Source organism: Paenibacillus sp. sgz302191 (assembly GCF_057749925.1).
This window is the reverse complement of sequence record NZ_JBYLHY010000016.1, coordinates 115,344-163,736: the sequence shown is the minus strand read 5'-3', so window position 1 is coordinate 163,736 and position 48,393 is coordinate 115,344. Positions and strand designations below refer to the sequence as shown.

The following is a 48,393-nucleotide window of genomic DNA, read 5'->3' as shown; positions in this document are numbered from 1 at the left end:
GACGAGGTAGATAGGTTCGAGGTGGAAGCGCGGCAACGTGTGGAGCTGACGAATACTAATCGGTCGAGGGCTTAACCTATACAATTTAACTCACACTTTACGCAAGTTTCGTATCTAGTTTTCAGGGTGCAAATGAGCACTTTGTCTGTTTGGTGATGATGGCGGAGGGGATCCACACGTTCCCATCTCGAACACGACCGTTAAGCCCTCCAGCGTCGATGGTACTTGAACCGAAGGGTTCTGGGAGAGTAGAACGTTGCCAAGCGAATACCCACTAAGTGGGTTTTTTTTCTCTCGAGTTGATTCAATCAGGGGCCATAGCTCAGCTGGGAGAGCGCCTGCCTTGCAAGCAGGAGGTCAGCGGTTCGATCCCGCTTGGCTCCACCATATTCCCTGATAGCTCAGTTGGTAGAGCACTCGACTGTTAATCGAGTTGTCACAGGTTCGAGTCCTGTTCGGGGAGCCACATTATGGAGAAGTGTCCGAGCTGGCCGAAGGAGCACGATTGGAAATCGTGTAGGCGTCACAAGCGTCTCGAGGGTTCGAATCCCTCCTTCTCCGTACTGCTTTCAGCATTTCGCTTGGCGGCGTAGCTCAGCTGGCTAGAGCGTACGGTTCATACCCGTAAGGTCGGGGGTTCGAGCCCCTCCGCCGCTACTAAGGTTTTATTTTGGAGAGATACCCAAGTGGCTCAAGGGGACCCTCTGCTAAGGGGTTAGACTGCGCAAGCGGTGCGAGGGTTCGAATCCCTCTCTCTCCGTCAGGAATACATACAAGGCCCGTTGGTCAAGGGGTTAAGACACCTCCCTTTCACGGAGGTAACAGGGGTTCGAATCCCCTACGGGTCATAAGGATTCATCAAGCAAAGGAATTTGCGAAGTTGATTCCAATATCCCATGGAGGCTTAGCTCAGCTGGGAGAGCATCTGCCTTACAAGCAGAGGGTCGGCGGTTCGATCCCGTCAGCCTCCACCATCTGTCGACGCGGGGTGGAGCAGCCCGGTAGCTCGTCGGGCTCATAACCCGAAGGCCGCAGGTTCAAATCCTGCCCCCGCAACCAACCTCCTGAAGGTTGAGGCGTTTTATCTAGTGTGGAGCCGTGGTGTAGAGGCCTAACATGCCTGCCTGTCACGCAGGAGACCGCGGGTTCGAATCCCGTCGGCTCCGCCATTTTTTAACCATGAAAGTGCAAGGCTCGGTAGCTCAGTCGGTAGAGCAGAGGACTGAAAATCCTCGTGTCGGCGGTTCGATTCCGTCCCGAGCCACCATGAACAACCTAGTATGCCGTTGTAGCTCAATCGGTAGAGCAACTGAATCGTAATCAGTAGGTTGGGGGTTCAAGTCCTCTCGACGGCACCATTACTTTTCGGAATCCCGATTAAGGTTTAGTTTTGCGGAGGCTTAGTGAAGTGGCTAAACACGACAGACTGTAAATCTGTTCTCTTCGAGTTCGGTGGTTCGAATCCATCAGCCTCCATTGTTTTTAAACAACTTTTTGACGCGGCGGTCGTGGCGAAGGGGTTAACGCACTGGTCTGTGGCTCCAGCATTCGTGGGTTCAAGTCCCATCGATCGCCCCATTTATTTCATCGAATTACATATTGGGGATTAGCCAAGCGGTAAGGCAACGGACTTTGACTCCGTCATGCCTAGGTTCGAATCCTAGATCCCCAGTACTACACCCCACAAAGTGAAGATAAGCTCTGAAGCGAATTCCGATTACTTTGCGGGGACCCCATAATTATAGCTTGAGCCATTAGCTCAGTTGGTAGAGCACCTGACTTTTAATCAGGGTGTCGTAGGTTCGAGTCCTACATGGCTCACCATTTTAGTAACACCATGCGCGTATGGCGGAATTGGCAGACGCACTAGACTTAGGATCTAGCGGGCGACCGTGGGGGTTCAAGTCCCTCTACGCGCATTATGCGGAAGTGGCTCAGGGGTAGAGCATCGCCTTGCCAAGGCGAGGGTCGCGGGTTCGAATCCCGTCTTCCGCTTAGTTTGTTGGCGCTATAGCCAAGTGGTAAGGCAGAGCTCTGCAAAAGCTTTATCCCCAGTTCGAATCTGGGTAGTGCCTTTTTTAAAAAATGAATTATATACGTGTGCCCTTAGCTCAGCCGGATAGAGCGTTTGACTACGAATCAAAAGGTCGGGAGTTCGAATCTCTCAGGGCACGCCACTTAAGCCGGCGTGGCGGAATGGCAGACGCGCTCGACTCAAAATCGAGTGGGAAACCGTGGAGGTTCGAGTCCTCTCGCCGGTATCATATTTATAATCGAGTAGTCCATTAGGGATATAATCTAATGGGCTTTTTTATTTGATATTGAGTACGCCGTTCATCACCTGGGCTATTGATCGAAGTACAGGATTAACTCTGTTGGCAATGAGAGAAGAAAAAGCGACCCATTCATCAAAAAATTTTTGGTTGCAAAAAAGTGCTAAATAGCGCTTTGTTTCCTGTCGCCCAGGAATGGCATACAATAAGGATATGGCTTGTACAAAGAACTAAGCGGGATTGCTATAGTCGGAGTGTAGGGGCTATTTTTTCAATGTATAATGGGGGAGTTGAATGTCACACGTTACCATATTTCAGGCTTTGAACGAAATGCTGCTTCAACTGGAGAGTATATCCTTGAGGCGATGCAGCCCGGATCAGATTCATTCGTCCCAAAGCGCCGCAGTTCACACCATGCTGCTGATTCATCAAGGGAAGGGGCTGCTGCGTATTCGCGACGATACACACCAGGCTTTGCCGGGAAGTGTATTTTTTATTGCGAGAGGGCAGAAGCTGGAAGTAGCAGTGAATGAAGACCAGATGTTGGAGTATTACATGTTGACCTTTGTTGTCATGATCCCTCACAAGATCAATGACAACTGGTCGGTGTACCGTAAAGATTCCGGATCTTTCCCAATAGAGGGCGCTGTGCTGATATCAAATCCAGCTCAGATTACCCAACTGGTTCAGCAGATGCATCAGATTACCGAGGGTACAGGCGGTGAACGAGAATACTTTCAGCAGAAACATTTGTTCTATGAGCTGCTGTACATTCTGGCTAACGAGTTTGACACCCAGGGCGATCATCCGCAGCAGGGGATTGAGCGGACGCTGGATTATCTGAAGGAAAACTACATGAAGCCGATTTCTTTGGAGTCATTGGCGCACATGTCCGGCTTTAGCTCCAGCTATTATTCGCGTTTGTTCAAGAAGAGCAGGGGAATTGGAGTGAAGGAATATATAACCAGCCTGCGGATCAATCGGGCCAAGGAATTGCTTATCCTGTCCCATCTCTCCCTGCAGAACATCGCTCAGAGTGTAGGCTATAACGAAGAATCCTATTTCAGCCGTATGTTCAAAAAAGAAACGGGCTATTCTCCAGCCGCCTATAGCAAAAAATATCGTCAAAAGATTGTAGTTACGCGTTATACCTACAACGGAGATTTACTGGCTTTAGGTGTGATTCCCTATGCTTCTGTCCTGACGGAAGGCAGGATTGGTGGGCCGCATCTGAACAAGCACATGATGGATTCTGTTCCTTTGCATATGTATACGAAGGGGAAGTGGAACGAACTGATAGACCTTCAGCCTCACCTGATTGTCAGTGACAGCCCGGAACTGTCGGCATTGCACCAACGGTTGTTTTACCCTATTGGAAGCTGGAATGGCGGGAACGATTCAATAAAATCGCCTTGGCGCTGGGCAAAGAAAAGGAAGCAAGCCGTTGGTTAGAGCAATATGACTATAAGGCTGCTCAGGCTGGTCAGCGAATCCGCGGACAGATTGGGGAAGGGACTGTGACTGTACTGCGGATTGTGGGCGGGAAGCTGTGCGTTTATGGGATTGGACGCAATATCGGCAGTGTCCTCTATCATGATTTGAAGCTTGAGCCGCCTCATGCAGTCAGCCAAATTCATTGGCGCAAAACCATCTCAACGCAGGAACTGCCCAACTTCGACGGAGACTACATACTGCTTATGACCTCGCCCAGGAAAAAAGATACCCGATTGTACCGCAAGCTGATGGACAGCCCGGAGTGGAGAGAGCTTACAGCCGTGCGGAAACAGCGATGGTTTCAACTGGACTCGTACTATCCTTGGCTGGATTACTCTGCTTTAAGTCATGAAATGATGTTGGAGGAGACAGTGCGATTGTTTGTCCCCTGAATATGTGATAGAACAGGCCGAAGCAATATTGTACAAATAATCGGGCAATATTCTTCATAGATTTATTGGTTTCATCTGTCTATAATCGTGTTGTTATGTGTTGGTGATAATCATTCTCATTCTCGTATTTGGAGGAAATGAAATCGCCAGAATATGTTTACCAATACGGGAGGTTATAGACAGATGCAAATGTTCAACAAGACTTTTACTTGCTCCATTGCTGCCCTCATGCTGAGTGCTGCACTTCTGGCGGGCTGCGCCGAAAAATCCGATTCCACGACCAATGAAGGAAAGGGTGTCACTGGGGCCGCAAACAGCACCGCTCCCTCATCTGCGACTTCGGCAGCAAACGGTTCAGAATTCACAGTGAAACATGTTTGGGGAGAAACGTCAATCAAAGCTGCACCAACAAAAATTGCTGCTCTTGACTACTCCTTCATAGACTTGCTTTCTGTCCTGGATGTTGTGCCGGCGGCAACTGTCGGGATCGGTGAGTCCGGGTTTCCCGATTATCTGAAAGCTACTGTCAAGGCAGATGGAATTACTAATACGGGACAAGCCAAACAGCCCAATCTGGAGGTTCTGAAATCCGTCAAGCCCGATTTAATCATTGCTAATCCTGACCGGCACGAAATGATTAAAGGGCAGTTGGGAGCAATTGCGCCGACGATTGCGCTGGACGATAACAGCTATGAGGAAGTGTTGGAGAACCTGCTTAGCGTTGGCACCCTGTTGGATAAAAAGGAGCAAGCTAAAGCGGTGAAGCAGGAGATTGAAAAGCAGATTCAAGCAGGCAAGGAAAAGTTGAAGGGTGCTCCTACAGTCCTTGTCATTGGTGCTTTTGAGGATGATTCAACAGTTTGGATGAAAGACTCTTTCGTCGGTTCCTTGCTTTCTGCAATTGGAGTCAACTACGCCTTTGACGGGAAAAAGGATTTGTCTGCTGCGGAGAGCAAAACGGACATTGCCAAACTGAGTCTGGAGCGGTTAAGCGAAATCAATCCGGATTACTTGTTTTATTATGGTGATCTTGGTAAATGGCAGTCCAATCCCCTGTACAAAAACCTCAAGGCTGTCAAAGCAAACCAGGCTACTGCGGTAAGCCGCGACCTGTGGTCCAAAGGACGGGGGCCACGTGCGGCACAGCTTATTCTTGAACAAGCTTTGAAAATCACGAGCCCGAGCAACTGATTCCGGGGGGATTACGTATGGATCAGAAAACGGGCATAACAAACCCTCCTCCTTTCCCATTCTTTCTGATTTCCAGCTTGTGGGTTCTGATGCTGCTGGCTGTTGCGATCTCCGTTTTTCTCGGATTGAAAGGACTGAGATGGAGCAGTTTACAGGAGATCGCGAGTATGGATGAGACAGATATACTTGCCTATAAGGTCTGGTTTGTCCGTCTTCCCCGAGCTGTTCTTGCCCTTATTATTGGCGGGGGATTGGCTGTAGCTGGCTGTCTGTTGCAGGGCATTACTCGCAATCCGCTATCAGACCCGGAAGTCATGGGAATTAACCAAAGCGCCTCCTTCTTCGTTGTGCTGGCGCTCGTTCTTTTGGGACAGAAGGATGTTTCGGTTACGATTCTCCTATCTGCTTTTGTCGGTGCAGCCATTGGAGGAAGTATCGTGTACATACTGTCCTTGAGAGGACAATATACCTCAACTCGACTGGTTTTGGCTGGAATTGCCGTTGCATTTTTAATGGGTTCCCTAACGACAGGCTTTCTGATTCTGGACGATGAGAACTTATCCGAAATTTTGTACTGGATGGCAGGGAAATTGTCTGGTGCAACCTGGGCCGATGTGCGAATCGCTTTGCTCTTTATCATCCCAGCAGCTGTCATAGGGCTATTAATTGCCGGGCAGTTTAATATTTTGACACTTGGTGAAGCGACAGCCAGCAGTCTTGGTCAGCAGGTTAGGAAAATCAGGGGACTGGCGTTTGTTCTGAGCGTTGTCATGGTGGGAAGTGCGGTTGCTTTGGCAGGGCCTATCGGCTTCGTAGGTTTGATGGTACCTCACATCGTCAGAAAGCTTGTTGGCGCTGATTATCGAAGAATTATTCCTGTATCTGCTTTGGCAGGAGCTGATCTGTTGTTGCTTGCTGACCTGGGTGGACAGTGGGTGCTGTATCCGGCAGATATTCCCGTGGGAATTATTACTGCGCTGTTGGGAACGCCGTTCTTCCTGTATGTGATGCGCCGGAAGACAGGGTGGCGGTCATGATGCGGAAGGGCAAGCATCGCTGGATATGGATAATGAGCTTTAGCGCCGTTCTCCTTCTTATTATGATTTTTTTTAGCTTGCATCTTGGTGCTGTAAATCTTCCATTTGCCCAAGTTATAGAGGAGATTCGCTTCAAGGAAGGGATTACCTTTGATTACAGGTTGCCGCGGCTGTTGATCGGTATTTGTGTCGGAGTGAACATGGCAGTAGCTGGAGCTATTCTTCAAGGTGTTACCCGCAATCCTCTGGCAGCTCCCGATCTGATCGGCGTAACGGCTGGTGGCGGATTGGCTACTGTGGTGCTGATTCTGGCTGTACCCGCATTCTCGGCTGCTATGCTGCCGCTGTTTGCCTTTGGCGGCTCTATTGCCGCAGGACTTTTGGTGTACGGTTTGGCTTACAAAAACGGACTTATGCCGGAGCGTCTGGCTCTATGTGGAGTAGCAGTCAGCACAGGTATCCAGGCCTTGATTACGTTGTTTATTGTCAAATTTTCTCCGTCTGCTGCGCAGGCGCTGATTTGGCTCAAAGGCAGCTTGTATGCGCGCAGTTGGGAGCATGTGGAGATGATCTGGCCATGGACGGTTATGGGGCTTGTCGCCGCTCTATTCTGTTCGCGTCCTCTTAATGCGCTATTGCTGAGCGAGGAAATTGTACGTGGGCTGGGTATGAGAGTGGAGAGAACGCGGCTCATGCTAATCGCTGTTGCTGTTGTTATGGCAGGCAGCGCTATTGCCGTAGCCGGAACCATTGGCTTTATCGGACTGGTCATTCCTCATTTGGCCCGCCTGTTGGTGGGCTCAAATTTCAGGCTTGTTCTGCCCGTTTCAGCCTTGCTGGGTGCTATTCTCGTAGTAACCGCCGACCTGGTGGGGCGAATCATTATGCCTCCGATAGAGGTTCCGGCAGGCATTGTTACGGCCATACTGGGAACGCCATATTTTCTCTTTTTACTGCTGCGTAAGAAGTAGCGGACAACCTGTCCGATTGATCAGTCTTCCCAACGGCTAAAAATGGTTTCTTTTTCGGTTGTCTCCGAATTATTCAAAAAAACCCGCGAAAATCCCAGATTCTGCAAGTCTTTCGTGGGTTTTATTTTCCTTGTTCTTGACTTAAATTCCGCTCGTGGTATAATATCCAAAGTGACTCAAAATCGAGTGGGAAACCGTGGAGGTTCGAGTCCTCTCACCGGTACTTTCGGGACGTAGCTCAGCTTGGTAGAGCACCTGCTTTGGGAGCAGGGGGTCGCATGTTCAAATCGTGTCGTCCCGATCTTTCAACAAATAAGCATGATCGGCGCAGTCAGTCGGCTGTCCGGGAATGCTTATTTTTTTGTTTTTAGATATAATGACAGTATGAAGAGGAAAAGGAGAGGGCTTCGTGGTTTTCGGCGCACGCGTGTGGAAGACAGGAATTGCGGTAACAATGGCATTATATATCAGCGCTTGGCTGAACTTTACCCCTCCCGTTATCGCGGCGGTAGCGGCTATTTTTGCGATGCAGCCTTCGATCTACCGATCATGGCGCTATTTTTTGGATCAACTGCAAACGAATATTATGGGGGCTGCTCTGGCTCTGCTGGCCGGGATGTTTTTCTCCAACAATATAATTGCAATCGGGATCGTATGTATTCTGGTTATTATCATCTGCCTGAGGATGGGCATGGAGGAAACGATTGGGCTCACTTTGGTTACGGTTGTGGCGGTGATGGACGCTTCGTCCGAGTGGCAGTTTGCCGTCAACCGGTTTATGCTCAGCTTGATCGGAATCGGCTGCGCTTGCCTGATCAACATCCTCTTTTTCCCGCCGAAGCCGAAGGAGCAGTTTGCCGCGCAGATCCATAGCGTTTTCAACAAACTTTCGCTGCTGCTGCGGACGGTTATCTCCGATGAAATGAAGGAGAACGTATTTCGCAACGAAAAAGACAGTTTGCAGGGGGCTGTGCAGTCGCTGGCGAATAAATACAAGCTTATGGAAGAGGAAGTTAAAAAGCTTAAGCGCGCCGGTTTCAGCCGCATTCGCCAATTAGTCATCTACAAGCAAATGCTGCGCGCCATTTACAAAGGATTTGAGGTTTTGGACGCCGTGGAGGAGCATTATTTTCAGGCGGCGCGCACACCGCAAACCGATGCGTTTTTTGACGGCCATCTGGAGAAGTTGATCAAATTCCACGAGCACGTGCTGCTGAAGTTCGATGATAAACTGAAGGCGGACAGCTCCGAAGGGCTGGAGATGGAGGCGGAGAGCGAACGTTTTATGTCGACGATCATCGAGCAGTTTTCCGAAGGGCCGGGAGGTATGCTGCGGCATTCGGTCGTGGCGGCCGCCATGTACGATTACGGCCATCAGGTAGCGCGGCTGGACAAGCTTGTGGAACATTACCATCGCGGAGATACGGACGAGAAGGAACCGATCGATGCGCTGCTGAAAAGCATAAAATTGAAGTAGCAAAATGAGGAGCCGTTGTCCCCGAAAAGGGGCAGCGGTTTTTTGCGCCCGTATGGAAAAACTTGGTTAATCATATGGTATAAAGCACATTTTGTTAATAAATCGCCATTTTTTAACCGATATAACAAAAAAGGATTCTGAAGGTGGTTTTTCCATATATTTTATAAAAAACTCTACACATTATTTTACGGGAGATGGTGGAAGCATCATGGATGAGAAAACAGTAACTACGGCAGCTTCATTGCAATTACGCAAGCTGGGCAACTCGGATTTAAAGCTGTCACCGCTGGGGCTTGGATGCTGGCAGTTCAGCAACGGAAAAGGGCTCGTCGGGAAATTCTGGCCGGCGCTGCGGAGAGAGGATATAAGGCAAATTGTTCAGACCAGCTTGGAAGGTGGAATTAATTGGTTCGATACTGCTGAAGCGTACGGTGGCGGACAGTCTGAGCAGCTACTTGCCGGCACGCTGAATGAGATTGGCGGAACGCTCGCGGCACAGGCGAATATCGCTACGAAATGGTGGCCGGCTTTTCGCACCGCAGGCAGCATCACGGCAACGATTGATGAACGTATCCGCCAGTTGGATCACCGGACGATTCACCTTTATCAGGTGCATTCTCCTTACTCCTTTGCTTCGGTTGCCGCCATGATGAATTCTATGGCTAGTTTAGTCGAGCAAGGGAAGATTAAATATGTGGGTGTAAGCAACTTTTCCGCGCAACAAATGCGCGAGGCCGATCGCGTGCTGCGCGAGCATGGCCTTCGTTTAGTTTCGAATCAAGTGAAATATAGCCTGCTCGACCGGAGAATTGAACAGAACGGAATTTTGGATACGGCTAAAGAACTCGGCGTGGCGATCATCGCCTACTCCCCATTAATGCAAGGGATCTTAAGCGGCAAATTTCACAAAAATCCATCCTTGGTCAAGTCGATCACGGGTCCGCGCAAGTGGACAGCGGCATTCCGGGAGTCGGGCTTGCAGAAATCAAAGCCGCTGATTGAAACGTTGGAACAGTTGGCTCAACAATATAACGCAACGCCAACGCAGATTGCCTTGAATTGGTTGATTAATGCCCACGGAGAGAACGTATTTGCGATACCTGGGGCTTCAAAAGTAACTCATGCCGAGGAAAATGTGAAGGCGATGCAGTTTACCTTGACAGCCGGAGAGATTGAGATGGTCAGCAGCATTTCCAACCAAGTGCTGAGATCGAAGTAATTGTGACCAATATACTTATCATGAATTTTATTAAAAACTTAGAATTTATTGACAAAATTCGATATTTTTTAGATAATACAATTAATTCCATAGGTATATCGATCTAAGAACAGCGAACTAAGCGGATCGCGGATTCATCATGCTAACGGAATTAAGCCGCTAAAGTTGTGCAGAAGTCTCGGCGAATACCGGAAGGCTGTATAAAACTATGGGAGGGGGCCGTTTATGTAAATGGATGAAGCCAAGTTTCTGGTAAGGATGTAAAACAACATACTTATGTTATTTCCCGTTAATCGTAAACACCTCGAAAGTGGTGGACACAAAGCCATGGGTCTAAAGCTGGATAAACAGCCATGATTGCCAGGTTGCCGAAGGAAACTGGGCGAAATTTGTCGTCTGTTCTTCTTAACTATGGGAACAGGCTTTTTTTATTGCAGCGAAAAATCATTCGGAGAACAGGGGGAAACGTTATGGAAACAAGCGTGATAGGTATCGAGGAGTATCCGTTAAGTTCCTATCAGAAAGATATATGGCTCGAGCAAAGTATGCACCCTGGAAAACCTATTTACAACCTTGGCGGGTACATTGAGGTTAAAGGAAAACTGGATACGGCTATCTTTAAGAAGTCCATTCAGTTGTTAATCAGGCAGAATGATTCTCTCAGAACTCGTCTTATTGATAAAAAGGGCGAGCCCTATTTAACAATCCTGCCGGAAATCGACTATGAAGCTCCGTTTCATGATTTTTCGGGGAAGAAAGATCCGAATTCCTTTTGCCTGGATTGGATGAAAAAAGAGTTTTTGAAAATTTTTCAACCGAAGGACAATTATTTTCGATTTGAATTATTACAAGGCGAACCGGGTGTATATTTCATTTTACTTAAAGTTCATCATATGATCATTGATGGATGGGGGTTTGCCCTCCTCATCAGTCAAATGTTTGAAAATTACAATGAATTGGCTCAAGGAATTGGGGAAATGAACAGACCTTCCTATTCCTATACCGATTTTATCTCTGACAACCAGAATTATTTGAATTCTTCAGCCTTTTTGAAGGATAGGAAGTTCTGGCAGAGCAAATATCGAACCGTTCCCGAGCCTTTGCTAAGCAGAGGTTTGAACACGGATGATGATTACGGCGATTCTGTTTGGAGCAATAGGGAAACTTTAACAATAAACAAGGCATTGTACGATCAAATGGTTGAATTTTGTAAGGAGGAAGGTTGTTCGTCGTTCCACTACTTTTTAGGCATACTGTTCCTTTACTTCAGCAGGGTTTGCAATCGAAACGAAATGGTGATCGGCGTCCCGGTTTTTAACCGGGGCAAAGCGCAGTATAAGCAGACCGTGGGACACTTCGCCAATGTGCTGCCGCTTCGGATAAGTCCCGAGCAGGATATAAGCTTCAAAGAACTGATAAAGTTCATCAAGCGTGAGCTTATGCAGTGCTATCGGCATCAGAAAATATCTTTCGGCGAAATTTATCGGGCGGTTTACGAGGATGTCCACGAAAAAGGAAATTTGTTTGATATATCGCTTTCTTTTGAAGAACAGGAAACGAGAGAATCGTTTAACGGCGCAGCGTGCCGGATCGTAAGCATGCCGCATCATCACGAAAGGAATGCGCTTACACTTCTGATATGGGGACAAGAAGGAGAAGCGGATGTAGCCGTAAATTTTGACTATCAGATACAGGTGTTTGAAAAGCTCATCCCTATAGAAAACGTCATCCGCCACTTTGATTATTTATTCACTCAAGTCATGGAACAAAGTGAAACTCCCATTTCGCAGATCGAGGTCGTGCCGGAGGAAGAGAGAGGCGTGCTGCTTGACGGTTTCAATCGGACGAAGACGGAATATCCGAAGGAGCAAACGATCCATGGACTGTTTGAGGAGCGGGCGGAGCAAAGAGCGGAGCATCCGGCATTGGTCTTCGGGCAGCAAACCTTAACCTACCGGGAACTGAACGAACAGGCGAACCGGCTGGCCAAGGTGTTGAGGGGGCGGGGAGTGAAGCCGGACGATATCGTCGCCATCATAGTGGAACGATCTATCGAAATGGTCGTTGGCATCCTGGGAACGCTCAAAGCGGGCGGCGCGTACGTGCCGATAGATCCAAACTATCCGGAGGAACGGATTCGCTATATGCTGGAAGACAGCGGTGCCTCTATACTGCTGACGCAAAAGCATTACCGGGACAAGCTCGACTACCGGGGCCCGATCATGGATTTGGATGGCGAAAGTCTTCAGTGTACAGACCCGGCCGACGGCGCCAATCCGGAGCCTGTTAACAAGCCGCAGGACCTGGCCTATATCATCTATACCTCGGGATCTACCGGGAAACCCAAAGGGGTGATGGTGGAGCACCGGGGAGTGCTCAACCTCCAGCATTTCTTCCTTGAAAAATGGGGAGTGAACGAATCGGACCGGATGCTGCAGTTTGCCAGCAGTTCGTTTGACGCCTCGGTCTGGGAAATGTTCGTGATTTTGCTGGGAGGCGGCACACTTTATCTGATTTCGCGCGATACGATTAACAATCTGAATGAATTTGTACGCTTCATTGACGAAAACCAAATGACAATTGCGCTGCTTCCGCCTACTTATCTGGCGGGGATTGAACCAGGCAGGCTGCCGGCGCTGAAAAAGCTGGTGACGGGCGGATCGGCAATCACGAAAGAGCTGGTCATGCGGTGGAAGGACAGCGTGGCGTATATGAACGCCTATGGACCGAGCGAATCCAGCGTAATTGCAACTGCGTGGATGTACCGGGAAGAGGATATGGGCAATGCGTCGGTACCGATCGGCAAGCCGATTGACAATACCCGGATTTACATTCTGGATCAGAACCAAAAGCTGCTGCCGCTCGGGGCGGCGGGGGAAATGTGCATTGCGGGAGACGGATTGGCCAGGGGTTATCTGCATCGGCCGGAGTTGACGGCGGAGAAGTTTGTGGCGAATCCTTACGAAGCCGGAGAAAAGCTGTACCGCACGGGCGATCTGGCGCGTTGGCTGCCGGACGGGAATATCGAATATTTGGGAAGAATCGACGATCAGGTGAAAATCCGGGGCTTCCGCATTGAGCTGGGGGAGATCGAAACGCAGCTGCTGAAGCATCCGCTTGTCCGGGAGGCGGCAGTAATCGCCAGGGAAGACAAGCAGAGGGAAAAGTATTTGACAGCGTATTTTACAGCAGAAGGAGAACCGGGAGCGGATGAGCTGCGGGAACAACTGATGCAAGCACTGCCCGATTACATGGTGCCGTCCAGCTTCATGCAGCTGGATCGGATGCCGCTGACTCCGAGCGGGAAGATTGACCGAAAGGCATTGCCCGAGCCTGATCCGATTGCGGATGCGGGTGTGGAATATGCGGCGCCGAGAGACAAGATAGAGGAGATATTGGCTAAGATATGGCAAATAGTTCTGAACGTCGAAAGAGTTGGCATTAAGGATAACTTTCTGAATCTGGGCGGCGATTCCATTAAAGCCATTCAGGTTGTGTCCAAGCTTCACGATTATAAGCTAAAGCTGCAATTGAAGGATCTTTTTGATCATCCCGCGATTGAAGAATTGAGTGCTTATGTGAAATCCGTCGAACATGCCGCTTTTCAAGGAACGGTAACAGGTGAAATTATGCCCACTCCTATTCAAAGATGGTTTTTTGAGCAGTCTTTCGCAGCCAAACATCACTTCAATCAGTCGGTTCTGCTGCATCGGAAACAGGGCTTTGACGAAAAGAGGTTAAGAAAAGTGTTCGACCGCTTGGTGGAACACCATGATGCACTGCGTATTGTCGTGAGGGAGAAGGCGGGACGGGTAATTCTGTTCAACCGGGGCACGGAAGGCGAGCTGTACTCGCTGGAGGTCAAGGATTTTACAAGTGATATGCTATATGATAGCTCCGTTAAGGAAGCAGCCGCAAAGCTTCAGTCCGGCATGGATTTAGAACACGGACCTCTGGTGAAAGCGGGCTTGTTTAAAACGAGAGATGGCGACTATCTTTGCGTAAGTATTCACCACCTGGCTGTTGACGGAGTTTCTTGGCGGATTCTTTTCGAGGACATTTCTACGGGATACCGGCAGGCAGAGAGGGAAGATGAAATCACGTTCAGCGAGAAAACGGACTCATTCCTGGCATGGTCCGAGCAGCTTTATGCATATGCCGCAAGCGGCGAGCTTCAGCAAGAAATCACATACTGGCGCGAGCTGGAACAAAATGAGATCAAGCCTATTCCCCAAGATCGTACCGTTCATGACAGAAAATATAAGGATAGCGATCATATAGAAATCGAGCTGGACGAAATCCAGACTGTCAAGCTGCTTAAAGAAGTGAATAAGGCTTACAATACCGAAATCAACGATGTTCTTTTGACGGCGCTGGGAGAGGCTGTTCGGGAATGGACGGGAGAAAACAAGGTACTGGTTAACCTGGAAGGGCACGGACGCGAAGAGATCGTTCAGGATATGGATATCAGCAGAACAGTTGGCTGGTTTACTGCCCAATATCCGGTCATTTTGGATATGGAAGGCGTTAAGGACGTGGCTTCCCGACTTAAAGCCGTCAAAGAAAGCCTGCGACGCATTCCGCAAAAAGGCATCGGCTACGGCATTTTGAAATACCAGACGTTTCTTCGGGATGAGGGAATATTAAGGTTTGATTTGCATCCTGAGATCAGCTTCAACTACCTGGGGCAGTTTGACCGGGATATTGATACCGAGATATTTACCCTTTCGGATGTTCTTACCGATGAAACGGTTTCACCCGGCATGCAAAGACCTTACCGTTTGGACATTAACGGAAGAGTGACCGATGGAAAGCTGCGGCTGAGTTACGCCTATCACAAGCATGAATATGAACAGGCTACGATAATCAGACTGGCGGAAGGCTTTAAACGCAATCTGGAGCAAATTATCGAACATTGCGCATCACGGGAATACACGGAACTGACGGCCAGTGACGTAAGTTCCAAGAGCATTACGATAGCTGAGATCGAAGAGGTATACCGCGCGATGGGGGACTCGGGGCCCAATGTCGCGGATATTTATACACTGACCCCCATGCAGTCGGGAATGTTGTATCACTTCCTCAGGGAGCCAAGCTCGCGCGCATATCATGAACAAGCCGTGCTCAGCCTGAAGGGTGAGATCGATAAAAGTTTATTTGAGCGCGTTTGTCAGCAGATAGTTCAAAGACACGATATTTTGCGGACCGCCTTTGTTTACGACAAGGTCGAAAAACCGGTTCAGGTCGTTTTAAAGAAAAGGCCGGTTGATGTATGTTTCGGAAATATTTCTTTCTTGACGGAGAACGAGAAAGAAAGCTTTTTGGAATCATATTTGGATAAGGATAAGAAGAAGGGCTTTGATCTCACCCGGGACCCGCTCATCAGAGTTTCCTTGATTAAAACGAGTGACGACAGTTACCGGCTGATTTGGAGTTTTCATCATATCATCATGGATGGTTGGTGTCTTGGCATTGTATTTAAAGAGTTTTGGAAAATTTACAGTGCGCTTCATAATGAAAGTACCCCGCAATTAGGAACGGTGTATCCTTACCGTCAATATATCCGGTGGCTGGAACAAAGGGATGACCGGGAGACGGCGGTTTATTGGGAGAACTATCTCACGGAGTACGAACAGTCAGCCACGCTGCCCAAAATCAAAAGCGGTGCGGATAATCCGGGATACTTTCAGGAAGAATACGATTTTACGATAAATGAGGAATTGAAGGCGAGTTTGGAGAGCATCGCAAGAGAAAACGGAGCTACGTTAAGTACGGTGATGCAGGCTGTATGGGGGCTCCTGCTGCAGCGGTACAACAATACCCAAGACGTGGTGTTCGGAACGGTTGTCTCAGGAAGACCGGCGGAAATCCAAGGTGTTGAAGGAATGGTAGGGCTGTTTATCAATACGATTCCTGTCAGAGTCCGGACAGAAAAGGAAGATAGCTTCCCGGTTCTGATTGCCAACATGCAGCGGGAGGCATGGCTATCTGAGCGGCATCACTATTATCCGCTGGCGGAAATTCAGTCGCGGACTGCCCATGGAGGCGGATTGGTGCAAAGCCTGCTGGCCTTTGAAAACTACCCGATGGAGGAGGCCGTCAGAGGACAGAGCGCCCACGGAACGGATTTGAGGATTCTGTCCGCTCAGGTCTCCGAACAGACGAATTTTGATTTTAATTTCATTATTGTGCCCGGGAAAGATTTGCAAATCAAATTCCGCTACAATAGCTTGGCCTATGACAGAAACTTAATAGAGCGGGTAGCCGGGCAGATCAAAATGATTATCCGTGAAATCGTACGTTGTCCGCAGATACGGGTCGAAAAAATCGAGGTCGTGCCGGAGGAAGAGAGAGGCGTGCTGCTTGATGGTTTCAATCGGACGGAGACGGAATATCCGAAGGAGCAAACGATCCATGGGCTGTTTGAGGAACGAGCGGAGCAAAGAGCGGAGCATCCGGCATTGGTCTTCGGGCAGCAAACCCTGACCTACCGGGAACTGAACGAACAGGCGAACCGGCTGGCCAAGGTGTTGAGGGGGCGGGGAGTGAAGCCGGACGATATCGTCGCCATCATAGTGGAACGATCTATCGAAATGGTCGTTGGCATCCTGGGAACGCTCAAAGCGGGCGGCGCGTACGTGCCGATAGATCCAAACTATCCGGAGGAACGGATTCGCTATATGCTGGAAGACAGCGGTGCCTCTATACTGCTGACGCAAAAGCATTACCGGGACAAGCTCGACTACCGGGGCCCGATCATGGATTTGGATGGCGAAAGTCTTCAGTGTACAGACCCGGCCGACGGCGCCAATCCGGAGCCTGTTAACAAGCCGCAGGACCTGGCCTATATCATCTATACCTCGGGATCTACCGGGAAACCCAAAGGGGTGATGGTGGAGCACCGGGGAGTGCTCAACCTCCAGCATTTCTTCCTTGAAAAATGGGGAGTGAACGAATCGGACCGGATGCTGCAGTTTGCCAGCAGTTCGTTTGACGCCTCGGTCTGGGAAATGTTCGTGATTTTGCTGGGAGGCGGCACACTTTATCTGATTTCGCGCGATACGATTAACAATCTGAATGAATTTGTACGCTTCATTGACGAAAACCAAATGACAATTGCGCTGCTTCCGCCTACTTATCTGGCGGGGATTGAACCAGGCAGGCTGCCGGCGCTGAAAAAGCTGGTGACGGGCGGATCGGCAATCACGAAAGAGCTGGTCATGCGGTGGAAGGACAGCGTGGCGTATATGAACGCCTATGGACCGAGCGAATCCAGCGTAATTGCAACTGCGTGGATGTACCGGGAAGAGGATATGGGCAATGCGTCGGTACCGATCGGCAAGCCGATTGACAATACCCGGATTTACATTCTGGATCAGAACCAAAAGCTGCTGCCGCTCGGGGCGGCGGGGGAAATGTGCATTGCGGGAGACGGATTGGCCAGGGGTTATCTGCATCGGCCGGAGTTGACGGCGGAGAAGTTTGTGGTGAATCCTTACGAAGCCGGAGAAAAGCTGTACCGCACGGGCGATCTGGCGCGCTGGCTGCCGGACGGGAATATCGAATATTTGGGCAGAATCGACGATCAGGTGAAAATCCGGGGCTTCCGCATTGAGCTGGGGGAGATCGAAACGCAGCTGCTGAAGCATCCGCTTGTCCGGGAGGCGGCGGTGATCGCCAGGGAAGACAAGCAAAGGGAGAAGTATTTGGCGGCGTATTTTATAGCAGAAGGAGAAACGGGAGCGGATGAGCTGCGGGAACAGCTGGTGCAAGCACTGCCCGATTACATGGTGCCGTCCAGTTTCATGCAGCTGGATCAAATGCCGCTGACTCCGAGCGGAAAGATTGACCGAAAGGCATTGCCGGAGCCCGAATGGCAGGAAAGCGACGACACGGGCAGCAACCCGAGGAATGAAGTTGAGCTGAAAATCCAGAAGGCTTGGCAGGAAATCCTGGGCATGGAGAAGATCGGAATAGATGACCATTTCTTCAGGCTGGGTGGAAATTCGATCAAGGCGATTCAGGTGGTATCGAGGCTGGCGTTCGATTTTGAAGTAGGGATTAACGACATTTTTCAATATCCGACGATTCGGACCTTGGCGGATCACATCAAATACTCCAAAGACAGATTAAAACAATTCGTGTATGCCATGCGGGAAGCGGCAGCTGCCAGAGGAACGGGCGGGTCTGAGGTTGACTGGAAAATGCGCGAGAGCCTTAAAGAATACCGGAAGAAAAATCAGGTATATAAGAACATCAATCTTTCTGAACGGGCCGGCTACCGCAATGTTCTGTTGGCAGGGGGAACCGGGTATTTAGGAATCCATATTTTGTTTCAACTGCTGCAAAATACGGAATATAAAGTTTATGTGCCTGTTCGGGGAACAAGCGACGACGAGGCACTGGAGAGACTGCGGATGAAGCTGAAGTTCCATTTTGGCACCGAGTTTGACGGGCGGAATGGCTGGGAAGACAGAGTGTGCGTGTTTGGCGGAGATTTGACCAAGGATTGTTTCGGACTGAGCCGGGAGCGCTATGAGCAATTGGCCGAAACCATCGATGCGATCATTAATTCGGCGGCGAACGTCAAGCATTTCGGACATTACTCGGAATTTCATGCGGTCAATGTGGAAGGGAACGCAAGACTGATCGAATTTGCCGGCACAGGGAAGAAAAAGACTTACAATTTCGTTTCCACCACCAGCGTGGGCAGCGGCTGGGTAGAAGACCGGAGCAGCATTGTGTTCACGGAATACGATTGCAATGTCGGACAAAGCTCTGATAACTATTACGTGATGACGAAGCTCGAAGCTGAGAAAGAAATTGTAAGAGCAAGGGAAAAAGGGCTTAATTCCAATGTGTTCAGAGTCGGGAACCTCGTTTTTGATTCCATTTCGGGGATATTCCAAGAAAATATCTCGGATAATGCATTTTATTCCTTGATAAAAGCGCTGATCAAACTTGGCCGGGTTCCCGCAATTCAAGATAAAACGATGAACTTCTCCTTTGCGGATGAGGTGGCCAAAGCCGTTGTACTGCTGTTCGACCGGGAAAATCTAAACAATGAAACCTATCATCTGTTTAACAGCCATCAGGTGAGCATGATGTCTTTTGCCAAGCTTTTGAATCAAACGGATGTAAAAGTCCAGCCGATGCCGATGGATGATTTTACAGAATATATGTTCGAAAAATACGATGGAGCGGAGACACAGCAGGAGGTTGCCCGGATTCTTGTCCATTCCAACGTTTTCTTTGAGGGGGCGAGCCAAACGTTGTTCATGACGATGAACAAGAAGACTGACGGTATTTTGCGAGCGCTAGGGTTTGAGTGGTCAAGGCTGGACGGCCAAAAGGTGAAGCTGATGATGGATCATGCCGCAGATGTAGGATTTATGTAAAAATGGCAGGGAAGGAGAAGGAAAAGAGTGGATGCCATTAAACTGGCAAGTACTTACTTTTTTGGAACAGAACATTATATTTCATCCAACAGCATGATCGCAACGGTTACTTTTAAAAGAAGAATCGATGCCGAAACATTGCTTTCCAGCTACCGCTTGCTCATCATGAACAATCCTTTGCTGCAAGCCAAAAGGGTGGAACAGCTCGAAGAGGACACGTTTATATGGGGACGTTTTTCACAGGAAGAGCTGGAGAATTTGCTGGAGGCTGAAAAGAAGCAGCTTGCCAAATATTTTACAGAGGCGGAGGTTCTGAGCCAGTATGCCGCAACTAATTCCAGACTTCCGTTTCGAATTTTCCCTATAAATGAATATTCAATGATATTCGCGATGAACCATGCGCTGGCTAATGGGCTCAGCTTGGTTTTCTGGATCAAGAGATGGCTTGAATATTATTCGGGCGAACCCGAGGCAAAGCCGAAACAAACAACGGCAGAGGGCAACGTCTCCGTCGGCAGGCTGCTGCGTATGAAAAGAAGAGTCGCCGCCTTTTTATGGATGCCGGTTTTTGTTATAGGTTTTATGTTCAGGCTGGGGAAAGCGGGAAGCGCCGGCGAGACCGTCGATTTGAGTTACGGTAAAAAGCCGGAGCAAGGCGGCGGTTATGTCAAAAAATCGTACTGCTTCAGCAAAGAGGAGACCGGTGAGCTTTTACGGCAATGCCGGAGCAAAAAAATGACATTGACCGAATACATTTGCTTCCGAATGACTGATGGACTGCTGCAGCACGATCCCGGGAAGAAGCGCGTGTTTGTCTCCATGCCCATGGATTTGCAGTTTCTGCATAACTATTCGCCGGAGACCATGTGCGGCAATTACGTCGCGAGCCTTCCGATGCAATTTTTCCGGGATAGGAATTTGGACAGACAGGTGAAATCCGCGTTCAAATGGTTTAAAAGAGGGATTCCCTATGCGCTGTCGATCTTTTTTGCTTCGTTTTCCAATTCATATCGGACATATAAACAACAGTGCCTTGAATTGAGCATGAAAACGATGCCTGAAAGATTCCCCCTGTGGAATTTTTCCATTACCTTGTCCAATCTGGGAATTATATCGCATCAAATTATGGAGGAATGGGTGGATACGATCTATTTTTCTATCAAAAACCAGTCGTTGCTGCTCACAACTTCTACGCTTTCGGGACGTTTGATGATGGAAGTCAGTCTGATGGAAAATCTTTACGATTCGGAAGAAGTTTTTGGTCTTTTTGACCGGATCTTATCCGTGGAACATTTGTTGAATGCAGAGCGGATAGAATGAATTCAAAAGTTAAATGACGAATTAGGAGCCGTTTCCCATTGAAGGGGCAAGCGGCTCTTTGTTGTGCCGACACCGCCCAAAGACGCAAAAACGGCTGCTCACGAACGGATATGGCAAAAAGCCGGATTCCAGCATAGCTTGCTCATTTCAGGCTGTTCAGAAACCTGCACGCCGGAGCCGATCGCCTATCTGCCTGGCTGCGTGAAGAAAACCTGCAAAAGTGCAGTTTTTTGCTCGTTCATAGCTGGCAATGGTAGTATTCCTGCAATTGTGCAGGCTTTTCCCCGAACACAGGGGCTTAACCCCATTTTCATAGAAAATTCCTGTACAATCGCAGGCTTTTTGCCAAAATGGACTATTGTTACAGAAAATGCCTGCACTTTCGCAGGTTTTCGGGCTGGCAGACTGTTCAGTGCATAGAGCTAGCATTTTGATTGATGAAGCAAACTGGCTCTGAACGCGGTCGCCTTCGATGATTGGATAGAATTATCCAATAAAATGGATTGAATACATCTATTACCGGTTCAATTGACAATGTAAGAGACCGATGGTAAATCAAGGGATTATATACAAGTTAACATATGGGAATACACGTCTTCTGATAATGTGATCACTTTGAGGCCTGCGATCGTGCTGCGGCTGGCTTCTCCGGAGACTTACAAGCAGTTGGTCATCGACGATCCGGCGTCGTGAACGAGGCAATGTGCGCACCAAATCCACTACCGGCATCAAGCATGTTTGTGCACGATTTGTTCTTTTGGCGCCAAGATATTGGTGCTGACCGTGGTGAAACGGCTTGCGCCTTGAGCAAACGCATAACTCTCCCGAAGGGCGTCGGCAGCGCTGCATGGCAGGCGGTCATAAGATGGCTTGGCAGGCCGATCCGGGTAAAAAACCTGCGAAAGTGCAGGAATTTGCGGGCAAACGGTTCATTTTGGCGAAAAGCCTGCGAAAGTACAGGAATATTCGATGAAAATGGAGCTGAGCCCCTGCGCCCGGCCAAAAGCCTGCACAATTGCAGGAATTTTGCGCTGACAATGTATCTATGGGCAAAAAGATGTACTTTTGCAGGTTTTCTGCGTGCAGCTAGACAGCGGGGATCGGGTCAGGCGTTTGTTTGGGCCTGGTCATCCGCAGGCTTCCGTGCCATGCTGACGATGCTCGCTGAAGCAGACGTATTTTTTTGTCACTCGCAGGGTGATTTTGTTGCCTTTTTTTCATACATTTGCGGTTGAATGTACAGATTATAAAACAAGCAGGGTTTATTCTGAACATGCCGAGGTGCCGCGAATGCAGAAGCAAGATTGTGACGTATCGCCGATGAAAGAAGAGATCAAACTGCATTTGAACCGCATTGCAGACCAAATTCAGCAAAGCCTTCAGTCCATAGATTCCGAGAACTCCTGCATGTTGGGCGAGCTTAATGAAATTATGGAGTCGTTCAAAAGAGTGGAGTCCGCTGCCGCTTCGTTTTATTTGCAATGTTACTTGTCTCCTTTTACAGATAGCTATGGGGATTTGTCGAGAAGCATTCAGCATTTGTCTGAACGCCGGCATGGCGCCTTGATCGTGATCCAAAGAAACGACAATCTGAATGCGTATATTCATTCGGGCATTCCGATGGAAGCGACATTGACCCACGCGCTCCTGGAATCCATCTTTTATCCCGGCAATCCGCTTCACGACGGAGCGGTGCTTATCCAGGCGGACCGCATTATTTCCGCCGCGAACGTTTTGCCGGTTTCCGCGGCTTCCTATCGCGATGTCAAAATGGGCACCCGGCACCGCGCGGCGATCGGCCTGTCCGAGCGCACCGACGCACTTGTGCTCGTCGTTTCGGAAGAAACGGGCCATGCTTCCTTCGCCTATAAGGGGACGCTGCATCCCCTGAATGCGATCCACCATGCCGTCCGCTAAAAGGCAGCGTGCAATAATTCACGTGTCGATTCGCTTTTAACAGCCTTGTATTAATAAATGGCGAGGTACTTGCTTATGTATATAGAGTACCCCCATTTATCCAAAAGGAGGCTGTTCTTGCTATGATTTACGCACAACCGGGACAAACCGGATCGAAGGTCGCTTTCAAGAAGCGTTACGACAACTTTATCGGTGGCAAGTGGGTTGCTCCTGTCAAGGAGCAGTATTTTGAAAATGTATCGCCGGTGAATCACCGCGTCTTTTGCGAAATTCCCCGCTCGACGGCGGAAGATATCGAGCTGGCTCTGGACGCGGCGCATGCTGCGAGGGACGCCTGGGGGCGCACTTCCGCCGCCGAGCGCGCGCAAATTCTAAACAAAATCGCCGACCGTTTAGAGGCGAATCTGGAAATGCTGGCGGTTGCCGAAACGTGGGATAACGGCAAACCGATTCGGGAAGTGCTAGCCGCGGACCTTCCGCTGGCGATCGATCATTTTCGTTATTTTGCCGGCTGCATTCGGGCGCAGGAAGGGGCCTTGAGCCAGTTGGACAACGATACGGTGGCGTATCATTTTCATGAGCCGCTCGGCGTGGTCGGGCAAATCATTCCGTGGAACTTCCCGATTTTGATGGCGACGTGGAAGCTGGCTCCGGCTCTGGCCGCGGGGAACTGTGTCGTGCTGAAGCCTGCGGAACAGACGCCTGCTTCCATCCTGGTATTGACTGAGCTTATTCAGGACTTGCTGCCCCACGGCGTTCTCAACATTGTGAACGGTTTCGGCTTGGAAGCAGGCAAACCGCTTGCCTCAAGCAACCGGATCGCGAAGATTGCGTTTACCGGAGAAACGACGACGGGACGCTTGATAATGCAGTACGCCTCGCCGAACATTATTCCGGTCACGCTGGAGCTGGGCGGCAAATCGCCGAACATTTTCTGCGAAGATATTATGGCCAAAGACGACGCTTTCTTCAACAAGGCGATTGAAGGGTTTGTCTTGTTCGCGCTCAATCAGGGCGAAGTTTGCACGTGTCCGTCCCGCGCGATCATTCAGGAATCGATCTATGACGCTTTCATGGAAAGAGCACTAACGCGCGTAGCCGCGATCAAGCAGGGCAATCCGCTGGACACGGATACGATGATCGGGGCGCAAGTGTCCACGGAGCAAATGGAAAAAATTATGAGCTACATCAGCATCGGCCGCCAGGAAGGGGCGGAATGCCTCATCGGCGGAAACCGGGCGAAGATGGAAAGCGATATCGCGGAGGGCTACTACATACAGCCGACAGTTCTGAAGGGACATAACAAAATGAGAATTTTCCAGGAGGAAATTTTCGGCCCGGTCGTTTCCGTAACGACGTTCCAGGATCAGGAGGAAGCGCTTGCGATTGCCAACGACACGCTTTACGGCTTGGGAGCCGGTGTCTGGACGCGGGATATTCATAACGCCTACCGCCTGGGCCGCGGCATCGAAGCAGGGCGCGTATGGACGAACTGCTACCATGCTTATCCGGCTCACGCCGCCTTCGGAGGCTACAAAACTTCGGGCATCGGCCGCGAAAATCACAAAATGATGCTCGCGCATTACCAGCAAACGAAAAATCTTCTCGTCAGCTACAGCCCTGACGCATTGGGCTTCTTCTAAGAGTGGCGTCAACGCTTCACTGGAAGGGCTGGAAGGCCTCCCTTTTCTGACCCGCTCGCGCGTCTTTACGGAAGAAGAACTACGAATATTGGACTTATAAAATGTAATGGAGCCCAAGGCCGTTTTTTTCATGGCGATAGCTGTGAAAAAGGCGGTCTTTTCATATGTCAACAATCGAGCGAATCAGCAAAAAAAAGGTCGACAAAATTCCAAAAAAAAGAAGGGAAATTTGTTTGCAAGAAGAAATAGTACTAAGCTTATGCTTCCGATGCCAGTTTTTCTGGCGAAAAACTTTAAATACTTTTACGAGACTTTACTTGTTGAGAATAAGAGGTAGCATCTATGCAGAAATCGGTTTTTTTCAAGAGTGTCATCAATTCCGATTCTATTTTTGAATCCATTGGACAATTGGGCGATTTTGCTAAAACATTCATTGGGTGCGAGCATGTTTGCGTATTTCTCGAGGATGAAAAACATCGAAATCCCCCTGCCTCTTATTCGGTCAATATCAATCAGGCAGAGCTGACACAGCTGCAGCACATTGCCATGGCAACACAATTCTTCTCATTGGTGCCGGAGGGAACCAGTCTTAGTGTAGAGAACACCGCTAATGAGATGAAAACCTTCCTCTCCATGACACAATTCCGAACTATTTACGGCTTCCATATCCAATACGGCTCCTCTTACGGCGCACTTGTTTTTGGCTTTCGTTCCGGTATTCGGCTCAGCGACGATCAATTGAAAATGTGCGGTGTCATTAAAGTGCACATGGAGCAGCTGGTAGAGAAAATCCAGTTCCGCAAACAAATTCTGCAACAGAAAACGTATGAGAATTTGTTCAACACCTTACGGATGAAGGACAGCTTCACTGTAAACCACTGCTACAATGTCGCCTTCTATTCCGCTTTGCTTGGAGCCAAAGCCGGTGTGAACAAGGCCGATCTGGAACAGCTGAAAGTAGCCGCTCTGCTGCATGATATCGGAAAAATCGCGATACCCGATCCCATTCTGATGAAGCCGGGGCAGCTGACGAATGAAGAGTTTAATGTCATCCGCCAACATCCCGTGGTCGGTTACGAGATGCTGAAAGAGCTGCCCGAGGTCAAGCCTTTATTGCCTGTCGTCAGGTGGCATCATGAACGGATGGATGGCAGAGGCTATCCCGACCGGCTTTGCGGAGATTCGATTCCGTTGTGGGTTCGCATTGTAAGCTTGGCTGATGCTTTTGACGCGATGACATCGACAAGAGTGTACCGTCATTCTCTGCATGTCCCTGAAGTCAGGGCACAGCTGCTCATTCATTCAGGCAGTCAGTTCGATGAAAATTTGGTCCGGCTCTTTTTGGACATTATTGACGAACATACGAAAATGCACAGCGGCTAGCCCGCAACCCGATTGTTACTAAAGTAAGGAAAGCTGGGATAATTAATGAGCGGTCGAATTCTTATTATTGACGACGAACCCTACAACGTAAATATTTTGAGCATATTTTTAAGTTCTTTGCGCTATGAAATTTTCATCGCCGAGAACGGTACGGAAGCTCTGTCCATGATGGAGGAAACCGCTCCGGACCTGATTTTGCTCGACGTCATGATGCCGGACATTACCGGGTTTGAAATTTACAGGCGGTGGATGGAGCAGAGCGATTTCGACACTCCGGTCATCTTCCTGTCGGCCAACGCCCAGAAAGCGGACATTTTGCAGGGGTTGCAGCTGGGGGCGTTCGACTATTTGACGAAGCCTTTCGATCTCGATCTGCTGGAAAGGAAAATCGCCATCGCTCTTGAGCAAAAGAAGAAGCTGAGAAGCTTGAAGAACGATAATAAGCAGCTTTCCGAACTGGCTTACATCGATTCGCTTACGGGTTTGTATAACCGCGCTTATCTGGATCTGACCATGCAGACGATCCGGGACGGCATCCGCAGCTTCCATGCCGCATTGATGGTCGATATGGATCATTTTAAGCCGATTAACGATACTTACGGCCATCTGGTCGGAGATCAGGTGCTGAAGGAAGTGGCAGACCTTCTGTTTTCCAGGCTGGATCCGAACCGCGACATCGCCTTCCGTTACGGCGGGGACGAGTATCTCATTCTGCTGCAGGATGAAGCGGGTTGTCTGGAGTTGGCAGATTCCATTATAAAAGCCGTTGACGATCTCAAAATCGCCGTCTCGCCGCATAAGCATCTGAAAGTGTCGGTCAGCATCGGCGTAACCCACAATTTCGACCACCGATCTTTCGATCAGATGATAGCGCAGGCGGACTCCGCCTTATTGGGCGCGAAAAACAGAGGGAGACACCGGGTAACGGTTTATTAAATCAAGGAGTGGGTGAGGCAAAATGATGGAATTAAAAAGCTTTCAAAAATTATTTCACATGACGAAAGTAATTAACTCACAGTTTGAAATGCCGGAAATTTTACAGGTGCTTGTCGATGCGATCGCCAGCGAAATAACGCAGGCCGATTTGGTCGGTTTCTTTTTGAAAGAACCGGACGGCATATTTTACGGCAACAAAGGAAACAGCAAGCGGGTCGATATTACCGAGCTGCTGATCGATCCGAAGGACGATGCGTTTGTCCGCGACATTCTGCGCACGCGCGCCAGCGATTACATCCCGGATACAACCTTTGACAAACGGCCGGATCAGGTGAAAAGGCACTTGATGCAAATCAATTCGATCCTGGGCATCCCCGTTCTCGTCGACGATGACGTGTTCGGTCTTGTCTTTGTGCACGATTTCGGCAAACCGATGAATTTGACGGAAGAGCAGATGGAAGTGACGGAAGCGTTCGTCAACATGGCCAGCGTAGCTATCCGCAACATCCAGATGTTCGAGCAGCGGCAGCTGTTGATGGAAAAGCAGCAGCTTCTCCTTGACGCCACCAAGGGCTTGTCGAAATCGCTGTCCGTTCAGGACGTCCTGAAAACTTGTTTTCACTACATGCAAAGGGCAAGCGGGTCGGACGATATCGGCATCCATTTATATAACGACAAAGATCGCACGATGGAACCTTTTCAGCTTTCTTCTTTGAACGTTACGGAAGACGAATGGAGAACCAAGCACCGCGAAGAGATCAAATTAAGCATCGACAGCGACCGTTTGTTTTATGAAGTCATTACGGAGAAAAAGGCGCTGGCCATTCCCGACGTGTATGCAGACCCGCGTCCTAACCATAATGCGTGCAGAACCTTTGATATCAGGAGCCTGATGGTGACGCCGCTCGTGGCGAAGGGAGTTGTATTCGGCGTCATCGCGATGCCGTCCATCCACAAGCAGCGGGAGTATACGACGAGCGAGATAGAATTTTGCCAATCCATTGCCGACGTTACGTCTACGGCGCTGGCGAATGCGATGCATACCGAGAATCTGGGGCATTCGGTCAACGAGCGCACCATGGAGCTGCAGCAGGCGAACTTCAAGCTGGAAGGACTGGTCAAAGAGCTGGAATATTTGAATGAGCTGAAAAACGATTTTATCGCTACGCTGTCGCATGAGCTGCGGACTCCGATTACGGCTGTCAAAGGAGCGGTAGACATTTTAAGAAAAAGAATTCTCGGGGAATTGAACGATTCCCAGGAGGATTTGCTGGAAACCGCGGGCAAGTCGATCGAACGCTTGCTCAACCAGGTGAACGAGCTGCTCGATTTTGCCAAAATGGAAAACGGCAAGTTCGAATTGTATTACACCGAGGCATCCTTCGATGAAATTATAGCGGAAGCCGTAGATATTGTGCAGTCTCTTGTCAATAAAAAGAAACTTACGCTGAATGTGGAAGCGGCGGCCGGAACGAATACCGTACTGAAGGTGGATCAACAGCGTATATTACAAATTTTGTTGAATCTTTTATCCAATTCCATCAAATTTACGCCGCCCAGAGGCGAGATTACGATCAAAACCCATGCGGAAGAGAATTACCTTACCGTGGAAGTGCACGATAACGGAATCGGTATCCCGTATGAGAAGCAAAAGCATATTTTCACCAAGTTTTATCAAGCCAACAATCAGATTAACGGAACGGGCCTGGGGCTGGCCATCTCCAAACAGCTAATCGAACTGCACGGCGGGCGGATCTGGTTCGAAAGCAGCGAGGGTCAAGGCTCGGTCTTTAAATTCACATTGCCGAAAGGGGCACAATAGAAAAATGAGAGCGATTGAAGTTGGATTGAAATTTTTGCTGCAGCAGGGGGTTCGGTACGTTTTTGGCGTTCCTGCCGGCTCGATTAATGCGATTTACGACGCTCTCATGGACATACCGGAGATTCAGCCGATCGTAGCCAAGCATGAGTCCAGCTCGGGTTATATGGCGGCTGCCTATACGCGTATTACCGGCATCCCGTCGGTCTGCGTCGGTTCCAGCGGGCCTGGGGCTACCAATTTGGTGACGCCTGCGGCAAACGCGTGGAAGGAAAAGCTCCCCGTCATTTTTATTACCGGTTCGGTTCCTTTATCGGTCGTGGGCAAAGGCGGGGGCCAGGAGCTGCAGGCGGAGCCGATCTTCACTTCCATTACGAAGCTAAGCAAAACCGTCCGTCACGCGCACGAGCTTCCGGGCATGCTCGCAGAAGCGTTTCATACGGCCATTAGCGGCATCCCGGGGCCTGTGCATTTGGCCATTCCGATCGACATTCAAATGACCGATATCGGCAGCGTGGAGCTTCCCGCCTTGCCGAAGGTTCAGCGGCTTGCGCCGGACCCGGCGGCCATCGAGGCTGCGCTGGAAGGCATCGCGGCCGCAGGCAGCCGCGGCGCGCTGCTGCTCGGATACGGGGCGAAATTGGCGACGAAGAGCATCGTGCAATTCGCGGAAAAAACAGGCTGGATGGTGGCGGCAACCCCTCACGGAAAAGGGGCTTTTCCCGAGAATCATCCGCTTTATTTGGGCATTTACGGCATGGCGGGCAACAGCAAAGCGCTGGATTATTTGAACGGCAATGATCACGATGTGCTGATGGTCGTCGGATCAAGCCTGGGAGAGTCGGCGACAAGCAACTGGGAGAAGCGGCTCGTTCAAGGCAAGCAGCTGATTCATATCGATTTCGACAAAAACGAGCTGGGCAAATGCTTCGAAACGAAGTACCCGGTTCATGGGCAAATCGATCTGGTCATGGAGCAGCTTTTGGCGCGGATGCCGGCTAAGACGCCGGACGTATGGTCCGGCCTGGGCGAAGCGGCTGCGGCGGCAGAAGAGAACGGCGGGGAGTGGAACACGTTGTCCGCCATCCGGAGGATCAGCGCGATCGCTCCAGGCGATGCGCGGTTTTATTTGGACATCGGCGAGTTCATGACCTACTCGATCCAAAATTTGCTGATCAAAGACGGGCAGCAATTTGATCTCGACATCAACTTCGGAGGGATGGGCTCGGGAATCGGGGGAGCCCTTGGCGCCCAGCTCGCCGAACCGAACCGGCCGGTCATCTGCCTGACCGGCGACGGCTGCTTTTTCATGCACGGCTTCGAGGTTTTGACGGCGAAGGAGTACAAGCTGCCGATCTTGTTCGTGGTCGTGAACAATGCCCGTCTCGGCATGGTATACCACGGTCATATGATGCAGTACAAGCGGTGCCTGGATGATTTTTCGCAAGCGCGGATCAGCATAGCGGACGTGGCCCGCTCGCTCGGCCTCCGCTACGCCGAGGTCACCTCGCTCAAGCAGCTGCAGCAGCGCCACATGCAAGAGTGGCTTTCTCACGGCGGGCCGGTCGTCGTAGAGATCGTAGTCGACGGCAACGAAACTCCGCCGATGGGGGACAGAGTCAAGTTCCTGCAGGGCGCTACATACTAATTGACGGCAAGGGGCTGACCCTCAGCAGTTTATTCTGCTGAAGGGTCAGCCCCTTGCGCTGTAGTGAAGGGCGCGGGTGCGGGTGTGTGGTGGGCGCGCCGTGTGCGGAAGAGCCCCCGCTGGGCGAGGCGCTGGAGGGCGAAGCGACTGAGCGCCGGCGGGGGCAGCTAACGATGCAGACACATCGTTAGGGGTTCCCGGGGGCGGGCGATTGAGCGCCGGCGGTTGCTAACGATGTAGACACATCGTTAGAGGTTTCCGGGGAGCGGGTGATTGGGCGCCGGCGGGCGTTGCTAACGATGGAGATACATCGTTAGAGGTTCCCGGGGGTGGGCGATTGAGCGCCGGCGGGCGTTGCTAACGATGGAGATACATCGTTAGAGGTTTCCGAGGGCGGGCGATTGAGCGCCGGCGGGCGCTGCTAACGATGTAGACACATCGTTAGAGGTTCCCGGGGGCGGGCGATTGAGCCCCAGGAGCATGCAAATGAGGCAATCGCAAACCTGCCGGCTAAGACATCGCTCACCATGTGCAGAAAACCTGCAAAAGTGCATCTTTTTGCGCCCAGATGCGCTTGCTTCGAACAATTCCTGCAAATCTGCAGTTTTTTTGGCTCAAATTGGGGGTTGAGGCTTATCAAGCTGGGAATTCCTGCACAATTGCAGGTTTTTCCTCCAAACGAGTCGTTTTTATCAAAAAAGCCTGCACTTTCGCAGGTTTTTTCGGGCTGAAGATACTCTGCAAGCGGTTGCACCGCTTTTGGACGGCAAATGAGTGGAAGCGTCCGGTTAGCTGCTAACACTTCGGCATCCACAACCGTGACTTGGAAAGACAAAACTGACTTGTCAGAAAAGCGTGCGTCCTGCACAAACGATTGCGGAGGTGCACCTGTTCGACCGACCACCGTCATGCAGCGCAACACCGCGCGCTGGAAGCTGCGCGCGGTGCGACGAAGTTTTGCTGCTGCGGAGTTAGCAGAAGTGTTCGAGATTGCGCGTCGGAGCCCCCGGCGGGCTCGAAACGATGCAAAAGTCGGTTCACCGACTTGGTGCGCCCCGATCAACAGGGCTTCTCCATATCTCGGTGCCTTTTGCGAGGCTGCTTTTTACAGGCCCTGGTTCATTTTTTCCAGGACGGCTTCTACTTTCAGCAGGTGCTGCATCATCAGCTCGGAGGCCAGCGTTTTATTTTGCTCCCGTATGGCCTCATAGATGGCCGTATGTTCTTCCAGAAGCTGCTTGCCGGAAGCCAACTCGGAGAAAAACCACAGCCTGCGGGAGCCGCCCATCGTTTCCTGCAGCTTTTTGGTCAGGGAGTCCATCATTTGGGTGAGCAGTGTATTGTGGCTGGCCTGGGCGATTAGCAGATGAAACTGCACGTCCGCATGCTCGGACTTCTGTTCATCTTCCAGAACTTCCTGCATATGGGCAAGGATGCGGGCCAGCTGCGCCAGATCCTCGTCTGTTCTTCTTGCAGCCGCCAAAGACGCGCATCCGGATTCGATAAATTTGCGAATTTCCACAATTTCCTGGAACGACTCCATGCTTTGAAACATATCTGCTCCCGGCAAAGCTTGGTCTGACGGAAGCACTTTGCTGACAAAGGTGCCGCCGCCATGACGAATATCGATCCATCCCATCGCTTTCAGAGCGCTGAGCGCTTCCCGAATCGTAGAACGGCCCACATCGAACCCTGCCGCCAGATCGACCACGGAAGGGAGACGGAAGCCGGGAGGGTATTGGCCCGATGCAATCCGCTGCTTGAGCTGTTGAAGGACGATGTCCGACCCTTTTTGCGGTTTGACTTGCGGAAAAGACGATGTCATGACGGACCTCCCGATACATATATACATCTATTCAATCATACGCTATAATGAAAGAAAAGTCATCAGATGACCTGTTCACTTCATCGGGATGGGGCGGATTTATTTGGTCCACTCGCCGGGGGTAGGCAGTTTTTCCAGCTCACTATCCCGTGGAGCGGGCAAGCTTCTTCCACTTCACTCGCCGGAATAGGGAAGTTTTTCCGACTCACTATCCCGTGGAGCAGGGTAAGTTTCTTCCGCTTCACTCGCCGGAATAGGGAAGTTTTTCCAGCTCACTATCCCGTGGAGCAGGGCAAGCTTCTTCCGCTTCACTCGCCGGAATAGAGCAATTTTTCCGCTCACTTTTCCAGAGATAGGGCACGCTTTTCAGATTTACTTTCCCGCGCGGCAGGTCAGGTTTTTCCGATTTCTCGTGCATACTGGAGCTTATTTTTAAAGGAGGCATAGTCCATGTTAGACGATTCTATTCGCAGGCGGCTTCGCGAGATTGTCGGGGACAAATATTTTAAAGACGATTCCGAAGCTTTGGTTACCCATTCTTACGACGCTACGCCGATGATGCAGAGCATGCCGGACGGCGTCGTTTATCCGGGCAGCCGCGAGGAAGTGGCGGCGATTCTCAAGCTTGCGAACGAGCACCGCATTCCGATTGTCGGGCGTGGGGCGGGCAGCAATTTGTGCGGCGGCACGGTAGCTGTCGATGGCGGGCTTGTCATGGTCATGAACCGCATGAACCGGCTGATTGAAATTGATAAGGACAACCTTACGGCAACGTTCCAGCCGGGTTTAAATACGAAGGAGTTCCACCTTGCCGTCGAGGCGCTGGGGTTGTTTTATCCGCCTGATCCGAGCAGTATGGTCGTGTCTACACTGGGCGGCAATATTATGGAATGCGCCGGCGGGCTGCGCGGTTTGAAATACGGGACGACGAAAGACTACGTCATCGGTCTGGAGGCGGTGCTGCCTTCCGGCGAGATTTTGCGTACGGGCGGCAAGCTGTACAAGGATGTGGCCGGCTACGACCTGACCAAGCTGCTCGTCGGCTCCGAAGGGACGCTGGCGATCGTCACGGAGGCAACGGTGAAGCTGCTCCCCGCCCCGCAGCACAAAAAGACGATGCTCGCCATGTACAAAGACATCTACGCCGCCGCCAGAACGGTTTCGGCGATTATCGGGCATCAGATTATTCCGGCGACGCTGGAATTTATCGACAATCCGACGCTCCGCGTTGTGGAGGCGTACAACAAAATCGGGCTCCCGCTTGATATGGAGGCCGTGCTTTTGATCGAGCAGGACGGCAACGATATGGCGGCGGTCGAGCAGGATATCGCGGCCATCAAGCGGATATGCGAGGAGCAGGGCGCCGAGGAGGTCAAGCTTGCCGGCAGCGCGCAGGAAGCGGAGAAGCTGATGATGGCGCGGCGCAGCGCGCTGTCCACACTGGCCAGAATAAGGCCGACGACAATTCTGGAGGATGCGACTGTACCGCGCTCCAAAATCGCGGAGATGGTCGTTGAAATCAACCGCATCGCCCGGAAGTACGATGTACAGATCTGTACGTTCGGTCATGCGGGGGACGGCAACCTGCATCCGACCTGCACGACGGACGCCCGCGATCAGGAGGAAATCCACCGCGTGGAGCAGGCGTTTGAGGAAATTTTTGACGCGGCGATCCGCTTGGGCGGGACGATTACAGGGGAGCACGGTGTCGGCATGATGAAAGCGCCTTATTTGGAGTGGAAAGTCGGCGCAGCCGGAATAGAAGTGATGAAGGGCATCAAACACGCCTTCGATCCTCATAACATTATGAATCCCGGAAAAATTTTCGCAAAGCAATCCCGCAAAAGGCTGGTGATCGGACAATGAGCGAAGCGGTTTCGATAAAATCTCAAGTCGCTGCAAGCAGCGGCAGTCCGCTCGCCGAGCGAATGAAGCTTACGCTGAACTATGACGAGCTGTCCAACTGCATCCGCTGCGGCTTTTGCCAGCCGGCTTGCCCCACTTTCAAGGAAACGGGTATGGAAGCCGCGTCCCCGCGCGGAAGAATCGCTTTGATGAAGGCGGTCGTGGACGGGCTGATGGAGCCCGAGGATTCTTTTCAAAAGCAAATGGACCTATGCCTGGGCTGCCGCGCCTGCGAGCCGGTATGTCCGGCAGACGTGAAATACGGGCAGCTGCTGGAACAGACGCGGGACGCGATCGAAAGGCAGACGGAGCACCGCTTCTGGGTGAAGCAGCTCCGTTCGATCACGTTCAAGCACATGTTCCCGAACCAAAAACGCATGCGCCTGCTGGGCTCCGCGCTCCGCTTGTACCAGCGCTCCGGCATGCAGACCGTTGTCCGCAAAACGGGACTCATGCGCATGTTCCCGGATACGATGAGCCAAATGGAGCGCATTTTGCCGGAAGCTTCGTCCAAAGGCGTGGTCGAGCAGCTAGGTACTTACGTGCCTGCCAAAGGAAAGCCGGTCGCAACCGTAGGCATGTTCCGCGGCTGCATTATGGACGTGCTGTTCACGGAAACGAACATGAACACGGTCAAGCTGCTGGCGGAAGCGGGCTTCAACGTCGTCATTCCCGAGGCGCAGACGTGCTGCGGCGCTCTGCATGCGCATAGCGGCGAGCTGGAGCAGGCGAAGGCGCTGGCCAGAAGGAATATCGACGCGTTCCGGGAAGCGCAGGTCGATTATATTATTTCCAATGCAGGGGGCTGCGGGGCGCTGCTGGTGGAGTACAGCCACCTTTTGCACGACGATGCCGAATATGCGGAGGCTGCGAAGCATTTTGCCGAGAACGTGAAAGACATCAGCCAAATGATGATCGAAAAAGGGCGCTTGCCCAAGTTCGCGGCCGCCGGACAGCTTCCTTCGGATGCTCAGGTCACCGTAACGTATCAGGACTCGTGCCATTTGCGCAACGTTATGAGAGCCGGCAGCGCACCGCGCGATTTGATGAGCCGGATCGAAGGCGTGAAGGTGGTCGAGCTGAAAGGAGCAGACCGCTGCTGCGGCTCTGCGGGCATTTACAATCTGGTGCAGCCGGACATGTCGATGGACATTCTTGACCATAAAATGGAGCATGTGAAAGAGACGAGCGCGCATTATGTGCTGACCAGCAATCCGGGCTGCCTCCTGCAGATGAAGCTGGGGATCGAAAGAGAACAACTATCGGACCGCATGAAGGCCGTGCATATTGCCGATTTCCTGTACGAGCATATGAGCCGGTCGTAAAATGTGAAATAACCTCCAGCCGCGTTTGAGCGGTTCGGAGGTTGTTTGCTTTATAAGTTGTCTTTTCGCTTTTATTAAATTGAAATGTTAGTTGGATCAAAACCTAGTGGGAATACTTCTTCAAAGCGGTCCTTTTTCTCATACATGTTATACCAAACATCGGCAATGAGGTCCGGATCTCCAGCCGTTCCGGGTTGTATCATGGTCCCGATGGAGAGATGTCCCACGAATACACCTTTTCCTCTCAACTCATTGTGCAGGTTGGTGGCATAATTACGAATACCGGACATCACGATTCCGCCATTCCCTACAAAAGGCAAAGGGAACATCGCAGATAAGCCCGTTGTAAATAAAATTGCACCAGAACCGTTATTTATCATCTCAGGCAATACCTCATTGACCGAAAGAACGGCAGGCAGCAAATAGCTGTTTATTTGTTCTAATACACTCTGAGGCGTAGTCTCCAGCACATTTGTAAATTTATCCCACCCTGAATAAGGACTAAATTCTAATACATCGATAGAACCAAACTCTCGTTTAACAGCTTGAAAGGTTTGTTTTAAAGCAGCCAAGTCTGTGACATCCGCAGCAAAAGATTGCGCTTCAATATTTAGCTCTCTAAGTTCGTTCACTATAGCGGATAATTTGTCAGGGTTACGCGAAATGGCAGCTACTTTAAACCCGTTCTTTCCGAATTTTTTGGCTAGAGACAAACCCAATCCGGGTCCTGCACCAACTATTGCAACAGTTTTCATTTTTTATTCACTCCATTTTCTGTGATATATTAAAGTAACATGTGTTGCTTTAATGAATAATTTACAACCAATCCAATCATGCAGCAACCAACAAACCGTGCAGGAATGTTGCTATAGGAACAAGGTTGATCAATTGTCGGGTTTAAGGGGGGAGAAATGTGGCGACAAAAGTAATGAATGTAAGAACGACACGAACGAAGCAGTCTTTGATTAACGCATTTATCCATTTAGTTTCAAAAAAGGATTTTGAAAAAATAACGATAGCGGATATAACAAAGGCCGCACAAGTTAATCGAGCTACATTTTATGCACACTTTGAAGACAAATTCGAATTATTGGACTTTATTATGGGGGACTCCGCATCAGCTGCGATCGCAAACCGTACTAAAGGTGCAGTGAAATTTGATCAAGACAGCATACATCAACTCGTATTAGCATTATGTGATTTTTATGATCAACCGAACATCCAATGTCGCAGCAGCTATGTAGGCTTAGTCGTACCGCAATTGAAAGAAAAAGCAGTAAATGAGTTGAAAGTGTATTTGTCGAAAAGTCTCGAACACATGTACACAGATGAAGAAATGAAGATTTATGTGCCCATTTATGCACAAGTTATCCATGAAGGCGCCATACAATGGGCGACTGGGAACACCATGATGAACAAAGAGGAAGTCGCCAAAAGGGTTGCATTATTAGTAATAGGCGGATTCGAATCAACTGAGCATTAGTATTCCTTTACAGGAATATTCCTTGTGTGGTATATTCTTATCAGCAAGAAACGCAGAACAAGGGAAAATCTTAAAATCATTCATAACCATGAGGAGGAATTACAATGTCAGACAACGCAATGATTTCGAGAGTAGAGAACGAGCGGGTGCTGGTGCTGGAGCGCATTTTCGATGCGCCGCGCGATCTCGTGTTCAAGATGTTTAAAGAGCCGGAGCATCTGAAACACTGGTGGGGGCCCAGAGGCTGGGAGATTCCGGTCTGCACCGTCGATTTCCGTCCCGGCGGCATTTGGCACTACTGCATGAAGTGCGTCGATCAGAACCAGGGTGAATTTTTCGGAATGGAATCTTGGGGCAAAGCGGTTTATAAAGAGATTGCCGAGCCGGAGAAAATCGCCTACAGGGATTATTTCTCGGATGCCGAAGGCAATTCGAATGATTCCATGCCGTCGACTGAGGTCACGCTGGAATTCATCGATTTGGGCGGCAAGACGAAGCTGGTCAACCGTGGCGAATACGTGTCGGCGGAGGCTCTCAAGACCGTCATGGACATGGGCATGCTCCAAGGCATCACCGAAACGTGGGACCGTCTGGAAGAGCGCCTGAACCAGCTCAAGTAAAGAAATATGGGAATGGCCGCTTGGCTTTGAGAGCCGGCGGCCGTTTTATTTTGGCGAATACCGGTATAGGGTATAATGGGTTGTGATAATTAAGCACAAGAGGTGCCATATGTTCACTCAAATTTCTAAAGATAGAGTTGATATTCGTCAGTCGTTAAATCAAGAAGAAGTACAATCTCTGGCAGCTGACAGCTCTATAAAAGTTGTTCAATTCTCCAATGAAGTTGACCCTGCAACTTTCCGGTTACTTAACGATTTATTGTTTTCCGTTAGAGATGACATTTGTCTTCGAGCATATGGGTTTTACAGTTCTACCTGCGATTTAAGCTTTGTTTCTTCATTACCGAATCTCAAGCGATTTACGGCAGACTGTTTAATGGACGCACAAGGGATGCATCATTTAGCCCGTTTGAGAAATTTGAAGGAGTTAGGGATAGGTATATTTAAACTTGCAAACTTCGACTTTCTAAATGAAGTTCCAGATACTTTGGAACGATTGGTTCTTGGAGCAACAAAATCAAAGAAACCAGACTTGGCTCCGTTATCAAGGTTCGCAAAGTTAAGGGAAATTTATATAGAAGGACAACGTAAAAATATTGAAGTTCTCAGTGGCCTAACAAATTTGGAAGATGTCACATTGAGGTCGATAACAACACCGGATTTGAACTACTTAGTCCCGTTAAAGAAGATGTGGTCGTTGGATATAAAGCTCGGGGGGATTAATAACTTTTCAGCAATAGAAGGTTTAACGAATATTAAATATCTGGAATTGTGGCTGATTAGAGGGTTATCCGATGTTGGATTTATTTCCGCATTGAACGGTTTGCAAAACCTCTTTTTACAATCTTTGCCTAATGTTGAAAAGTTGCCTTCGTTCGAGAATCTGACAAAGTTGAGAAGGATACGTCTGGAAAGTATGAAAGGTCTTAAGGATGTTAGCAGCTTGGAATCGGCGCCTGCATTAGAGGAATTCTCCCATATAGCTGCGAACAACATGCAACCGGAGGATTATATTGCTGTCTTGAAAAATACTTCTCTTAAACGAGTATCATGCTGGTTTGGCAGCGATAAAAAAGATAAGAGGTTTGAGGAACTAAAAAAAGAATTTAATAAAGTTTTATCGGATTGGTCGAAGTTTATTTATGAATAATTCCTGCCGAATAAGAGCTTGGGAAAGCAGTCCCGAGCTTTCTTTTTTCGGCGTTTATCGCTTGTTTGCTGGCTATTTCAGCGGTTTGCCCCACAAATTTGCGGTCTGCGCAGAATACTATAGTATCTCCGTTTGATCTACCCTCCATAACAGCATAGATATCCGAAACGAAGGGGGAAGTTTCATTTGTTGAAGCGATTTGATAAGTTGTACGGGATCGATTTGGGAACGTCCAATACGGTCATCTACGAAAAGGGGAAGGGCATCGTGCTCAGCGAGCCGTCTGTTGTCGCTTTTCACCAGAGCACAGGCGAATTGCTGGCCGTAGGCGCGGAAGCGCAGGCGATGATCGGACGGGCTCCCGCACATGTGGACATCACGTATCCTTTGAGAAATGGCGTCATTGCCAACATTGACATGACAAGCAGCATGATCCAGCGTTTTATAAAAAAAATTCAGGGCCGCTCGTTTTTCCTGCGGAGTTCTCAAGTATACATTTCAGTCCCTTGCGGCATTACGAACGTCCAGAAGCGGGCGGTTGAACAGACAATTGTCCATAAAGGAGCCAATAAAGCAATCGCCGTCGAGGAACCGCTGGCGGCCGCGCTCGGCGCCGGAATCCCGATTGAAGAGCCGCTCGGGCATCTGGTGCTCGATATCGGCGGGGGCAGCTGCCAACTGGCCGTGCTGTCGCTCGGCGGCATTGTGACTAGCCACAAAGTGCAGCGGGCGGGCATGTCTATCGACCAGGACATCATGGATTATGTGAAGCGGCAGTACAATATGGAGATCGGAGAGCGGACTGCCGAGACGATCAAAAAAGAGATCGGCACGGCCAACCCTTACGCCCCGGAACGAACATTGGAGGTACGCGGGCGCGATCTGCTCGACGGGTTGCCCCGTTCGATCCGGCTGTCCTCCAAGGAAATCTACGCAGTTGTGGACGATTTCCTGTTCATGCTGATCGAAGCGATCCGCACGACGCTGGAACAATGCCCGCCCGAGCTAGCCGGGGATGTGCTGGAGCAAGGGATCCTTCTGTGCGGCGGCGGCGCCTTGCTGGAAGGAATCGATGCGCGCATCCGGGAGGAGACAGGGGTTCCCGTACATATCGCCGAGCAGCCGCTTGCCTGTACCGCGCTCGGCACAGGCATGATGCTGGGCAGAAACGTCAGCAAGCATGAGCCGGCTTGGCGGAAGGCAGCCCCGGAAGAAACGCCCGAGGACGAGGGCGAATAAAAAGAACGGCCATTCTCCGATGCGGGAGGATGGCCGTTTTTGCGTAATTGCGCGGTACTAACGAAAAATAGCACTACAATCGTCTCATCTTACCGGATACAATGAGCCTATCGATGTTATGACAAAGCTGCCGTGGAGGAGAGACGATGAATGTAATCATCCTGTTGCTAGGCCCGACTTTTATGATCGCAATCGGCTTGCAGGCCATGAGCAGCGTGCCTGTGACATTTGCTCTTTTCTATGGCTGGCTTTTCGGCGTCCCATTCATAGAGATCTTATTGAGCAGAAAACAAGCGCTAACAGTGAGGCTTCGACAGTGGGGGATTTGTTTTCACCGCACCAATTTGCTTCTGGGTGCCGGTTCCGGGGCCGCTTGTTTTTTGGCGATTGTAACCGGAGGATATTTCTTTCATGATCGTCTGTTCGATGCCGCAAGGCTGCAGGATTTGCTTCTGAAATGGAACTTTACGGGCAGCCAGACGGTATGGTTGATCCTGGTGCTCATCATTTTGAATCCGATTCTGGAGGAGCTGTACTGGCGCGGTTATTTGCTTCACAAGTTGGAGGGGAAATATGGCAGAGCGAAGAGCCTTTTAGCAACTTCGCTGTGGTATAGCGCGTATCATTTGCTTTCTGTCATTCCTTTGTTTAACTGGCCGTACAACGTGTTGACGGTTATTCCGGTTTTTGCCGCGGGTGTTTTCTGGGGCTTACTGCGTTTGTCCAATAAATCGCTGCTCGGCTCGATCGTGTGTCATGTGCTCGCCGATTCGGGAATTATGGCTGTGTATGTTTTGTTTTTGCAGTAATTCGCATAGGAGGGGCGGGCAGTCCGCCTGCAACTTAGCGCTTATAACCCCTGATGCGGAACTCGAATCCGCTTTTTGCGAAGTACTCGCCGTTGATGAACACGGCATCGCTCATGTGCCTGTCGATGGTGCCGCCGTAACCGGTCATTTCGTTGTTTTGCCAGACGGAGACGGGGACGGCGAAAAACATCGCATTTTCAAAATCGGCGGAGGAGCGGAGGATTTGCCCTTTTGCAAACAGAGGGCTGCTGCCGCCTTTTTCCCTGTCTTTCAGCACCTGCTCGATGATATGGATATTGTTTTTGATGCTCTTTTTGCGGAGCTGGTACCAAATCAGATTAATAAAAGCGGCGATTGCCAAAATGATGCCCATCAATACGGTGGAGTTCGCGGGAGCGGGATTATTATTGGTGAGCAAATTAATGCCGTTAAGTGTTGCAGTCAGGACAAGACCGATAAAGAAAACGAGCAGAGGAAAGACGGATTTGATCAAAATATCGATAAATGGATAAATGACGCCTTTATCCGAATCTTTCCCTTTCAGGTAAATTTGAATCACTTTCAACTGGTCGGTAGTCAAATATGTGTAAGCGTGGTAGCGTCTGATCACATTTTGTCTGGAGTTAGGAAAAGCGAAATACGAAAAGAAACTCTGCTTCGTCCTCAGCTTGCGCAGGTGCGCTTTCAACGGAGGAGCGTTCAAGGAGTTCAGCGCGTGTATCGTCCTGATCAATTCAAACAAAAAGTAGCAGACGAGATATATAATCAGTATTTTATTATCCAAAATGACTTTATACATGGGGAGAAATTCCATTCTTTTATTTGTTACAATAATTCTACATAATTGAAATATGTTTTACAATCCTGTCCTGTTAACTTAAAAATACCTTATCACCGACTCGAATTTGGCCTGTCCTGGTTACCGAAGCGTATACGCCGAACGTCAAATTCATCTCTTCGTTTACTTTTTTGAGCAGAGAAGGGTCGCGTTCCAGCGTGTCCGGGTCAATGGTAATCATGGAACAACGTTCGCAAAACTGATCGACCTGCAATTCCGCACCGCCCACCGACAATCTCCTGCCGATCCAGTCGCTTTCGGACAATGTATTGTCGCGGGCGGAGATGACCAAGTTTGCTCTAAACCGGCGATGATCGAGGCTCTTTCCCCAAATCGTTTCCAGCTTGCGCAATGTGGAGTCCGTAATGATCAGGACACTGGCCGAATCGACCGACATAAGCTCGGGGTTCTCCGGGTTCTGGGCCCTGTAGGCCGTCATGGACATTTTTGTTCTGGAATAGGTCTGTATTTCGTTCAGCAGCTCTTCATTCCAGCCGAAGGACTGCCCGTCAGGAGATGTAACACGTATTTCCTCATCGACGAGCTTTGCCTTGTAGGCGAGCATTTTGGGGATTTTTCTGGCGGTAATAAAGCTCTCCCATCCCTTCCGCGTCTCATCGTAAAAAGCGCAAAAACGGTCGCCGTATAATCCGTACGAATCGATGTTGCAAGCTTCCAAACGCTCTCCTGCAAATGATTTTACTGGGTACCGGTATATTTCCTGAATCTTCCCAATCTCTAAAGTCAACCCTGTGACCCTCCATTATCGAAATTTATATATCTTGCGACAGGCGTACCATATCTACAACTTGGATCCCGTTTTCAAATATTTGTTCATTGTAATGTCTGATAAAAAAATCTCTGTCGACTCCGGTTATTCGAAAGCCGCATTTTTGATAAAGAGCCAGCTGTCCCACGCCCGAATTGCCGGTGCCGATCTCAATCGTTTTATAACCGAGCGACTTTGCACGTTGAATGGCATGGTTCACCAGCTGTTTCCCAATGCCCTTGCCTTGATGGTTCTCATCAACCGCAATATTGACGATTTCCACTGTCTCAGGCCTTGTTGGCAGCAGGACATATACGCCTACGATGCCGCCGTCCATTTTGGCCACGAAACATTCGCCGCGTTGTATATATTCGCCAACTAGTTTTTGGGAAGGATCGGCTAATAAAAGCAGCTCCATTGGAGGCTGTTCATTGGGATGTAATTTTAAAATTTCCATCTCGGTTTCTCCTTGAATTGATATTGTATACCCGTGACAACTAAATGGCTCATCAACTTATTATAACAGGTATTTCATGCCTATACGTATTGGCGTACACATAATAAAATCGAAGCTGGTACTATAATTGGTGATGTTATCTTTACAAGCTGAGGTGGGGATATGGAACAAGCCATTGCAAAGTACGAAAAAAATGCCTTGGAAGAGAGGACGCTGAATATAAAATCAAATGCCGCAATGAGCAATGATGCTGGTTACTTTCTGGTTACTTTCTGCCATCGTTCCATGTTATGGTACAATGGCAGAGAGTATGGCGGTATTTTGCTGGGTCCTTGTCCGATAAAACAGACAAGGCGGCCCGGTTCCGGCGCTCCCGCCGATTCCGCCGATTCCCGCAACATAGCCAATGTCAGGAGGATTTGTTTGAAAACATTCGTGCAGCAGTGGTCCGTATGTTTTGCAATGGCAAGTTTGATTTTGTTATCCGGATGCTTGTCATCGGAAAAAGCGGTATCCGGCGAAACGCCCGCGCCCGTGCCGGCGATAGCGACGCCAAAAGCGGCAGAGGAGCTTTATCCTTATTATGTTTTGGACGATAAAAGAAGATGGGGGTATATGAATCAGGAGGGGAAACCGGTTATAGAGCCGGCTTTCGATACCGCGGAATTTTTTTCGAAGCAAGGCGTTGCAGTGGTAGGAATCCTTGGGAAAGAGTACGACTATAGGTACGGGATGATCGACCGGTCCGGCAATTGTTTGCTGAATCCGGTTTACACAAGTATCAAGGAGTTTGAAGGCGGCTTTGCGGCCGAGACCGAGTCGAAACAAATCGTACTTCTCGATGAACGCGGTCAAAAGGTCAAGGTATTGGAGGGCGACCTGTACTCCATAGCCGAGGGCAAAGCGGCCGTCAAGGTAGACGGGAAGTTCGGATATATCGACAAAACCGGGGCATTCCTGATACAGCCGCAGTACAAGTATGCGAACGCTTTTCAAGAGGGCAAGGCGCTTGTGCAAACACTGGACGGTAAATATTTGTTAATCAGCGAAAAAGGAGAGCAGTTGGGTGCGTATCAGGCCAAAAGCTTGCTCTCGTTTTCCAACGGGATGGCCCCGGTCAGAATGACGGATCATTCCAAATGGGGTTATTTCGATGAGAGCGGCAGTCTGGCTATTGCCGATACATTCGGGGATGCGGATGCTTTCCATGAAAATCGGGCCGTCGTCAAAGTGAACTATGGTGCGGAAACCGGGCTTATCGATGCGAAGGGCAAATACGTGCTGCCGCCCCAATACGGCGCCATCGAATACATCGGCAAATCGCTGTGGAAGGTCGCCCGGCAGGACTACCTCCATCCTGAAATCGAAGATAAGGCATTATACAAATTCGCCTTGTTCGACCAAGACGGCAAGCAGGTGACGGAATACAAGTTCGACGAGGTGTCCGAATTTCAGGACGGTTACAGCGGCGTAAGCGATGGGCTGGATTCCTATTTCATCGACGAAAAGGGGCAAAAGGTGCAGACGCTGCCGGTCATCCGCGGAATAGGGTCAATCAAGCTGAATCAAAGTCTGATTTATGCCGATGTGGACAACCGACTGCAATACGTAACCAAGGACGGCCAAGTCGTCTGGAAGGCCGGGTACCGTAAAGAGCTGGGCGGCGGCGCCGTTTTGAAGGAAGCCAAAGTAAGACCGCACCGCAATGACCTGTTTTACTATCCGGTTATCGAGGGGCTGCAGGATGCCGCCGTGCAAAAGCGGATCAATGATGAGTTTAAACCAAAATCTTCGGCGGATGCGACCATCGTCGACGAGATATGGACCAATACGGAAGGCGATTTCTCGGTCCAAATGTTCAAGAAGGATCTGCTTGTTGTAGATTCTAGCGGTGATTCTTACAACTACGGCGCTGCGCACGGTATGCCTTATCAGGAATATACCCACGTCAATATTCGCACAGGCGACGTCTACCGGCTTCCGGATTTGTTCCAGCCGGGCAAAGATTACCTTGGCCAAATCAGCAGCCTGATGCGGGTCCAGATGGAGCGCGATGCGGACGAGATGGGCATGTTCCCGGAAGCTGTGCGGGATTTCAAGGGCATCGCGGAGGATCAAAAGTTTTATATCGACAATGAATTGCTGAACATTTATTTCTACCCTTACGATATGGGTCCTTATTCGGCGGGCTTTATCACCTTCCGCATTCCGCTGGCGGACCTGGATGCGTACATCGATAAGCAGGGAGCGTTCTGGAAGTCTTTTCACGAGTAGGCTTCCTGCATTCTAGCGGTCACGTGAAATTCATATTCTTCATAAAGGAAATCCAGGAACTGTGTGGAAACTGTTTGTATAACCAAGTTATGAGAGGTATGCGATCATGAATGTAACGGAAGCGTATGTGGACAGTCTGGCGCTGAACAGCAGCGCGATTAAGAACGGCAAAGATTTGGTCAAGAAAAACAGTTTTCCGCTGCTTGGCCGGTCGGAGGACGGGACGCTCATTTTTGGAGAGTGCAAGGGCAGCGGGAAAGAGCCGTATCGCTGCTCGGTCGATTGGATCAAAGAAGGAAGCCCGGTGTTTCGCTGCACTTGTCCGAGCCGGCAGTTTCCTTGCAAGCATAATTTGGGTTTGATGTACGCTTACGCGGCTGGGAAACCATTCGAAACGGCTCCCATTCCTGCGGATATATTGGAAAAACGGGAGAAGGCCGAGAAGCGGGAGGAAAAGAAGAGCGCGGCTGCAAGCCCGGATAGCCCGGACAGTCCGGATAGCCCGGCTCCCAAGCGCAAGACAAATAAGTCGGCGCTGGCGAAAAAAATAGCTGCCCAACTGGAAGGCATCGCCATCGCGGAGAAGCTGGTGCTGCAGTTGGTGCAGTCGGGACTGGGCAGCGTGGACCGGAAGGCGCTGCAAACTGTCGAGGATCAGGCGAAGCAGCTCGGCAATTACTACATCCCGGGCATCCAGTCGGAGCTTCGCGGCCTGGCGTTTCAGTTCCGGTCCGAGGATGACAGGGAATCCGTGTACTCGAATGCGATGGAGCGCCTGACGGTTTTGCAGACGCTGATCAGGAAGGGCAGAGAGCATCTGCAGAACAGGCTGGAGAACCCGGATGCGCCCATGGATACGGAGACGACGTTGGAGGAAGGAATCGGCCATGCCTGGCAGCTTGCCGAACTTCGGGAACATGGGCGTGTCCGCAAGGACGCCGAGCTGGTCCAGCTGGCTTTTCGCTCTTATACCGATCAGGCGCGGGGCGAGTACGTCGATGAGGGGTTCTGGTGCGATCTGGAGACCGGCCAAATTCATACCACGCGGACGTACCGGCCTTTTCGCGCAGCGAAGTACATACGCGAGGACGATTCCTTTTTTCAGGTGGCGTGCGCCCAGGAGTTGTTTCAATACCCCGGGGAGCTGAATGCCAGAGTGCGCTGGGAGGAAGCGACGATTCGCGAAGCCGGAGCGGCGGATTATGCGGCGATTCGCGCCCATGCCCGGAAGGCATGGCCGGAAACGATCAAGCAGGTGAAAAACCAGATCAAAAATCCGCTTTCCGATAAGCATCCGGTCATGCTGCTGTATGCGGACCAAATCCAGCGGACCGCAGATACGTATGTCCTCATAGATGAACAGGGCAAGCGGCTCCCTCTTGCGGATATCGCCTATTTGGACCAGCCGGCCGTATCGCTGCTGCCTATGCTGAATAGGGAATGGACCAAGCGGCAGGCGGTTCTGGTTATGTTCGAGCATAACATGCGGAACAACCGGTTGGAGGCGCAACCTCTTAGCATTATCACTCCGAACGAGGTCATTCGATTGCTGTACTGACGACAAGAACTGAAGCTGGGAGACGAATCCATGAGTATAGACATTTTATTCGAGCTGCAGCATGAGGTGCGGCGCTTGTTTATAGCGGGAAGCGGGATGGCGGCGGGGGATTTGCGCCTGCAAAAAATGCTTCCCTCCTTGCAGAAGCTCGGCGAATCCGCACCCGTATTCAACAGGCTGGCGCAAGCCGTCGGCGGGGTGCTTGAAGCGGAGACGGGCAGTTCGGCGGCCAGACTGCTTGAGCTGGGAACGCTGCTGAACTCCGTCCTGTACACGCAAGGCAAGACGGATACGGAGGGCGAGCTTGTCCCGGTCGAAGGCACGGATGCCAGGCTTTCCACCCGCGTTCCGTACAGGAAGCTGCAGCCTGTCATCGAAGCGCTGACGACGAAGGGGCAAGGCAGATGGGAACAGATCCGCCAGGCTTACGAGGAAGGGCTGTTCGAAGATTTTCGCCTCGTATCCGCTGCGGTAAGCGCTCTGGACGACAGTTACGCCGAGATTCCTGAGTATCTGCAGCGCAATGTGCTGCCGGCCTATGGGAAGGAAGCTCTTCCGGCGCTGCAGCGGCAGTTCAGGATCGATGGAGGCAAGGGCGACGCCCGCAGGCTTGAGCTGATCCACGAACTGCTTCAACAAGCGAGCCTGGAGCTTCTCCTGCAGGCAGCCAAGGAAGGCTCGGCGGAAGTGCGCTCCGCCGCCATCGAGCTTCTCGGCGAGTATCCCGAGCAGGAAGAGTTTATATTGGAGCAAGCGGATGACAGGAAAAAGGAAATCCGCAGAGCGGCCTTGTTCGCGTTGTCCCGGCTTGGGACAGAGCAAGCGATCGCCCGCCTGTACCGGGCGCTCCATTCCAGGGACAGGGACATCGCGATCGAACCGGTGCAGCTGTGCAAAGCCAACGATCTGACGCTTTCGGTCATTGGCAGCGCGGAGAGCGCATTGGAACGAATAGTCCGGAAAACGGACGTGCAAAGCGCAGCGGACGAACTGCTCGCGGCTATTCACAGCTTGCGCGGAAAGAGAGTGCCGGAAGTTGTTGAATTATTGAAAAAGCTGCTGGCAGCCCCGGCGTTTATCGTACCGGAGACGGAAGCCGCCCAGGAGGCCGCAGCGGAGCTGCTGCTGCGGCTGGATTTGCCGGAAGCCGACCGCTTTGCGGTTACGCTGCATGAAGCGCATAACCGCAAGTTCATCGCCTACAGCTTCAAAGCGGCGGTGAAGATCCTGCCCGCAGAGGACGTCTATGAACGCTTTTGCCATGATCTCAAGGATAAGCGGCAGCCTGCGGCCAAGGAGCTGATTCGTTCTTTTCACGAAATCACGCCAACCTTGGAGCAGCAATTGCGGGGCAATCCCGCACGCGGAGCCGTCGGCAGTCAGATGCAGGGATGGGATCCGAGATGGGTGCGGTTGTTCGTGAAGCTGGATGAGGAAGAGCTGGTTTGCAGGCTTGCCACGGATGCGGATGACAAAGTCGCGGATTATTTGATCAAAAAATGCCAACAGACCCCGAACTTCAACCGGTCGCGAACAGTGAATATGCTGCTGGCGCTTTTCCGAATCGGATACCGGGACGCTGCGGAAATGTTGATGAGCGTTCTCGAAGGCGGAGGCGCCAAGCAGTTCTATTATTTGGACCGCACGCAGCTCGCGCTGCTTGCCTCGCTGCCCCGAAACTACGCGGAGAGATTGCGGGCATTCGCGGAAAGCCTTTCCTATGAAGGAATGAAACAGCAGCTGCTGGACATCGCGGAAGCGGCAGCCGCCAAGCCGGAGGAATCGGAACAAGCGGGGCCATCGGAACAAGAGGAGAAAGGATTGGGAATATGGGGATGGATCAAAAACAAAATGTCGTAAGATTGCCTTCCGAAAAGCTGTACGCGGAGGAGCTTGAAGCGTTGAAAAAATTCGATCAGGATGCCAAGCCCGCCGGCTGGCAGCTTTCTCCGAAAGCGGTGCTTACTTTTTTGACCGGCGGAAATGTCAAAGGCGTGGCTATTACGCCGAAATATATCGGCAA

33 protein-coding genes, 21 tRNA genes, 1 rRNA gene and 1 riboswitch (1 of these 56 cut by a window edge) are annotated in these 48,393 nt (G+C 50.5%); of the genes, 49 read left to right on the top strand and 6 right to left on the bottom strand.

Annotated features, from left to right (window positions below):
- Positions 1-148: 148 nt before the first annotated feature.
- The 38 genes from rrf (at position 149) to AC3G2T_RS22625 (ending at position 30,118) form a co-directional block, all read left to right on the top strand.
- Positions 149-265, top strand: a 5S ribosomal RNA gene (gene rrf / locus AC3G2T_RS22810).
- A gap of 46 nt (positions 266-311) precedes the next feature.
- Positions 312-387, top strand: a tRNA-Ala gene (locus AC3G2T_RS22805).
- Between the two features lie 3 nt (positions 388-390).
- Positions 391-466: transfer RNA gene (locus AC3G2T_RS22800), tRNA-Asn, on the top strand.
- Between the two features lie 6 nt (positions 467-472).
- Positions 473-561, top strand: a tRNA-Ser gene (locus AC3G2T_RS22795).
- A gap of 22 nt (positions 562-583) precedes the next feature.
- A tRNA-Met gene (locus AC3G2T_RS22790) sits at positions 584-657 on the top strand.
- Between the two features lie 15 nt (positions 658-672).
- A tRNA-Ser gene (locus AC3G2T_RS22785) sits at positions 673-760 on the top strand.
- 16 nt (positions 761-776) lie between these two features.
- A tRNA-Glu gene (locus AC3G2T_RS22780) sits at positions 777-848 on the top strand.
- A 50-nt stretch (positions 849-898) separates the two neighbouring features.
- Positions 899-974 (top strand) — tRNA-Val (locus AC3G2T_RS22775).
- 8 nt (positions 975-982) lie between these two features.
- Positions 983-1,059 (top strand) — tRNA-Met (locus tag AC3G2T_RS22770).
- A gap of 33 nt (positions 1,060-1,092) precedes the next feature.
- Positions 1,093-1,169: transfer RNA gene (locus AC3G2T_RS22765), tRNA-Asp, on the top strand.
- A 22-nt stretch (positions 1,170-1,191) separates the two neighbouring features.
- Positions 1,192-1,267, top strand: a tRNA-Phe gene (locus AC3G2T_RS22760).
- 15 nt (positions 1,268-1,282) lie between these two features.
- Positions 1,283-1,358, top strand: a tRNA-Thr gene (locus AC3G2T_RS22755).
- Positions 1,359-1,394: 36 nt separating this feature from the next.
- Positions 1,395-1,476, top strand: a tRNA-Tyr gene (locus AC3G2T_RS22750).
- A gap of 26 nt (positions 1,477-1,502) precedes the next feature.
- Positions 1,503-1,578, top strand: a tRNA-His gene (locus AC3G2T_RS22745).
- A 22-nt stretch (positions 1,579-1,600) separates the two neighbouring features.
- A tRNA-Gln gene (locus AC3G2T_RS22740) sits at positions 1,601-1,672 on the top strand.
- A gap of 76 nt (positions 1,673-1,748) precedes the next feature.
- Positions 1,749-1,824, top strand: a tRNA-Lys gene (locus tag AC3G2T_RS22735).
- 15 nt (positions 1,825-1,839) lie between these two features.
- Positions 1,840-1,919: transfer RNA gene (locus tag AC3G2T_RS22730), tRNA-Leu, on the top strand.
- A gap of 4 nt (positions 1,920-1,923) precedes the next feature.
- Positions 1,924-1,995, top strand: a tRNA-Gly gene (locus AC3G2T_RS22725).
- A gap of 9 nt (positions 1,996-2,004) precedes the next feature.
- Positions 2,005-2,075: transfer RNA gene (locus AC3G2T_RS22720), tRNA-Cys, on the top strand.
- 25 nt (positions 2,076-2,100) lie between these two features.
- Positions 2,101-2,177, top strand: a tRNA-Arg gene (locus AC3G2T_RS22715).
- Between the two features lie 5 nt (positions 2,178-2,182).
- Positions 2,183-2,261 (top strand) — tRNA-Leu (locus AC3G2T_RS22710).
- 306 nt (positions 2,262-2,567) lie between these two features.
- Positions 2,568-3,725, top strand: coding sequence for a helix-turn-helix domain-containing protein (locus AC3G2T_RS22705; protein WP_488437009.1), 1,158 nt, complete (start codon positions 2,568-2,570; stop codon positions 3,723-3,725).
- On the top strand, positions 3,620-4,159 hold the full coding sequence (locus AC3G2T_RS22700; protein ID WP_488437017.1) for an ABC transporter substrate-binding protein: 540 nt from the start codon (positions 3,620-3,622) through the stop codon (positions 4,157-4,159). The genes AC3G2T_RS22705 and AC3G2T_RS22700 overlap by 106 nt, the downstream gene beginning before the upstream one ends.
- Positions 4,160-4,342: 183 nt before the next feature.
- Entirely contained in the window at positions 4,343-5,350 is a 1,008-nt protein-coding gene (locus AC3G2T_RS22695) for an ABC transporter substrate-binding protein (RefSeq protein ID WP_488437008.1), read from the top strand.
- A gap of 17 nt (positions 5,351-5,367) precedes the next feature.
- Positions 5,368-6,387: a FecCD family ABC transporter permease gene (locus tag AC3G2T_RS22690; protein ID WP_474687285.1), complete on the top strand. Its 1,020-nt coding sequence runs from the start codon at positions 5,368-5,370 to the stop codon at positions 6,385-6,387.
- Positions 6,384-7,358 carry a FecCD family ABC transporter permease gene (locus AC3G2T_RS22685; protein ID WP_488437007.1) on the top strand — a complete coding sequence of 325 codons (975 nt, stop codon included), beginning with the start codon at positions 6,384-6,386 and terminating at the stop codon, positions 7,356-7,358. The genes AC3G2T_RS22690 and AC3G2T_RS22685 overlap by 4 nt, the downstream gene beginning before the upstream one ends.
- Positions 7,359-7,585: 227 nt before the next feature.
- Positions 7,586-7,659 (top strand) — tRNA-Pro (locus tag AC3G2T_RS22680).
- A gap of 108 nt (positions 7,660-7,767) precedes the next feature.
- Positions 7,768-8,835 carry an FUSC family protein gene (locus AC3G2T_RS22675; RefSeq protein ID WP_474687286.1) on the top strand — a complete coding sequence of 356 codons (1,068 nt, stop codon included), beginning with the start codon at positions 7,768-7,770 and terminating at the stop codon, positions 8,833-8,835.
- Between the two features lie 208 nt (positions 8,836-9,043).
- Positions 9,044-10,054, top strand: a complete 1,011-nt coding sequence (locus tag AC3G2T_RS22670) for an aldo/keto reductase (protein ID WP_474687293.1) — start codon at positions 9,044-9,046, stop codon at positions 10,052-10,054.
- A 284-nt stretch (positions 10,055-10,338) separates the two neighbouring features.
- A riboswitch (cyclic di-GMP riboswitch) is annotated at positions 10,339-10,427 on the top strand.
- Between the two features lie 97 nt (positions 10,428-10,524).
- Positions 10,525-19,452: a non-ribosomal peptide synthetase gene (locus AC3G2T_RS22665; RefSeq protein WP_488437006.1), complete on the top strand. Its 8,928-nt coding sequence runs from the start codon at positions 10,525-10,527 to the stop codon at positions 19,450-19,452.
- Positions 19,453-19,479: 27 nt separating this feature from the next.
- Positions 19,480-20,772 (top strand): hypothetical protein, encoded by a 1,293-nt coding sequence (locus tag AC3G2T_RS22660; RefSeq protein ID WP_474685781.1) that lies wholly within the window; start codon positions 19,480-19,482, stop codon positions 20,770-20,772.
- A 689-nt stretch (positions 20,773-21,461) separates the two neighbouring features.
- A complete protein-coding gene (locus AC3G2T_RS22655) occupies positions 21,462-22,007 on the top strand; it encodes a hypothetical protein (protein WP_474685779.1) in 546 nt (181 codons plus the stop codon).
- A gap of 55 nt (positions 22,008-22,062) precedes the next feature.
- The gene (gene cdaS, locus AC3G2T_RS22650) at positions 22,063-22,689 is read left to right on the top strand and encodes a sporulation-specific diadenylate cyclase CdaS (RefSeq protein ID WP_474685777.1); all 627 of its coding nucleotides are present in this window, start codon (positions 22,063-22,065) and stop codon (positions 22,687-22,689) included.
- 122 nt (positions 22,690-22,811) lie between these two features.
- Positions 22,812-24,332: an aldehyde dehydrogenase gene (gene adh, locus AC3G2T_RS22645; protein WP_474685775.1), complete on the top strand. Its 1,521-nt coding sequence runs from the start codon at positions 22,812-22,814 to the stop codon at positions 24,330-24,332.
- Between the two features lie 342 nt (positions 24,333-24,674).
- Entirely contained in the window at positions 24,675-25,715 is a 1,041-nt protein-coding gene (locus AC3G2T_RS22640; protein WP_474685773.1) for an HD-GYP domain-containing protein, read from the top strand.
- Positions 25,716-25,760: 45 nt separating this feature from the next.
- Entirely contained in the window at positions 25,761-26,651 is an 891-nt protein-coding gene (locus tag AC3G2T_RS22635) for a GGDEF domain-containing response regulator (protein WP_474685771.1), read from the top strand.
- 22 nt (positions 26,652-26,673) lie between these two features.
- Positions 26,674-28,473 carry a GAF domain-containing sensor histidine kinase gene (locus AC3G2T_RS22630; RefSeq protein WP_474685769.1) on the top strand — a complete coding sequence of 600 codons (1,800 nt, stop codon included), beginning with the start codon at positions 26,674-26,676 and terminating at the stop codon, positions 28,471-28,473.
- A gap of 4 nt (positions 28,474-28,477) precedes the next feature.
- Complete coding sequence (locus AC3G2T_RS22625) at positions 28,478-30,118, top strand: thiamine pyrophosphate-binding protein (protein ID WP_488437005.1); 1,641 nt, start codon at positions 28,478-28,480, stop codon at positions 30,116-30,118.
- Between the two features lie 421 nt (positions 30,119-30,539).
- Here AC3G2T_RS22625 and AC3G2T_RS22620 read toward each other — a convergent pair whose 3' ends face one another.
- Positions 30,540-31,181, bottom strand: coding sequence for a hypothetical protein (locus AC3G2T_RS22620; protein ID WP_488437004.1), 642 nt, complete (start codon positions 31,179-31,181; stop codon positions 30,540-30,542).
- Between the two features lie 42 nt (positions 31,182-31,223).
- Complete coding sequence (locus AC3G2T_RS22615) at positions 31,224-31,943, bottom strand: FadR/GntR family transcriptional regulator (protein ID WP_488437003.1); 720 nt, start codon at positions 31,941-31,943, stop codon at positions 31,224-31,226.
- Between the two features lie 450 nt (positions 31,944-32,393).
- On the opposite strand from AC3G2T_RS22615, the gene AC3G2T_RS22610 reads away from it, so the two are divergent.
- Together AC3G2T_RS22610 and AC3G2T_RS22605 are read left to right on the top strand one after the other, a co-directional pair.
- On the top strand, positions 32,394-33,809 hold the full coding sequence (locus AC3G2T_RS22610; RefSeq protein ID WP_488437002.1) for an FAD-binding oxidoreductase: 1,416 nt from the start codon (positions 32,394-32,396) through the stop codon (positions 33,807-33,809).
- The gene (locus AC3G2T_RS22605; protein ID WP_488437001.1) at positions 33,806-35,173 is read left to right on the top strand and encodes a (Fe-S)-binding protein; all 1,368 of its coding nucleotides are present in this window, start codon (positions 33,806-33,808) and stop codon (positions 35,171-35,173) included. Before AC3G2T_RS22610 ends, AC3G2T_RS22605 begins: the two co-directional genes overlap by 4 nt.
- 74 nt (positions 35,174-35,247) lie before the next feature.
- On the opposite strand, the gene AC3G2T_RS22600 is transcribed toward AC3G2T_RS22605, so the two are convergent.
- Positions 35,248-35,928 carry an SDR family NAD(P)-dependent oxidoreductase gene (locus AC3G2T_RS22600; RefSeq protein WP_488437000.1) on the bottom strand — a complete coding sequence of 227 codons (681 nt, stop codon included), beginning with the start codon at positions 35,926-35,928 and terminating at the stop codon, positions 35,248-35,250.
- 158 nt (positions 35,929-36,086) lie between these two features.
- Between AC3G2T_RS22600 and AC3G2T_RS22595 the strand changes: the two genes are divergently transcribed.
- From AC3G2T_RS22595 to AC3G2T_RS22575, 5 genes are all read left to right on the top strand, one after another.
- Positions 36,087-36,656 (top strand): TetR/AcrR family transcriptional regulator, encoded by a 570-nt coding sequence (locus tag AC3G2T_RS22595; protein ID WP_488436999.1) that lies wholly within the window; start codon positions 36,087-36,089, stop codon positions 36,654-36,656.
- Positions 36,657-36,760: 104 nt separating this feature from the next.
- On the top strand, positions 36,761-37,276 hold the full coding sequence (locus tag AC3G2T_RS22590) for an SRPBCC domain-containing protein (RefSeq protein ID WP_488436998.1): 516 nt from the start codon (positions 36,761-36,763) through the stop codon (positions 37,274-37,276).
- Positions 37,277-37,385: 109 nt separating this feature from the next.
- Positions 37,386-38,426, top strand: coding sequence for a hypothetical protein (locus AC3G2T_RS22585; protein WP_474685751.1), 1,041 nt, complete (start codon positions 37,386-37,388; stop codon positions 38,424-38,426).
- A gap of 186 nt (positions 38,427-38,612) precedes the next feature.
- A complete protein-coding gene (mreB, locus tag AC3G2T_RS22580) occupies positions 38,613-39,665 on the top strand; it encodes a rod shape-determining protein (RefSeq protein ID WP_474685749.1) in 1,053 nt (350 codons plus the stop codon).
- 146 nt (positions 39,666-39,811) lie between these two features.
- Entirely contained in the window at positions 39,812-40,474 is a 663-nt protein-coding gene (locus AC3G2T_RS22575; RefSeq protein WP_488436997.1) for a CPBP family intramembrane glutamic endopeptidase, read from the top strand.
- Positions 40,475-40,508: 34 nt separating this feature from the next.
- Here the strand turns inward: AC3G2T_RS22575 and AC3G2T_RS22570 are convergent, their stop codons facing one another.
- From AC3G2T_RS22570 to AC3G2T_RS22560, 3 genes are all read right to left on the bottom strand, one after another.
- Positions 40,509-41,273, bottom strand: coding sequence for a hypothetical protein (locus tag AC3G2T_RS22570; RefSeq protein ID WP_488436996.1), 765 nt, complete (start codon positions 41,271-41,273; stop codon positions 40,509-40,511).
- Positions 41,274-41,346: 73 nt separating this feature from the next.
- Positions 41,347-42,060 carry an MOSC domain-containing protein gene (locus AC3G2T_RS22565; RefSeq protein ID WP_488436995.1) on the bottom strand — a complete coding sequence of 238 codons (714 nt, stop codon included), beginning with the start codon at positions 42,058-42,060 and terminating at the stop codon, positions 41,347-41,349.
- Between the two features lie 25 nt (positions 42,061-42,085).
- On the bottom strand, positions 42,086-42,538 hold the full coding sequence (locus tag AC3G2T_RS22560; RefSeq protein ID WP_474685735.1) for a GNAT family N-acetyltransferase: 453 nt from the start codon (positions 42,536-42,538) through the stop codon (positions 42,086-42,088).
- Between the two features lie 423 nt (positions 42,539-42,961).
- Here AC3G2T_RS22560 and AC3G2T_RS22555 point away from each other — a divergent pair, with 423 nt between their 5' ends.
- From AC3G2T_RS22555 to AC3G2T_RS22540, 4 genes are all read left to right on the top strand, one after another.
- Positions 42,962-44,812 carry a WG repeat-containing protein gene (locus tag AC3G2T_RS22555; RefSeq protein WP_488436994.1) on the top strand — a complete coding sequence of 617 codons (1,851 nt, stop codon included), beginning with the start codon at positions 42,962-42,964 and terminating at the stop codon, positions 44,810-44,812.
- A 106-nt stretch (positions 44,813-44,918) separates the two neighbouring features.
- Positions 44,919-46,370: an SWIM zinc finger family protein gene (locus AC3G2T_RS22550; protein ID WP_488436993.1), complete on the top strand. Its 1,452-nt coding sequence runs from the start codon at positions 44,919-44,921 to the stop codon at positions 46,368-46,370.
- Between the two features lie 30 nt (positions 46,371-46,400).
- The gene (locus AC3G2T_RS22545) at positions 46,401-48,230 is read left to right on the top strand and encodes a HEAT repeat domain-containing protein (protein ID WP_488436992.1); all 1,830 of its coding nucleotides are present in this window, start codon (positions 46,401-46,403) and stop codon (positions 48,228-48,230) included.
- Positions 48,206-48,393: the start of an ATP-binding protein gene (locus AC3G2T_RS22540; protein ID WP_474685727.1), read on the top strand. 904 nt of this gene lie beyond the right edge of the window; 188 of the gene's 1,092 nt are visible here — the first part of the coding sequence; its start codon is at positions 48,206-48,208; the stop codon falls past the right edge of the window. Before AC3G2T_RS22545 ends, AC3G2T_RS22540 begins: the two co-directional genes overlap by 25 nt.

Coding starts and splice junctions, on each gene's coding strand:
- AC3G2T_RS22615 (WP_488437003.1), bottom strand. CDS start 31,943: ATGACATCGTCTTTTCCGCAAGTCAAACCGCAAAAAGGGTCGGACATC.
- cdaS (WP_474685777.1), top strand. CDS start 22,063: ATGCAGAAGCAAGATTGTGACGTATCGCCGATGAAAGAAGAGATCAAA.
- AC3G2T_RS22685 (WP_488437007.1), top strand. CDS start 6,384: ATGATGCGGAAGGGCAAGCATCGCTGGATATGGATAATGAGCTTTAGC.
- AC3G2T_RS22600 (WP_488437000.1), bottom strand. CDS start 35,928: ATGAAAACTGTTGCAATAGTTGGTGCAGGACCCGGATTGGGTTTGTCT.
- AC3G2T_RS22630 (WP_474685769.1), top strand. CDS start 26,674: ATGATGGAATTAAAAAGCTTTCAAAAATTATTTCACATGACGAAAGTA.
- AC3G2T_RS22625 (WP_488437005.1), top strand. CDS start 28,478: ATGAGAGCGATTGAAGTTGGATTGAAATTTTTGCTGCAGCAGGGGGTT.
- AC3G2T_RS22550 (WP_488436993.1), top strand. CDS start 44,919: ATGAATGTAACGGAAGCGTATGTGGACAGTCTGGCGCTGAACAGCAGC.
- AC3G2T_RS22560 (WP_474685735.1), bottom strand. CDS start 42,538: ATGGAAATTTTAAAATTACATCCCAATGAACAGCCTCCAATGGAGCTG.
- AC3G2T_RS22610 (WP_488437002.1), top strand. CDS start 32,394: ATGTTAGACGATTCTATTCGCAGGCGGCTTCGCGAGATTGTCGGGGAC.
- AC3G2T_RS22575 (WP_488436997.1), top strand. CDS start 39,812: ATGAATGTAATCATCCTGTTGCTAGGCCCGACTTTTATGATCGCAATC.
- AC3G2T_RS22605 (WP_488437001.1), top strand. CDS start 33,806: ATGAGCGAAGCGGTTTCGATAAAATCTCAAGTCGCTGCAAGCAGCGGC.
- AC3G2T_RS22570 (WP_488436996.1), bottom strand. CDS start 41,273: ATGTATAAAGTCATTTTGGATAATAAAATACTGATTATATATCTCGTC.
- AC3G2T_RS22665 (WP_488437006.1), top strand. CDS start 10,525: ATGGAAACAAGCGTGATAGGTATCGAGGAGTATCCGTTAAGTTCCTAT.
- AC3G2T_RS22670 (WP_474687293.1), top strand. CDS start 9,044: ATGGATGAGAAAACAGTAACTACGGCAGCTTCATTGCAATTACGCAAG.
- AC3G2T_RS22705 (WP_488437009.1), top strand. CDS start 2,568: ATGTCACACGTTACCATATTTCAGGCTTTGAACGAAATGCTGCTTCAA.
- adh (WP_474685775.1), top strand. CDS start 22,812: ATGATTTACGCACAACCGGGACAAACCGGATCGAAGGTCGCTTTCAAG.
- AC3G2T_RS22640 (WP_474685773.1), top strand. CDS start 24,675: ATGCAGAAATCGGTTTTTTTCAAGAGTGTCATCAATTCCGATTCTATT.
- AC3G2T_RS22590 (WP_488436998.1), top strand. CDS start 36,761: ATGTCAGACAACGCAATGATTTCGAGAGTAGAGAACGAGCGGGTGCTG.
- AC3G2T_RS22545 (WP_488436992.1), top strand. CDS start 46,401: ATGAGTATAGACATTTTATTCGAGCTGCAGCATGAGGTGCGGCGCTTG.
- AC3G2T_RS22635 (WP_474685771.1), top strand. CDS start 25,761: ATGAGCGGTCGAATTCTTATTATTGACGACGAACCCTACAACGTAAAT.
- AC3G2T_RS22695 (WP_488437008.1), top strand. CDS start 4,343: ATGCAAATGTTCAACAAGACTTTTACTTGCTCCATTGCTGCCCTCATG.
- AC3G2T_RS22585 (WP_474685751.1), top strand. CDS start 37,386: ATGTTCACTCAAATTTCTAAAGATAGAGTTGATATTCGTCAGTCGTTA.
- AC3G2T_RS22690 (WP_474687285.1), top strand. CDS start 5,368: ATGGATCAGAAAACGGGCATAACAAACCCTCCTCCTTTCCCATTCTTT.